Annotated in this window: 47 protein-coding genes and 1 pseudogene (1 of these 48 running past the window's edge); 20 read left to right on the top strand and 28 right to left on the bottom strand. The window is 70.6% G+C overall.

Annotated features, from left to right (window positions below; translation table 11 throughout):
• The 3 genes from VHD82_RS25290 to VHD82_RS25280 form a co-directional block, all read right to left on the bottom strand.
• Positions 1-1,508: the 5' portion of an ATP-binding protein gene (locus VHD82_RS25290; protein WP_325708856.1), read on the bottom strand. It extends 1,471 nt beyond the left edge of the window; 1,508 of the gene's 2,979 nt are visible here — the first part of the coding sequence; the start codon lies at positions 1,506-1,508; its stop codon lies off the left edge, out of view.
• Between the two features lie 8 nt (positions 1,509-1,516).
• On the bottom strand, positions 1,517-2,581 hold the full coding sequence (locus VHD82_RS25285; protein ID WP_325708853.1) for a class I SAM-dependent methyltransferase: 1,065 nt from the start codon (positions 2,579-2,581) through the stop codon (positions 1,517-1,519).
• Between the two features lie 75 nt (positions 2,582-2,656).
• Positions 2,657-3,610, bottom strand: coding sequence for an NADP-dependent oxidoreductase (locus VHD82_RS25280; protein WP_325708849.1), 954 nt, complete (start codon positions 3,608-3,610; stop codon positions 2,657-2,659).
• Positions 3,611-3,692: 82 nt separating this feature from the next.
• On the opposite strand from VHD82_RS25280, the gene VHD82_RS25275 reads away from it, so the two are divergent.
• On the top strand, positions 3,693-4,271 hold the full coding sequence (locus tag VHD82_RS25275; RefSeq protein ID WP_325708904.1) for a helix-turn-helix domain-containing protein: 579 nt from the start codon (positions 3,693-3,695) through the stop codon (positions 4,269-4,271).
• 73 nt (positions 4,272-4,344) lie between these two features.
• Here VHD82_RS25275 and VHD82_RS25270 read toward each other — a convergent pair whose 3' ends face one another.
• Positions 4,345-5,046, bottom strand: a complete 702-nt coding sequence (locus VHD82_RS25270; RefSeq protein ID WP_325708846.1) for a TIGR03085 family metal-binding protein — start codon at positions 5,044-5,046, stop codon at positions 4,345-4,347.
• A 194-nt stretch (positions 5,047-5,240) separates the two neighbouring features.
• Between VHD82_RS25270 and VHD82_RS25265 the strand changes: the two genes are divergently transcribed.
• The 5 genes from VHD82_RS25265 to VHD82_RS25245 all read left to right on the top strand — a co-directional run bounded on the left by VHD82_RS25265 (position 5,241) and on the right by VHD82_RS25245 (position 12,644).
• Positions 5,241-7,319 carry a hypothetical protein gene (locus tag VHD82_RS25265; protein WP_325708842.1) on the top strand — a complete coding sequence of 693 codons (2,079 nt, stop codon included), beginning with the start codon at positions 5,241-5,243 and terminating at the stop codon, positions 7,317-7,319.
• A 101-nt stretch (positions 7,320-7,420) separates the two neighbouring features.
• The gene (locus VHD82_RS25260) at positions 7,421-8,590 is read left to right on the top strand and encodes an ABC transporter substrate-binding protein (protein ID WP_325708901.1); all 1,170 of its coding nucleotides are present in this window, start codon (positions 7,421-7,423) and stop codon (positions 8,588-8,590) included.
• A gap of 16 nt (positions 8,591-8,606) precedes the next feature.
• Positions 8,607-11,324 (top strand): ABC transporter permease subunit, encoded by a 2,718-nt coding sequence (locus tag VHD82_RS25255; protein ID WP_325708839.1) that lies wholly within the window; start codon positions 8,607-8,609, stop codon positions 11,322-11,324.
• The gene (locus VHD82_RS25250) at positions 11,321-12,034 is read left to right on the top strand and encodes an ABC transporter ATP-binding protein (RefSeq protein ID WP_325708837.1); all 714 of its coding nucleotides are present in this window, start codon (positions 11,321-11,323) and stop codon (positions 12,032-12,034) included. The genes VHD82_RS25255 and VHD82_RS25250 overlap by 4 nt, the downstream gene beginning before the upstream one ends.
• Before the next feature lie 73 nt (positions 12,035-12,107).
• Complete coding sequence (locus tag VHD82_RS25245) at positions 12,108-12,644, top strand: TetR/AcrR family transcriptional regulator (protein WP_325708834.1); 537 nt, start codon at positions 12,108-12,110, stop codon at positions 12,642-12,644.
• A gap of 18 nt (positions 12,645-12,662) precedes the next feature.
• Here VHD82_RS25245 and VHD82_RS25240 read toward each other — a convergent pair whose 3' ends face one another.
• The 4 genes from VHD82_RS25240 to VHD82_RS25225 form a co-directional block, all read right to left on the bottom strand.
• The gene (locus tag VHD82_RS25240) at positions 12,663-13,421 is read right to left on the bottom strand and encodes an SDR family NAD(P)-dependent oxidoreductase (RefSeq protein WP_325708831.1); all 759 of its coding nucleotides are present in this window, start codon (positions 13,419-13,421) and stop codon (positions 12,663-12,665) included.
• A 24-nt stretch (positions 13,422-13,445) separates the two neighbouring features.
• Positions 13,446-15,533, bottom strand: coding sequence for a tannase/feruloyl esterase family alpha/beta hydrolase (locus VHD82_RS25235; protein WP_325708828.1), 2,088 nt, complete (start codon positions 15,531-15,533; stop codon positions 13,446-13,448).
• A gap of 166 nt (positions 15,534-15,699) precedes the next feature.
• Complete coding sequence (locus VHD82_RS25230) at positions 15,700-16,518, bottom strand: MBL fold metallo-hydrolase (protein ID WP_325708825.1); 819 nt, start codon at positions 16,516-16,518, stop codon at positions 15,700-15,702.
• 153 nt (positions 16,519-16,671) lie between these two features.
• Complete coding sequence (locus VHD82_RS25225; RefSeq protein ID WP_325708823.1) at positions 16,672-17,571, bottom strand: PDR/VanB family oxidoreductase; 900 nt, start codon at positions 17,569-17,571, stop codon at positions 16,672-16,674.
• A 139-nt stretch (positions 17,572-17,710) separates the two neighbouring features.
• On the opposite strand from VHD82_RS25225, the gene VHD82_RS25220 reads away from it, so the two are divergent.
• From VHD82_RS25220 to VHD82_RS36895, 6 genes are read left to right on the top strand one after another with little or no spacing between them, the layout of a single operon-like run.
• On the top strand, positions 17,711-18,868 hold the full coding sequence (locus VHD82_RS25220; RefSeq protein WP_325708820.1) for an acyl-CoA dehydrogenase family protein: 1,158 nt from the start codon (positions 17,711-17,713) through the stop codon (positions 18,866-18,868).
• A 12-nt stretch (positions 18,869-18,880) separates the two neighbouring features.
• Positions 18,881-19,381 carry a DUF4442 domain-containing protein gene (locus VHD82_RS25215; RefSeq protein WP_325708818.1) on the top strand — a complete coding sequence of 167 codons (501 nt, stop codon included), beginning with the start codon at positions 18,881-18,883 and terminating at the stop codon, positions 19,379-19,381.
• 11 nt (positions 19,382-19,392) lie between these two features.
• Positions 19,393-20,262: an alpha/beta fold hydrolase gene (locus VHD82_RS25210; RefSeq protein ID WP_325708815.1), complete on the top strand. Its 870-nt coding sequence runs from the start codon at positions 19,393-19,395 to the stop codon at positions 20,260-20,262.
• Positions 20,259-21,347, top strand: coding sequence for an amidohydrolase family protein (locus VHD82_RS25205; protein ID WP_325708812.1), 1,089 nt, complete (start codon positions 20,259-20,261; stop codon positions 21,345-21,347). Before VHD82_RS25210 ends, VHD82_RS25205 begins: the two co-directional genes overlap by 4 nt.
• Complete coding sequence (locus tag VHD82_RS25200; protein WP_325708809.1) at positions 21,344-22,390, top strand: MalY/PatB family protein; 1,047 nt, start codon at positions 21,344-21,346, stop codon at positions 22,388-22,390. The genes VHD82_RS25205 and VHD82_RS25200 overlap by 4 nt, the downstream gene beginning before the upstream one ends.
• Positions 22,387-23,229, top strand: coding sequence for an SCO6745 family protein (locus tag VHD82_RS36895; RefSeq protein ID WP_414637577.1), 843 nt, complete (start codon positions 22,387-22,389; stop codon positions 23,227-23,229). The genes VHD82_RS25200 and VHD82_RS36895 overlap by 4 nt, the downstream gene beginning before the upstream one ends.
• Before the next feature lie 101 nt (positions 23,230-23,330).
• Here the strand turns inward: VHD82_RS36895 and VHD82_RS25195 are convergent.
• Positions 23,331-24,512: pseudogene (locus VHD82_RS25195) on the bottom strand (MFS transporter); the annotation flags it as partial.
• Positions 24,513-24,788: 276 nt separating this feature from the next.
• On the opposite strand from VHD82_RS25195, the gene VHD82_RS25190 reads away from it, so the two are divergent.
• From VHD82_RS25190 to VHD82_RS25175, 4 genes are read left to right on the top strand one after another with little or no spacing between them, the layout of a single operon-like run.
• A complete protein-coding gene (locus VHD82_RS25190) occupies positions 24,789-25,901 on the top strand; it encodes an ABC transporter ATP-binding protein (RefSeq protein ID WP_325708801.1) in 1,113 nt (370 codons plus the stop codon).
• The gene (locus VHD82_RS25185; protein ID WP_325708797.1) at positions 25,898-27,268 is read left to right on the top strand and encodes an ABC transporter substrate-binding protein; all 1,371 of its coding nucleotides are present in this window, start codon (positions 25,898-25,900) and stop codon (positions 27,266-27,268) included. The genes VHD82_RS25190 and VHD82_RS25185 overlap by 4 nt, the downstream gene beginning before the upstream one ends.
• Positions 27,265-28,206, top strand: coding sequence for a sugar ABC transporter permease (locus tag VHD82_RS25180; protein ID WP_325708794.1), 942 nt, complete (start codon positions 27,265-27,267; stop codon positions 28,204-28,206). The genes VHD82_RS25185 and VHD82_RS25180 overlap by 4 nt, the downstream gene beginning before the upstream one ends.
• A gap of 14 nt (positions 28,207-28,220) precedes the next feature.
• A complete protein-coding gene (locus VHD82_RS25175; protein WP_325708791.1) occupies positions 28,221-29,030 on the top strand; it encodes a carbohydrate ABC transporter permease in 810 nt (269 codons plus the stop codon).
• Positions 29,031-29,199: 169 nt separating this feature from the next.
• On the opposite strand, the gene VHD82_RS25170 is transcribed toward VHD82_RS25175, so the two are convergent.
• The 17 genes from VHD82_RS25170 to VHD82_RS25090 all read right to left on the bottom strand — a co-directional run bounded on the left by VHD82_RS25170 (position 29,200) and on the right by VHD82_RS25090 (position 52,518).
• A complete protein-coding gene (locus tag VHD82_RS25170; RefSeq protein ID WP_325708787.1) occupies positions 29,200-30,564 on the bottom strand; it encodes an acetyl-CoA carboxylase biotin carboxylase subunit in 1,365 nt (454 codons plus the stop codon).
• Positions 30,561-31,019, bottom strand: coding sequence for an acetyl-CoA carboxylase biotin carboxyl carrier protein subunit (locus VHD82_RS25165; protein WP_325708784.1), 459 nt, complete (start codon positions 31,017-31,019; stop codon positions 30,561-30,563). The genes VHD82_RS25170 and VHD82_RS25165 overlap by 4 nt, the downstream gene beginning before the upstream one ends.
• Positions 31,016-32,677 (bottom strand): acetyl-CoA carboxylase, carboxyltransferase subunit beta, encoded by a 1,662-nt coding sequence (accD, locus tag VHD82_RS25160; RefSeq protein ID WP_325708781.1) that lies wholly within the window; start codon positions 32,675-32,677, stop codon positions 31,016-31,018. The genes VHD82_RS25165 and accD overlap by 4 nt, the downstream gene beginning before the upstream one ends.
• On the bottom strand, positions 32,674-34,191 hold the full coding sequence (locus VHD82_RS25155; RefSeq protein WP_325708778.1) for a PfaD family polyunsaturated fatty acid/polyketide biosynthesis protein: 1,518 nt from the start codon (positions 34,189-34,191) through the stop codon (positions 32,674-32,676). Before VHD82_RS25155 ends, accD begins: the two co-directional genes overlap by 4 nt.
• Entirely contained in the window at positions 34,185-35,936 is a 1,752-nt protein-coding gene (locus tag VHD82_RS25150; protein WP_325708776.1) for a beta-ketoacyl synthase, read from the bottom strand. The genes VHD82_RS25155 and VHD82_RS25150 overlap by 7 nt, the downstream gene beginning before the upstream one ends.
• Positions 35,933-41,761, bottom strand: coding sequence for a polyketide synthase (locus tag VHD82_RS25145; RefSeq protein ID WP_325708773.1), 5,829 nt, complete (start codon positions 41,759-41,761; stop codon positions 35,933-35,935). The genes VHD82_RS25150 and VHD82_RS25145 overlap by 4 nt, the downstream gene beginning before the upstream one ends.
• Before the next feature lie 21 nt (positions 41,762-41,782).
• Positions 41,783-42,379 carry an SGNH/GDSL hydrolase family protein gene (locus tag VHD82_RS25140; RefSeq protein ID WP_325708770.1) on the bottom strand — a complete coding sequence of 199 codons (597 nt, stop codon included), beginning with the start codon at positions 42,377-42,379 and terminating at the stop codon, positions 41,783-41,785.
• Between the two features lie 5 nt (positions 42,380-42,384).
• Positions 42,385-43,620 (bottom strand): NAD(P)/FAD-dependent oxidoreductase, encoded by a 1,236-nt coding sequence (locus tag VHD82_RS25135; RefSeq protein WP_325708767.1) that lies wholly within the window; start codon positions 43,618-43,620, stop codon positions 42,385-42,387.
• Between the two features lie 232 nt (positions 43,621-43,852).
• Positions 43,853-45,346 carry an AMP-dependent synthetase/ligase gene (locus tag VHD82_RS25130; RefSeq protein WP_325708764.1) on the bottom strand — a complete coding sequence of 498 codons (1,494 nt, stop codon included), beginning with the start codon at positions 45,344-45,346 and terminating at the stop codon, positions 43,853-43,855.
• Between the two features lie 70 nt (positions 45,347-45,416).
• The gene (locus tag VHD82_RS25125; protein WP_325708761.1) at positions 45,417-46,358 is read right to left on the bottom strand and encodes a LysR family transcriptional regulator; all 942 of its coding nucleotides are present in this window, start codon (positions 46,356-46,358) and stop codon (positions 45,417-45,419) included.
• A 181-nt stretch (positions 46,359-46,539) separates the two neighbouring features.
• Positions 46,540-47,385 carry an acyl-ACP desaturase gene (locus VHD82_RS25120; protein WP_325708758.1) on the bottom strand — a complete coding sequence of 282 codons (846 nt, stop codon included), beginning with the start codon at positions 47,383-47,385 and terminating at the stop codon, positions 46,540-46,542.
• Entirely contained in the window at positions 47,385-48,185 is an 801-nt protein-coding gene (locus VHD82_RS25115; protein WP_325708755.1) for an SAM-dependent methyltransferase, read from the bottom strand. The genes VHD82_RS25120 and VHD82_RS25115 overlap by 1 nt, the downstream gene beginning before the upstream one ends.
• Positions 48,182-48,442: an acyl carrier protein gene (locus VHD82_RS25110; protein ID WP_325708752.1), complete on the bottom strand. Its 261-nt coding sequence runs from the start codon at positions 48,440-48,442 to the stop codon at positions 48,182-48,184. The genes VHD82_RS25115 and VHD82_RS25110 overlap by 4 nt, the downstream gene beginning before the upstream one ends.
• Positions 48,439-48,855: a PaaI family thioesterase gene (locus VHD82_RS25105; protein ID WP_325708749.1), complete on the bottom strand. Its 417-nt coding sequence runs from the start codon at positions 48,853-48,855 to the stop codon at positions 48,439-48,441. The genes VHD82_RS25110 and VHD82_RS25105 overlap by 4 nt, the downstream gene beginning before the upstream one ends.
• On the bottom strand, positions 48,852-49,667 hold the full coding sequence (locus VHD82_RS25100) for a ferritin-like domain-containing protein (RefSeq protein WP_325708746.1): 816 nt from the start codon (positions 49,665-49,667) through the stop codon (positions 48,852-48,854). Before VHD82_RS25100 ends, VHD82_RS25105 begins: the two co-directional genes overlap by 4 nt.
• Positions 49,664-51,244 (bottom strand): AMP-binding protein, encoded by a 1,581-nt coding sequence (locus VHD82_RS25095; RefSeq protein WP_325708744.1) that lies wholly within the window; start codon positions 51,242-51,244, stop codon positions 49,664-49,666. Before VHD82_RS25095 ends, VHD82_RS25100 begins: the two co-directional genes overlap by 4 nt.
• Before the next feature lie 5 nt (positions 51,245-51,249).
• Complete coding sequence (locus VHD82_RS25090; RefSeq protein WP_325708742.1) at positions 51,250-52,518, bottom strand: FAD-dependent oxidoreductase; 1,269 nt, start codon at positions 52,516-52,518, stop codon at positions 51,250-51,252.
• Positions 52,519-52,689: 171 nt separating this feature from the next.
• Between VHD82_RS25090 and VHD82_RS25085 the strand changes: the two genes are divergently transcribed.
• From VHD82_RS25085 to VHD82_RS25070, 4 genes are read left to right on the top strand one after another with little or no spacing between them, the layout of a single operon-like run.
• A complete protein-coding gene (locus VHD82_RS25085; RefSeq protein ID WP_325708739.1) occupies positions 52,690-53,949 on the top strand; it encodes a cytochrome P450 in 1,260 nt (419 codons plus the stop codon).
• Entirely contained in the window at positions 53,946-55,130 is a 1,185-nt protein-coding gene (locus tag VHD82_RS25080) for a cytochrome P450 (RefSeq protein WP_325708736.1), read from the top strand. Before VHD82_RS25085 ends, VHD82_RS25080 begins: the two co-directional genes overlap by 4 nt.
• On the top strand, positions 55,127-55,564 hold the full coding sequence (locus tag VHD82_RS25075) for a PaaI family thioesterase (protein WP_325708733.1): 438 nt from the start codon (positions 55,127-55,129) through the stop codon (positions 55,562-55,564). The genes VHD82_RS25080 and VHD82_RS25075 overlap by 4 nt, the downstream gene beginning before the upstream one ends.
• A 50-nt stretch (positions 55,565-55,614) precedes the next feature.
• Positions 55,615-56,556: a tat pathway signal sequence gene (locus VHD82_RS25070; protein ID WP_325708730.1), complete on the top strand. Its 942-nt coding sequence runs from the start codon at positions 55,615-55,617 to the stop codon at positions 56,554-56,556.
• 19 nt (positions 56,557-56,575) lie between these two features.
• Here the strand turns inward: VHD82_RS25070 and VHD82_RS25065 are convergent, their stop codons facing one another.
• Positions 56,576-57,352, bottom strand: a complete 777-nt coding sequence (locus VHD82_RS25065; RefSeq protein ID WP_325708727.1) for a hypothetical protein — start codon at positions 57,350-57,352, stop codon at positions 56,576-56,578.
• Positions 57,349-57,671, bottom strand: a 323-nt coding sequence (locus VHD82_RS25060; protein WP_325708724.1) for a hypothetical protein, incomplete at its 5' end; no start/stop codon positions are given. The genes VHD82_RS25065 and VHD82_RS25060, both read right to left, overlap by 4 nt.

Below are 57,671 nucleotides of genomic sequence, written 5' to 3'. Positions count from 1 at the left end.
TCCCGGCCGAGTGCGGTGAGCAGCTGCGACCGCAGCGCCAGTGCATCCGGTGGCAGCCCGTCGGCGGCCTCGGACAGCAGGCCAAGGTGGGTGGCGCCGGCGGTACCGCTGCGGAACCCGAGCCCGTGCAGCCCGAGCGCCGCACCGGCGAGCCCGTACGGGTCGCCGGTGCGGCGGCCCAGCTCGGCGAGGTCCCAGTAAGCGGCCCGGGCGGCGGCCGTGTCCCCGGCGTGGTCGAGCGCCTCGGCGAGCCCGACGAGCAGGTCCCGCCGCTGCGGTCCGGCGGAAGCGCCACCGGCCAGGTCGAGGGCGGCGAGCGCGTCGCGGTAGCAGGCCGCGGCGTCGTCGTGCGCCGTGCGCAGGGCCGCCTCCCGCCCGGCGAGCGCGCAGTACCGGACGGCGTTGGCCGCCAGCTCCGGCCCGGCGGCGAGAAACTGGGCGGCCACCTCGCTGGCCGCCACCGCAGCGCCGGCGTCGCGCAGCTCCCGAAGGGCGTGACCGGCCTGCGCGTGCAGCGCTGCCCGGCGGCGGGCCGGCAACCCGTCCAGCAGCGTCTCCCGGTACAGGTCGTGACTGAACCGCAGACCCTCGGGCGAACGGGTCAGCACCCGCGCTGCCGTCGCTTCCTCGAGCACGTCGGGGTCGGCGCCGGTGAGCCGCCCGAGCAGCTCAGGGCGGACCACCTGGCCACCGCAGACCGCCGCGGCCGCCAGCAATTCCGCGCACGGCTGGGACAGTCGGGCGAGTCTGCTGAGCAGGATGTCGCGCACCGTCTCCGGAACGGCGTCCGCCGCGCCGGGCCCGGCCTGCATCAGCCGTGTCAGCTCGCGCACGAACAGCGGGTTGCCGCCGGAACGCCGCCATACCCGCGCGGCGAGTTCACCGTCCGGCCGGGGTCCGGCGACGGCCGTCATCACGTCCGCCACCTCGTTCGCGCCGAGCCCGGACAGCGGCACGACCTGAGCGGGGATGGCCAGCCCGCCGTCGAGTTCGCGATACGCGCCGAGCAGCAGCACGCGTGCCGGGCCGAGGTGACGCGCGAGGAACGCCAGCATCCGCAGCGACGCCTCGTCCGCCCACTGCAGATCGTCGAGCACCACGACCAGGCCCGCCGCCCGGCTGAGCCGGGTGAGCAGCCCGGCGGTCGCGTCGAACAGCCGGAACCGCGCGTCCGCCGCGTCCGCGCTGCTGACCGCGGGCAGGCCGGGCGCGGGCCCGAGCAGCTCGGCCGCCGTACCGAGTTCGTCGGCCGGGACCGCGCGCAGCGCCTGGATCCACGGCCAGTACGCGGGAGCGCCACCGTCCCAGCACGTCGCGCGGGCCACGGCCGCGCCGCGCTCGGCGGCTTCCCGCGCGAGCGCGGCGAGCACCGCGGTCTTGCCGATGCCCGGCTCGCCGGTGACCAGCACGAGTTGCGCGGTCCCGGCGAGCGCGTCGTCGAGCGCGGTGCGGACGACGGTCAGGACGGCATCGCGGCCGAAGAGGTTTTCCGGCACGGTGCCCAGCATGCGCCCGGCTACGGCCGCAACTCCAGCAGCAGGTTCATCGGTGCGTCGACCGCCAGCGGCCGTACTGTCCGGAATCCGGCCGCCGCGGCGACCTCTCCCAGTGCCGGCGCACCGGCCAGCGTGCCCAGCGGCGCGGTCGACGACTGGGACAGCGCGTTGGGTGTGCACACCAGGAAGGACACCGCATAGAACATCCGGCCCGTCGGGTTGAGGTTGTCGGCGACGCGGTCCCCGCCGGGCGGCTCGACGAGCAGCACGGCCCCGTCCGGTGCCAGCGCCTGCCGGGCGTGCACGAGCGCGCCGACCGGGTCGCCGAGGTCGTGCAGTGAGTCCACAAAGGTCACCAGCCCGTAACCGTGCCCGGGGAAGTCACTCGCCGAAGCGACCTCGAAACGGACCCGGCCGGCGACCTCGCTGTCCGCCGCGGCCGCCCTGGCGGCCGCGATCGAGCGGTCGTGGTAATCGAAGCCGACGACCGTCGCGGCCGGGCATGCCTGCGCGATCATCCTGGTCGGCGCCCCGTACCCGCAGCCGACGTCGGCCACGGTGCCGCCCGCCCGCAGCGCCTCCCGGACGCCCGGCAGGTCGTCGATCGCTGCCGCGAGCAACTCCGTGTCGAGGCTGCAGCGGGTGAGGGCGTCAGTGCCGGCCCAGTGCTCGGGATCGCGCTGATGCCAGCCGAACCCGGAGCCGCCGAGGAACGCCTTCTCCAAGTCGGCGAAGGTCGCGCCCATCGACGCGAGCATGTGCGCGCAGGCATCGACGATCGCCCCGCCCGGCGCCCGCAGCATCGCGACCTCGACCGGCTCGGGCAGGCTGAAGGCATCGGCGCCGGCGTGGTATTCCAGGTAGCCGGCAGCGGCCTGCGACCGCAGCCACTCGCGCACGTACGGTTCGGTCAGCCCGGTCCGCGCGGTGACCTCCGCGGTGTCGAGCGGACCGGCCCCGGCCAGCGCCGCCCACAGCCCGTGGCGGATGCCGAGCGCGGTCAGGAGTATGCCCAGTCCCGCCCCCAGCTCGGTCACGATCCGTTCCATTACCTGGTCCGGCGAGGTTTCGGTGGATGTCGTCATGGTGGCCTTCCCTTCTCGAGGGTTCTCACCTCCTTGGCGCCAGATCCGGTCTGGCAGCCCGCCAGGACGCTTGAGCTAGAGGTCGATGACGACCTTGCCGTGGACGTGCCGGCCGGCCTGGAGCTCGGCCGCGCGGCGGATCTGCTCGACCGGGAAGCTGGCCGCGACAGGGACCCGGAGCCGGCCGGCCGCGACCAGGCGGGCGATCTCTTCCAATGCGCCGGCAGGGGCGTTGGCGCCGTTGGCCGCCGACACTCCCTCGGCCTGCGCGGCGATGGTGCAGATGCGGCCGTCCGGGACGCCGAGTTTCCTTGCGGTGTGCACTGTTTCCGTCCCGTGCAGGTCGATGGCAGCGGTGATCCCGCCCGGAGCGAGGGCTCGGACCCGGTCGGCCAGGCCGTCGCCGTAGGCGACCGGCTCGGCTCCGAGCTCGCGCAGGTAATCAGCCGAGCCCGCCGATCCCGTCCCGATCACGCGCGCTCCCGCGATCCGGGCCAGCTGGACGGCGAACACCCCGACCCCGCCCCCCGCGCCGCCGATCAGGACGGTGTCGTCCGGGCCCGGCCCGACTACGGCGAGGGCGGCGGACGCCGTGCGGCCGGCGATCGTGAGGGTGGCGGCAGTGCGGTCGTCGACGCCGCCGGGAGTGTGATGGGCTTCGTTCGCCGCGGTCGCTCCGGCCGCGTCGACCACGACGAAGTCGGCGACCGCGCGGGACAGGGCGCCCCCGAACACCCGGTCGCCGGGCGCGAATCCGGTCACCCCGGCACCGACCTGGTCGACCACGCCCGCGTAGTCGGTCCCGAACCCGGCCGGGAGGCTCAACCCGAACCGGGCGGCGATCTCCGCGTCGGCGGTCATGATCCAGTCCATCGGGTTGAGACCGGCCGCGGTGACCCGCACCCGGAGCTGTCCCGGGCCTGCCCGCGGAGCGGGAATCCGCCGGATGCCCAGGACTTCGGGACCGCCGAACGAATCGAGCCGGACCGCTCTGCTCCCGGCTGTCGATCGGTCACTCTGTTGCCGCATGTGCCTCTCTCCTTGACCTCGAGCGAAACGGACTATGCTCCGTTTACAAGAGCGACCCTAACACAATCGGAGCGTGATCCGTTTGAGTGCGGCGGAGGTGCGTGGACCACGGGCGGACGCGGTCCGTAACCGCGACCAGTTGCTCGCGGTGGCGACCCGCATGTTCGTATCGGCCGGCACCGAGCCGTCGATGCGGGCGATCGCCCGCGAGGCCGGAGTCGGCATCGCCACGCTCTACCGGCATTTCCCGACGCGCGAGTCGCTGGTCGACGCGGTCTACCGGGACCAGGTCGGGCGGCTGACGGCCGGCGCCCGCGAACTGCTCGGCCGGCTGCCCCCGGCCGCGGCGATGCGGCGCTGGATGGACCTGTTCGGGGACTGGATCGCGACCAAGAACGGCATGCTCGACACGCTGCTCGCGATGGTCGAGTCGGGCGAGATCGCCCACGCACGCACCCGGACCGAGCTACTGGCGGCCATCACCACGATTCTCGACGCCGGCCGCGCGGCGGGCGACCTCCGCTCCGACGTGACCGCCGAAGACATCGCCGCCTCCCTCATCGGCATCTTCACCGTGGCCCCCCGGCCCGGACAGGAAGCCAAGGCCGGCCGCCTGCTGGACCTCCTGCTCGACGGCCTCCGCCCGAGACGCGAGATCTGACACCGCACCCATCGCGATGCCCACGGCGCGCACCGTCCACAATCCACAGTCTACAGTGGACGATCACCGACGTCTAGCGCACCGGCATCCGGGGCAGTGCCGGGCGCTTCGCGGAGTCGATCATGCCGAAACGGGCCACGACGTCCGGCGGGCCGCTCTTGTCCACCCGCGCGACGCTCGTTCGGCCGAAAATCAGCAGAAGGATCTCCAGCGGTTCGCCGGTCAGTGTCACCACCGGCTCGCCATGCCGCAGCGTCGCCCGGTCGCGATCGGGCCACACCGCCTCGATCCCGGCGCCGGACGGTCGCACGATCCGGACGAAGCCGGGCAGCTTGGACCACATGGCCTCCTGCACGGCGCCGATGCCGGTCCGCGGCGGCATTCCGTTGGCCCGGCGGACATCCTCATGGTGAATGGTGTACTCGCGCAGGAACATCCGGTTGCGCACCGCGCCGAGCGCGAGCGGCCCGAACGAAGGCCCGGCGCGGAACCGACGGACCAGATCAGGCCAGTCGCGTTCCCGTTCCCGGTGCACCATGCCGTCGTAATACCGGCGGGCCCGTTCGTTGTGGTCGCCCATCAGGTGCCCGAACCACGCGTCGGGGCGCCGTTCGAAGAGGACGAGATGGATGCAGACGTCACGCGCCGACCAGCCCTCGCAGCACGAGGGTGCGTCCGGTCCGACTTCGAGCAGGGTCTCCGCGAACGCCTCGCGCTCGGCGGCACCGGTGCGATCGTGGCCATACATGTCGGCGAACCGGCCGGCCATCGACATGGAATCCTCCTTGGATCGCAGCGAGGCCACTGCAACCGGCCGCATCTGCGCAAGCCCGTTTCTGACACCATGCTACCCCGCAGGCATCGATTCTGTGAACAGCGTTGACTGGTCCGGTTTTCGCCTCTACCGTCTGTCGCTAGCCACCGGCTAGCCGGCACCACCACCGGTAATCCTCAGAGCGGAGGATGCACGTGGATCCAATTCAGGTCGGCCATTATCCCGTTACCGACGACTTCTTCGGTGCGCCGTACATCGACGTCGACGAACAGCGCGAGGAACCGATCGCGCATCGCTACATCCACGGCGGTTTCGACGGCACGAGCACGCGTTTCGCGTTCTGCTATCCGCCTGCCGAGCTGTATCGCGGACGGCTGCTCCAGCCACTCGAGGGCGCCAATGCCGGACACGAGAACGTCAACACCGGCCCGCTCGGTCTCGTCACCGGCGGCCTCGAGATGACCTTCCGGCTCGGCGGCTACACGGTCGAGTCGAACATGGGCCACATCGGCGACGTCATGGATCCGAAAGCCGGACCCGACCCGACGATCTACGGGTACCGGGCCGCGGCCGAGTCGGCGCGATTCTCCAAGTTCGTGGCCGCCCAGATCTACGGCACTCCGCCCGCGTACGCCTATGTCTATGGCGGCAGCGGCGGCGCACGGCGCTCACCCCTCTGCCTCGCCTACGCACCGGACGTCTGGGACGCCGCCCTTCCCTACATGGGCGACGCGCAGGACGGCGAGTACGGGGACCTGAGCCCGCTGCGGAACGGTACCCCGAACTTCTCCAGCATGTTCAACGTGCAACGCGTGCTCGGCCCGAAGATCCAGGACGTCGTGGACGCCATGTCGCCCGGCGGCAGCGGGAATCCGTTCGCCGGCCTGGACACACACCAGCGCGAGGAGCTGGCCACCGTCTACCGGATCGGCTACCCGCGCGGCGACGAATCCTTCATCGCCCAGCCGATGGGCCAGATGTGGCTGTGGGCCTCGATGGCCAACCGGCTGCAGGCCGACTATCCGGCGTACTGGAAGAACTTCTGGACCAAACCCGGCCACGTCGGCTACGACCAGCCCGCGCTCGTCAGCGATGACCTCATCGATCTGCGGACGACCGTCGCGCGCGTGCTGTACGCGAAGGACCTCGTCGAGGATCCGGCGTTCCAGCGCCCCGAACTCGACCAGACCCGTTCCCTGGCCACGCTTTTCGCCGGAATGAACAACATGTGGGACGTGCCGTTGGCGATACAGCTGGCCGACACGCCCGACGGCTACCTGCTCGGGGCCGGTGTCGAGCTCACCAGCGGCGCCGCGGCCGGGCGTCGGCTGTATGTCCTCAATGGACACGACGACGTGGTGCTCGCCGACAGCGACGGCGAAGCCAGCAACCTGCGCTTCACCGGCGTCGAACCGGGCGACTCGGTGCACGTCGAGAACCGCGCTTTCCTGGCCTACTGCTACTACTACCGGCACCACCTCCTCCCGTGGGAGCCCGAGTACGACTTCCTGCGTCTGGACGGCACGCCCATCTACGAGCAGTACGAGCTGCCGGAGATGTCGCCGTTCATGGGTGTCCGGCACACCGGCCGGATCGAGGGGAAGCTGATGTGGGTGCACCACACCCACGACTCCTCCCTCTGGCCGCCACAGGGACTCGGCTTCAAGGCGAACATCGAGCGCGAGTACGGCGTCGAGCAGGCCCGCAAGAAGTTCCGGTTGCGGTGGACCGAAAACGCCGAGCACGTTCCCCCCGCGATGGCCGCGTCGTCGGGACCGCGGGCGAACAACACGTGGCTCGTGGACTATCAGCCGATCATCGAACAGAGTCTCGTCGATCTCATCGACTGGGTCGAGGAAGGCGTCGAACCGGCCGACACCGCCTTCAGCTATCGCGACGGTGCGATAGTCCTGCCGGGCACGGCCGCGGAGCGCGGCGGTATCCAGCCGGTCGTCTCGGTGACGGCCAACGGTGGCGCGCTCGCCGACGTCCGCGCCGGCGAAGAGGTCACGCTGACCGTCCACGCCGAAACCCCGCCGGGCGCCGGAACGATCGTCGGTGTCCAGTGGGACTTCGACGGATCCGGCGCGTTCCCACAGCGCGAGCAGGTCGACGGAACCCAAGCCTCCGTAACGATTTCGACCAGCCACAGCTATGACGCGCCGGGCACGTACTTCGCGACCGCCCTCGTCGAATCGCACCGCACCGGCGATGTCGGCGCCACCGCGAGGCGCATCCCGAACCTCGCCGCCGCACGCGTCGTCGTCCGCTGACCGACGGCACACCGGGCTCCACGGGCTCAGTTCGCGGACCCCGCGCCACCATTCGCCGGGGCCCGGCCAGTCAAGGAGATCAAATGCAGCGTCGCACAGTGATGTCTTTAACCGCGCTCGTACTCGCCGGGGTGGTCTCGCTGGCCGCGTGCAGCTCGTCCGGTACCGGATCGGGCCCATCGCAGGCGCCGGCTCCGGCGCCGGCCGAGGAGCCGGGCTCCCCCGTCGCGGCCAAGATCCTCGTGGTCGGCGACTTCACCAGCACCATCCCGTTCACGCTGCCGGAGATCGTGCCGATGGTGAAGGGCGTGCTGCACAACTTCCCGAACGTCACCGTCGAAACATGCGACGCGAAGGGCGCCGCCGCCGGATTCCTCAGCTGTGAGCAGCAAGCCGTCACCGACAAGGTGGCGGCCGTCGTGCTCGGGTTTTCCGCGGGCGCTCAGGACATGAGTGTCCTGACCACGGCCGGCATCCCGATCATCGGCAACGGCGACGCCCACAGCGCGAACAGCTACCCGCCGGCGGAGTCGTTCTCCGAGTACGTGGCACTCGGTGCCGGGCTGGCCGAGACCGGGTGCCGGCAGCTCGGCGTCGTCTATCTGGGCGGCTCGGACTTCCTGGTGGACAACATCAAGACGGGATTCGAGGGCAAGGGCGGCAAGGAAGTCGCCAGGGCATCCGTCGCCGCCAACGCCGCGGACCTGACGCCCGCCGTCGCGAAGGTCACCGGCGCGGGCGCGAAGTGCGTCGCCGTGAGCCTCACGCCCGCGGCCGCGGCACAGGCGCTCATCGCACTCAAGCAAAGCGGCTCGTCGCTCACCATCGGCGGTATCTCGGCGATCTTCAGCCAGCAGGTGCTCGACTCGCTCAAATCGCTCGCCGACGGGCTCATCGTCGTCGACGTTCAGCTCAACGCGGCCGACAACGCGCCCGGTCTCACCCAGGCCGCGAACGCCATGCACTCCGTCGACCCGAAGGCCGCCATGACCCAGCAGGCCGTCAGCGCGTACATCGACGCGAAGCTCATCGCCGCCGCGCTGCCCAAGGTCAGCGGGGACGTCACGAGCACCTCGCTGGCCACCGCGCTGGACGGGCTGCGCGACGTCGACATGGGCGGCGTGATCCGTGCCTGGTCGACGATTCCGGTGCAGAGCCGGACATTCTCCCGGATCTTCAACCACTACGGGATCAACTACAAGATCCAGGGCGGGAAGTCGGTCCGCCAGGGCGACTTCTACGACATCGGCCCCCTGCTCGCCGGCAAGTGACGGGCGAGGACCGGGTATGACCGAGATCTGGAGATTCGCGGCACTCGGGATGGGGGCGGGCGCGTTGTACGCGCTCGCCGCCGTCGGCCTGGTGCTGGTGTACCGCGGATCCGGCGTGGTGAACTTCGCGCAGGGCGCCATGGGCATGGTCGGTGCCTACGTCTACTTCGAGGCGAGCGAGCAGCACGGGCTGTCGCAGACCGTCTCGGTGCTGTGCGGTCTGCTGGCCTCCGCGGCGCTCGGCGCGCTGTTCCATCTGCTGATCCTGCGCCGGATGGGGGGCGCATCGGCGCTCGCCAAGATCGTCGCGACGCTCGCGCTGCTGGTGGTGCTCGGATCCGCCGCCATGCTGCGATACGGGCAGCTTCCCCAGCTGGTGCCGTCGATCCTGCCGATCGAGCCGGTCAACGTGCTCGGTGCCGAGATCGGCGCGGACCGGATCTGCATCTTCGCCATCGTGCTCGTGCTGACGGCGGTGCTCTGGCTGGTGTACCGGTTCACGACGTTCGGGCTCGCGACGACGGCGGTCGCGGAGAACCCGCGCGCGGCGGGTGCGCTCGCGGTGTCGCCCAACCTCATCGCGGCGGCGAACTGGGCGATCGGCTCGGCACTGGGCGCGCTCGCCGCGATCCTGCTCGTGCCGATCACCGGGCTGGGCAGCGCGAACCTGACCTACCTCGTGGTACCCGTCCTCGCCGCCGCGGTCGTCGGCCGGTTCTCGTCTTTCCCGCTTACCCTGCTGGCCGGTCTCGTCATCGGCATCGCCCAGTCCGAGGTGACCCGGTACGTCACCGAGCCCGGCTGGGGAACGGCGGTGCCGTTCATCCTCGTCGCCGTCGTGCTGCTCGCCCGGGGCCGCTCGAGGGCGGGCAAGGACGAGCGGTTCGGCCGGATGCCGCGGCTGGGCACCGGGCGCATCCCGGTGGCCGCCGTGCTGACCGCCGCCGCGATCGTGCTGCTGTGCGTCTGGGTGATCTTCCCGGCCGCCTGGGTCAACGCGGTGCAGGCGCAGCTGCTCGGCGCGATCATCCTGATGTCCTTCGTCGTCGTCACCGGGTACGCCGGCCAGCTTTCCTTGATGCAGGTCGGTTTCGCCGGCGTCGGCGCGCTCATCGCCGGGTGGCTCGTGGCGGACCACGGCTGGCCCTTCGAATTCGCGTTACTGGCGGGAATGCTGACGGCCATCCCGGTGGGGCTCGTCGTCGGCTTGGCCGGAGTGCGCACCCGGGGCGTCCACCTCGCCATCCTCACTCTCGGCCTTGCCATCTCGCTCGAGGCCGTCGTCTTCGGGAACTCGACCTTCTCCGGCGGCCCGTCCGGCTACAACGTCGGCGACACAACGGTTTTCGGCATCGACGTCAACGGGCTGTTCCACCCCGAGCGCTACGCCACCTTCGCGCTGATCGTGCTGGTGCTGGTGGCATTGGCGACCGCCAACCTCCGGCGTTCCCGTGCCGGCCGCCGGCTCATCGCGGTCCGGACGAACGAACGCGCGGCGGCCGCGCTGGGCGTTTCGGTGCTGCAGGCCAAGCTCTACGCCTTCATGCTCGGCGGGATGATCGCGGCGCTGGGCGGTGTGCTTCTCGCGTTCCGCAGTCCGGCGCTGCAGTTCACCGGCTTCGCCGGACTCCAGTCCGTCTCGGAGATGCAGTACGCGGTGCTCGGCGGCGCGGGCACGCTGATCGGGCCGCTGGTCGGCAGCTCGTTCCAGCCGGACTCGCTCGGCCCGCAGATCTTCAGTTTTCTGGGCACCGACGTGGCGCTGTACATCGCCTTGGTGAGCGGCGCCGGACTGCTGTTCATGCTGACGATCGCGCCCGACGGGCTGGGGTTCCAGATGCTGCCGTCCGACCGCGTGAAGGCGGCTGTGTCGGCCCGGCTGCGGTGGAAACGAGGCCCTCGCGAGGCCCAGCCGGCTCCGGAATACACCACGGTCCGCGTCCCGGCCCGCACATTGGAACTGCGCGACGTATCGGTCCGTTTCGGCGGGGCCACGGCATTGGACCGGCTGTCGCTGCGAGTACGCCCCGGCGAGATCGTCGGGCTCGTCGGCCCGAACGGCGCGGGCAAGAGCACGACCATCGACGCGATCACGGGGTTCGCCGCACTGACCACCGGCAGTGTCCACCTCGGCGAGCTGAACCTGGCCGGGCTCAGCCGGGAGCGACGTGCCCGCGCCGGAATCGGCCGGTCGTTCCAGTCATTGGAGCTCTTCGACGACCTGACGGTGCGGGAGAATCTGCAGACCGCGTGCGACGAGCAGGATCTCGCCGCCTACATCACCAATCTGGTCGTCCCCGGGCGCCCGCGGCTGACCCCGGCCGCGCTGGCGACCGTCGACGACTTCGGCCTGACCGGGTTCCTCGACACCAAGGTGTCCGGCCTCGACTACGCCCGGCGCCGGATGCTCGCCGTCGCCCGCGCCGTCGCGGGCGGGCATTCCGTGCTGCTGCTCGACGAACCGGCGTCCGGTCTCGGCGAACCGCAGGCCCGGCGGCTCGCCGAGACCCTGCGCCGGCTCGCCGACGAGCGGGGTATCGCGGTGTTCCTGGTGGAGCACAACATCGACATGGTGCTGCGGACGTGCGACCGGATCTACGCGCTCGACTTCGGGGTGCTCATCGGTGAGGGCACCGCCGGCGAGATCCGCGGCAACCCGAAGGTGATCGAGGCCTACCTGGGGACGAGCAGGTTCACCGCCGCCGCGACCGCGAAGCCGGTGAATCCGCGATGACCACCGACGCGGTGCTGGAGGCACGCTCGCTCACGGTGGGCTATGGCGCGATGCCGGTTGTGCACGACCTGGACCTCGTCGTGCGCAAGGGCGAGGTCGTGGCGTTGCTCGGCGTGAACGGTGCGGGAAAGACGACCACGGTCCGGGCGCTTGCGGGTGACCTGAAGCCGTTCGCCGGCGAGGTGTGGCTCAACGGGCGGCGCGTGACCGGGCCCGCGCACCGCCGGGCCAAACAGGGGATGCGGTACATCTCCGAGGAACGTTCGGTGTTCATGGGCTTGTCGGCGTCGGACAACCTGCGGCTCGGACACGGGCAGCGGCAGCGCTGTCTCGAACTTTTTCCCGAGCTCAAGCCTTTGCTCGGGCGCAAGGCGGCGCTGCTGTCCGGCGGTGAGCAGCAAATGCTGACACTGGCCCGCGCGCTGTCGGCACAGCCCGAGGTGCTGCTGGCCGACGAGCTTTCACTCGGCCTCGCTCCGCTCGTCCTCGAACGGCTGCTGCTCGCCGTGCGCGCCGCCGCGGCTGCCGGCGCGGGCGTCCTGCTGGTCGAGCAGCATGTCCGGGACGCGCTGGAGGTCGCGGACCGCGCCTACATCATCAGTCACGGTAAGGTCGTGCTTCAGGGCGACGCCAAGGATCTCAAGGATCGCATCGGCGAGATCGAAGGCACCTATCTCGCCGGAGCGGAGCTCGGACTCACCGAGGCGTGACGTGCGGGCGCGGCCCTGAGGATCGTCATGACCGAGTCCGCCGAGCGCGGCCAACCGTCTAAGGACACGTCGCGTGCCAGCAGCGAAGTCTCGCGCCACTCTCAACGCCGACGATATCGTCGAGGCCGCACTGACCTTGATCCGCGAACGCGGGGTCGACGGATTCTCGATGCGACAGCTCTCCGAACGGCTCGGTGCCTCGCTCGGCGCGACCTACCGCCACCTGCCCACGAAGGACGCGCTGCTCCAACAGTGCGGAAAGGCCGTCTTCGACCGCAGCTGGCGCCCGCTGCAGGACGGCGAGGAGCCATTGGAATGGTTGCAGGCTCAGGTGATGAGCCTCTACCACGTGCTCGGCGAGCACCCCGGCCTCGCGTCCTACGTCATCCGGCGGCCGCAGGCCAGCGCCCGTGACATCGTGGATCCGGTGCACGACGTGCTGATCAGTTCCGGGTTCACCGAGGACGAGGCGATCACCACCGGCTTGGTGCTCACCCTCTATCTGGCCGGTGCGCTGCTCAGCGACTTCGAGCACTCGGTCGCCGTCGAAACAGCCGACGCCGGCGCGCTGGTCGCCGCGGGCGTCAGGTTCATCCTCGGCCGGCGGTGACCCCGGGGCGCGTGCGCGTCAGCCGTGGTTGACCAGCCCGCCGTCGACGAGGAGATCCGTTCCGGTCACGAACTCCGCGGCGTCCGAGGCGAGGAACACCGCGGCGCGCGCGATGTCTTCGGGCAGCCCCAGGCGCGGGACGAGCGACTGCCCCAGCAGCGCGTCGCGCGCACCGGGTTGCGCGAGCTGTTCCGCCGAGCCGGGGGTGTCGATCGCACCGGGGCTGATGCTCACCGCGCGAATCCCGTGCGGCGCGCCCTCGGCAGCCATCACGTGCGTCATCGCGAGCACGGCGGCCTTCGTCGCCGAGTGCGCGATTCCGCCGGGGCCGCCGCCATGACCGGCGACCGACGCGGTGTTGATGATGACGCCACCATCGGCGCACAAGTGCGGCCAGGCGGCCTTCGTGGTGGCGAAGACGAGGCTGAGCTCGTTGCGGATCGAGAAGTCCCAGTCCTCGATGCTCATCGCCTCGATCGTCGCGAACACGCACGCGGAAGCGTTGTTCCACAGGATGTCGATGCGCCCGTGCGTCTCCACGGCGAACTCGACCCAGCGCTTGCACTGCGCGAAGTCGCCGAGGTCGATCGGCGCCAGGCCGTGCATCTTCCCCCCGGCCGCTTGGACGAGGGCGATCGTCTCGGCATTGCCGTCGACGTTCAGATCGCAGCCCACCACGGTGGCGCCTTCCGCCGCGAAACGCAGCGCACCCGCGCGGCCCATCCCGCTACCGGTCCCGCTGATCAACGCGACCTTGCCCTCGAGCGCACCCGCCATGACGAGTCACCTTTCGTGTCAGCCTTACGAGACGACCACGCGTGCCTGGCCGATCGTCTCGATGCGGCAGCGGCGCGCGTGGACATCGCCGTCGCGGTGCGACGTTACCCGGGCCGTGACGAAGTACGTTCCCGGACTGTCGTAGCGGTGCGCGGTCGAGCACCCGAGTTCGGCGGCACGGCCATCGATCCCGGCCTGCCGGAGCGGGAAGGTCCCGGTGCCGTCCACGTCCCACTCGATCGAGACGATGCCGCCGGCTCCGGGCGGGACGGCGGCCTTGACTTCCATGGTCACCGTCTCGCCCACGCGCACGTCCGCCCGCTCCGCGCCGTTCGCGGTGACAGACGCGACGGGCTGGATGCCGCCTCTCTCGGCGGCGCTCGCCGGCAGCGAGACGCGGCCGTTGTCGAAGGTGTACTCCGTGCCGCTCGGGGCGATCCCGTTCTCCACCCAGTCGATCAGGTCGATCATCGACTGCTCGGTGATGCCGCGGGAGTCGATCAGGCGCGTCGCCGACGCGCGGTGTGGTTCCGGCGGCACCATCTCGTACGGGCCGTGCTCGGCGAACTCGGTCCAGCGGATCCGGAAGTTCTCCCGCGCCCCGGCCTCGCCCTGGGCCTGCCGCACCGCACGGTGGTAGAGGGTGCCCCAGGCCGGCCAGACGGACGAATCGTGGGTGTGGTGGATCCAGAGCACCTTGCCCTGGTACCGACCGGAGTAGCAGACCCCCATCAGCGGCGACATCCGCGGAACGGGATGCTGCGGGTAAATCGGACTGCCGTCCACCTGCTGATGGGCGAACGCCGGATCGTCCATCACGTGATGGCGGGCGAAGTAGCAATAGGCGAGGAACTTGCGGTTGTCGACGAGAACGCGGTCCCCCGGCCGGACACCCTTGAACCGCAGCACGTTCGCGTCTCCCTGGCCGTCGCAGGCGAAGACGTCACCGGCCGCACCGGTGGCGTACAGGGAACGGCCGGCCGCTTCGCCGCTGAGGATCTTGACCCCTGTTCCCACGCGGTAACCTCCGTCGAGGCCTTCGATCTCGACCGCGTACGGGAACTCGTAGGCGTCGCCGCCGGCCCCGACGATCGCCGCCAGGATGCGCATGGTCTGGTAGCCGGGCCCGGCGAATTCGGGCAGCTCGTTGAGGTCGCGGGCCGACAGCGTGCGCACGACCGTCCCCTCCTGGTTGATCAGGTCGTCCTCGACGAGTTCCGGCGCGTCGTGCCCGACGTAACCCGGCTTCGTCCAGAAGTTGTCGAAGTACTCCGGATCCTCGCGGTACAGCTCGTCGGCCAGCGAGGTCCACAACCACATCTGCCCCATCGGCTCGCTGATCATGAACTCGCAGCCGCGGGGAAAACCCTGGCGGTACAACGAAACCAGCTCGTCCCGCTCGTGCGTGGCCAGGCCGTCGAAGGGGTCGCCGCTGCCGCCGGGCGCCATCCGGTCGGCCAGCTCGATGATCTTGCCCCGGCCGAGGATCCGCTGCACGTTGAACATCTGGCCGAAGGACATGATGCTGCCCGCCTGCACGCGCCGGGTGTTGCCCGGTTCACCGATCTCGCCGCCGCTGGTCGAGGGCAGGCAGCCGTCCCAGACTCCGGGCGCGTTCTCCAGACACAGCGGCGATCGCCGTCCGCCGCCACTGCCTCCCCACACGTAGCTGTACCGGGGTGCGCTGCCGTAGACCTGCGCGGCGACGAACTTCGACAGCCGCGCGCTCTCGGCACTGGCGCGATGGCCGTAGAGCGTGGCGTCCTCGCCCGCCGCGGGGTCGAGGTCGTCACCCTTGTGTCCCTGGTTCGACTCGACCATGTACCCGCCGAGGTGAGCGCTCAGCGCGATGCGCTGGAACATCTCGCCGAGGACCCCGGCGCCGAAGGTCACCGCGTGCCCGCCGTTGCCGCCCTCGAGGGGCTGGAACATGCGGCCGGTGTAGCTCTCGGCCGGCGGGAAGTAGAACGCGAACTCGGTGTCCGTTCCGGCGAACCCACCCTGGACGAACCGATGCGGCGACGGCCGCTCGCGCTGCTCGTCGATCTCGATGAACGGTGCGCCGAAGAAGTCGTCGGTACCGACGTACCCGGACAGGTCGATTGCGCTCATAGGGCGGCCCCGCCTTCGTCATCACCCGCTCCGCTGCGAGCCGCACCAGCCTCGCAGGACGCCCGGCGCGAAGTCAACAGCGTTCACTCTGGATGTGGACGTCGTTCGCACCGGCGGGCTCCTGCCGCGCCGGGAACCCGCCGGCTCGCGGCCGGCGCGGCTGGGCTCAGCGGGGGCGCGGCGACAACTCCACGACGTCCCCGGCGCGGGCCAGCCGGATCGGGCCACCGAATTCGGCGGCAGCGTCCTCGTACAACGCGTCCAGCCAGTCCCGTTCGGTGCAGGCGAAATGGGTCAGCATCAGCTCCCGCGCGCCCGCGCGTGCCGCCACCCGGCCGGCGTCGCCACCGCAGAGGTGGCCGTGGCCGGTGGTGTCCGGAGCGCTGAGCGTGGCCTCCGCCAGCAGCAGGTCAGCCTCCGCGGCGAGCTTCGCCGTGGCGTCGGTCATCCCCGTGTCGCCGGTGTAGGCGAGCGTCAGGTTCGGAGTCTCCACGCGAATGCCGCAGTTGGGGAGCACGTGGCGCAGTTCGTGCAGGCCGACCGTGGTGTCGCCGATCTCGAACCGGTCCCCCGGCTGGTACTCCCGCACCGCGAACGCGCGCTCGAAGGCCTGGTCCAGCATCGGCATCGACGTCACCGGGAACAGCCCGGCCCAGCGGCCGAACAGCTCGCGCGCCCCGGCGGGCACGAACAGCGGCACCGGCCGCAGCTCCCGGCCGCCGGTCGACGGCCCGCCGGGGAAGTCCAGCACGCCGGAGATCAGCGACTTTCCCAGTGGCAGCAGGTCGTAGCAGTGATCCGCGTGCAGGTGGCTGATGACGACGGCGTCCAGCGCGGCCGGTTCGGTCACCGCGGACAGCGCGGTGGCGATTCCGGGGCCGCAGTCGAGGAGCATCCGCGTCCGCCCGGTTTCCACGAGGTAGCCGGAACTCGGCTGACCGCCGGCGGGCATGCCCGACCGGCATCCGAGAACGGTGAGCTGCATACGGTGCCTTCCGATCTGCCGATGTGTTTTCCCGCGCGTGCACCGGCGGCCGGTGGCCCGCGCTGGCTTCCTGGCAGCATGACCGCTGCCGGGCCGGTGTACCGCCCGGTGCGGCGAAGATCGAATGATCGATTGGCGGCGCCTATCGCGTCTTCAGAGGTCCAGCACGAGCCGCCCGGAGCGGGCGCGCGAGACACACACCATCATGGTCCGGCCGTCCGCCCGTTCCTGTTCGGAAAGTACGGAGTCCCGATGGTCCACCTCGCCCGCCAGCACCGCGGTCTCGCAGCTGCCGCAGGTGCCCTCGCGGCAGGACGAGGGCATCGGGATCCCGGCCGCGTCCAGCGCGTCCAAAAGGGACTCCCCCGGCCCGACGTCGATGGTCCGCCCGGAAACCGACACCACGAACCCGGTGGTGGGCCCGGTCTGGTCCCTGGCGTGGAAACGTTCGACCCGCAGCCGGTCCGGCGGGCACACGCGTTCGGCCGCGGCCAGCAGGGGCTCGGGGCCGCAGCAGTAGACCGGCGCGGTACCGGCGGCGAAGATTTCCCGCAGCGGCAGCAAACCTTGCTCGTCCTCGGGCAGCACGTGCACGCGGTCGCCGTAGCCTGCCAGTTCATCGAGGAAGGCCATCCGGGACCGCCGCCGCCCGCCGTAGTACAGCCGCCACCGCGCGCCCGCGGCGTCGGCCGCGCGCAGCATCGGCAGCAACGGCGTGATCCCGATCCCGCCCGCCACGAACACGTACTCCGGCGACGGCTTCAGCGGGAAATTGTTGCGCGGTTCACCGACGTTCAATGTCATGCCCTCGGTCACGGTGTCGTGCAGGTGCAGCGAGCCGCCGCGGCCGGATTCCTCCCGCAGCACGGCGATCCGCCAGCGGTCGCGTGCACCCGGGTCCCCGCACAACGAGTACTGGCGCACGAGCCCGGGCCGGACCTCCACGTCGACGTGTGCGCCCGGGGCCCACGACGGCAGGCCGGCTCCGGTCAGCTCGATGGCCACCACATCTTCGGCCAGTATGGTTTTCGCCGTAACCCGGACGGTGTGCACGCGTTCCTCCTCGTCCCGAAACGCCTTCCAGCGTCGCGAAAACCGCCACCGATGCGCGGGGCGCGCCGGTATTCGACTCGCCCGATTGGCTTTCCCAATGAACCGGTGGCGGCGCAGGTGCCGGGCCGAAACTGATCGCATGGACACGCGAGAACTCGCCGACCGTACCCGCCGTTTCGTCACCGAACAGGTCATCCCGGTCGAACGGGAGATCGTCGCCGACAGCCGCCCGATGGACGACGCGCTGCGCCTGGAGCTGCAGAAGGCGGCCAAGGACGCCGGGGTGTTCGGGCCGTTGTCGCCAGTGCGGTACGGCGGGCTGGGGCTGGACACCCGCGGGCAGGCACCGGTGCTGGAGGCCGCGGGCACCAGCCTGATCGGCCCGCTCGCGCTGAACTGCTGGGCACCCGACGACGGCAACATCCACCTGCTGGCGCACGCCGCCAACGCCGCGCAGGCGCAGCGTTATCTCGCGCCGCTGGCCTCCGGCGAGGTGCGCTCCGCGATCGCGATGACCGAACCCGCGCCGGGTGCCGGTTCGGATCCGAGCATGTTGCGGACCACCGCCGAGGAGGTGCCCGACGGCTGGATCATCAACGGCGCCAAGCATTTCACCACCGGGGCCGACGGTGCCGCGTTCGTCATCTGCATCGCACGCACCGAGGACGGGCCGACGATGTTCCTGGTGGACAAGGGCAACCCCGGGTTCGAGGTGGGCCGCCGGATGCCGACGCTGGACCACACCAGCGCGCCGGGCGGGCACTGCGAGGTCACCTTCACCGACTGCTTCGTGCCGGACGAGGCGGTGCTCGGCGAAGTCGGCCAGGGCATGGAGTACGCGCAGGTCCGGCTCGCCCCCTCGCGGCTGACTTTCTGCATGAACTGGCTCGGGCTCGCCGTGCGCGCGCAGGAACTGACCGCGCGGCACGTGTCCGGGCGGGAGGCGTTCGGCGCGCGCATCGGTGACCACGGCATGGCGCAGGCGCAGCTGGCCGACAACGAGATCGACATCGAAGCCTCGCGCGGGCTGATCCTGCGTGCCGCCACCGCGATCGACACCGACGGCGCGGCGAGTTCCGCGGCCCGGCATTTCGCGTCGGTGGCGAAGACCTTCGTGTCCGAAGCCGTCTGGCGGGTGCTGGACCGCGCTGTCCAGCTGCACGGGGCGCTCGGGGTCACCGAGGATCACCTGGTGGCCCGTTTTCTGGTCGAGGCCAGGGCGTTCCGCATCTACGAGGGGCCGTCCGAGGTGCTCCGCTGGTCCATCGCGCGGCGTGTGCTGCGCGCCCACCGCTGAGGGGAAGAACCCATGACAGACACCACGCTTTCGTTCTCCGCCGCGTTCGCCGCGGCCGTGACCGGCGCTCCGGACTACGGCAAGCTCCGCGAGATCTCGTCCACGCTGGTGCCCTTCGGCAACCACGCCGGGATCGAGATCACCGAGATCGCCCCGGAGCGCGCCGTCGCGGAGATCCCGGACGAACCGCACCTGCGCAACCACCTGAACACGGTGCACGCCGGGGCGCAGTTCCTCGCCGCCGACATCGCGGGCGCCTGCGCCTTCGTCGGCGCCGTCGCGCCTCGACTGTCCACTGTGGATCTGCTCGTGCTGCGCACCGCCGGCTCGGCCTTCCGCAAGCCCGCGACCGGCCGGATCCGGGCGGTCGCCACCGTCAACGAGCGCGACGCGAGCGCGGTACTGGCCGGCACCGGCGGTCGCTTCGATCTGGACGGTCGCGCACACCTCTACGACGAGGCCGGGGTGCTGGTGGCGAAATTCAGCTTCGAGTACGTCTGCACCACCTCCTGAGAGGCACCCGGATGTCGGAGTTCTCCTCGCTCGAATCACTGGCCGTGCAAACCGGCGACGGCGCTTCCTTCGTGATTCGCCTGCTGCCGCACCAGAATCCGACGGCGCCGATCGTGCTGCTGCTGCCGGCCATGGCGCTCAAGGCGAAGTTCTACCTGCCACTGGCCAAGGCGCTGCGGGCCGCCGGGCTGTCCGCCGCGACCGTTGATCTGCGGGCGCAGGGCGAAAGCGGGCCCGCGCTGCGTGAAGGCCCCGACTTCGGGTACCGCGAGCTGATCGAGGTCGACATGCCGGCGATCGTGGCCGCGCTTCGCGAGCGTTTCCCTGGCGTACCGCTGTACTTGTTCGGCCACAGCCTCGGCGGGCAGGTGGCGCTGTTGTATGCGAGCGCGCACCGGGACCAGATCGCCGCCGTGGCGACGATCGGGACGGGCACGGTGTTCTGGCGTGCTTTCGGCCCGCGCCGGTGGGTCGAGGCGTTGTGGAAGATCCAGTGGATCGGTCTCGTGGCGCGCTTCAAGGGCTGGTGGCCCGGCGGTGTGCTGATCCCCGGCGCGATGGCGGGTGGCGTGATGACCGACTGGGCCCGGCATTCCCGCACCGGCCGGTACTCGCCGCGCGGCACCAAGCGGAACTACAACGTGCTGCTCAAGGCGCTGGATCTGCCGGTGCTGCTGATCTCGCTCGACTCCGACACCCTGGGCCCGAAGTCCAATGTGGACTTCCTGGGCACCAGGATCCCGGCGGCGAAGCCGGCCGGCTGGCATATCGGGGCCGACTCCGGGGTCGCGCACCGGGATCACTTCGAGTGGATCAAGGACAGCGACGTCATCGCGCCCGCGGTCGCCGCCTGGCTGACCGAGGGCAAGCCGCCGGCGTGAAGCGCTACACGGCGGGACGGGTGTTCGTCGGTGACGGCCGCGTCCTGACGCCGGGCGGCGTGCTGGTCGAGGGTGGCGTGATCACCGGTCTCGACGAACGACCGTCGCGAGTGGACTTTCCCGGCGCGACCCTGCATCCCGGGTTCATCGACGCACACGTCCACCTCGGTTTCGACGGTGGCGGCGATCCGGTCGCCACGCTCCGCGCGGCCTCGGACGCGGAGCTGCTGGAGTCGATGCGGCAGGCCGCGAAGGCCCTGCTCTCGGCCGGCGTCACCACGGCGCGGGATCTGGGTTCACGCGGGTTCCTCGACATCGCGCTGCGCGAGTCGCTCGACGCGCCACGGCTGTTGCTGGCCACCCGGCCACTGACCCCGCCCGGCGGGCACTGCTGGTACCTCGGCGGCGAAGGCCGGGGCGCCGGTGAGCTGCGGAAGCTGGTCCGGGAGAACCAGGAAGCCGGCGCGGACTGGATCAAGGTCATGGTGACCGGCGGGCACACCACCGAGGGCTCCCGCGCGTGGCGGACACAGTTCGACCGGGCGGAACTGGCCGCCGCGGTCGACGAAGCGCACGCGCTCGGGCTGCCCGTGGCGGCCCACGCGCACGGCACCGGGGGAATCGCGCTCGCAGTCGACTGCGGCGTCGACACCCTCGAGCATTGCACCTGGCAGACCGAGGACGGGTCCGGCGGCTACTCGCCCAGGATCGCCGACGCGATCGCGGCGGCCGGGATCCCGGTCTGCGCCACCTTCAACCCGCAGCTGGCGGCGATCCCAGCGTTCGCGGGCCCGCGGCGACGGGTGATCGCCGACATGCGGGCCCGGGGTGTCCGGTTCATCGCCGGCACGGACGCCGGGGTCGTCGGCACCCCGCACGCCGGGTTCGGTGACGGGCTCAAGGCGATGGCCGGGTACGGGTTCACACCCGGCGAAGTGCTGCGGTCAGCGACGATCGACTCGGCGAAGGCGCTCGGGATCGACGGCCGGACCGGCAGCCTGCTGCCGGGCAAGGACGCGGACCTGGTGATCTCCTCCGGTGGGCGGCCACTGCTCGTGGTGGCGCGGGGACGCGAGATCAGGTGAGCCTCAAATGGAGCAGGTACCCGCCCGAAGTGCTGCCCGCGTGGGTGGCGGAGATGGACTTCCCGGTGGCACCCGCGATCACCGCCGCCGTCCGGGAAGCCGTCGAACGCGGCTTGTTCGGCTACAGCACCGATGCCGCGAAGGCAGATCTCGCCGAGGCCTGCGCGCAGTGGCTGTGGGACGCCCATGGCTGGCGGGCCTCCCAGGTGCACGTGCTGCCGGACGTGCTGAAGGGCGTCGAGCTCGGCATCGCCCTGCACTCGCCGGAAGGCAGCCCCGTGGTGGTGCCGACGCCGGCCTATCCCCCGCTGTTCGACGTGGTGCGCCAATGCCGGCGGCCGGTCGTCGAAGTGCCGATGGACCTCGGCCGGATCGAGGGCGCGCTGGCGGCCGGAGCACGCACGGTGGTGTTGTGCAACCCGAACAATCCACTGGGGACGGTCGCGGCGGCCGATGACCTGAAAGCGCTTTCCCACCTTGTCGACCGGTACGGCGCCAGGGTGGTCGCGGACGAGGTGCACGCGCCGATCGTGTATCCCGGCCACCGCCATGTCCCCTACGCGGCCGTGTCCGACGAGGCCGCGGCCCATACCGTGACCGTCGTATCGGCCTCGAAAGGCTGGAACCTGGCCGGGCTCAAATGCGCGCAGGCGATCGTTTCCCCGGCCGACGAGCCGGTCTGGGCCGCGCTGCCGACGCTGCGGACCTGGGGCGCGAGCTCGCTGGGCATCATCGCCAACACCGCCGCCTACCGCTCCGGCCGGGATTGGCTGGCCGGTGTCGTCGCGGAGCTGGACGTCAACCGCCGGTACCTGGCCTCGCGGCTGGGTGAGTTCCTGCCGCGCACGCCGGAGGGCACCTACCTGGCGTGGCTCGATTTCCGTGGCCTGCCCGAGGATCCGGCGGGATTCTTCCTGCGCGAAGCCAAAGTCGCGCTCAGTTCCGGGGCGCCGTACCGGGCGCCGGGGTTCGCGCGCCTCAACTTCGCCACTGACGCCGGGGTACTGGCCCGGATCACCGACCGGATGCTGGAGGCGCTGTGAACCTCGTCCGCCTCGCGTGGCAGGTCGCCGAGCCCGTGCACGCCGTGCTGTACTACGCGCCGGAAACCGCCGCGGCCACCGCCGGGTTCGCCCTGCCGAACCCGTGGATGACGTACTTCGGCTGCCGCGTGGCCCCACTGGGGCGCGTCTCGGCGAGCGCGGCCACGGCCGTCTGCTACCACCTCGCGCCGTCGATGGTTTCGGGTTCGGTGCCGGGACTGTGGGAACACGCCGCGCCACAACGGTTCCTGGACGCGCGGCTCGAAGCCGTGGACCTTGCGCTGGCGCGCCTGCTGCCAGAGGTGCCGCGCCGACTCCTCCACCTCGCCCGGTCCGCGGCGTCGGCCGTGCAAAACTGTGGGCGGGCGCTGGCGGCCGCCAACGCCGCACTGCCCGAGCCGTCCGGACCACGGCCGGCGTTGTGGCAGGCGCTGACCACCATGCGCGAATATCGCGGCGACGGGCATATCGCGGCGCTGATCGGCGCCGACGTCGACCCGTGCGCCGCGCATGTCCTGGCCGACGCGGCCGGGCGCGCGCCTGAATCGCAGTCCAAGCGCTACCACAAATGGGACGAGACGGCGTGGAAAACGGCCCGGGAAGCGCTTACCGCGCGCGGCTGGCTCGGCGCCGATGGCTCGCTCACCCGGGCTGGGCGGGCCGCCGCCGAGGAGATCGAGCAGACCACCGACCGGCTGGCCCGGCGCCCCTACTCCGCGCTCGGCGACGCCGCCACCGAGGAGTTCGTTTCGCTGCTGCGCCCGCTGGCCGACGCGGTCATGGCGGCAGGCGCAGTCCCGGTGCCCAACCCTGTCGGCTTCTCCTGGCCGCCTCGCTGAACCAGCACCACCACGACGCCCAGCAGCGCACCTGCTGCGGCGACGAGGAAGGTGACCGCCGGCGAGGGCAGGATTCCGGCCAGTGCCACCCCGAACACCGCGCCGAACTGACGGAACGTGTTCATCGTGCCGGACGCCGTGCCGCCCAGCGCCGGCGGGACCGCGCCCATCATCGCCTGGATCGCGACCACCCCGCCGGACAACGGGATCCCGACGCCCAGCAGCACGAAAGCCCAGCCATAGCCCGGATACGGCACCCCGGTTTCCAGCAGCGTCAACCCGGCCAGTCCGACCGTGATGCACACCAGCCCGGACACCATCGTGCGCCGGGTGCCCAGCCGCGCCACGACCGCGGACGCGAAGATCGCCGTCACGCCAAGGAAGCCGAACAAGGCGAGGAACCGGAGCCCGGTGCCCAGCGCGGACAGGCCGAGCTCGTCCTGCAGGTACACCGTCACCAGGTAGAGCACGGCGTAAAGCCCGAACAGCCCAAGGAAGTTGACCGCGCAGGCGATCGCGACCGCGGGCACCCGCAGCAGGCGGGGCGGCAGCATCGGCTCCGCCGCGCGCAGCTCCCACCCTGCGAAAGCCACCAGCGCCAGCACTCCCCCGGCCAGCAGCGCGAGAATCGGCACCGAACCCCAGCCGTAGGAGCGGCCTTCGATGAGCGCGAACGTGAGCGCCGAACCGCCGAGGATGAACAACGTCTGGCCGGCGAAGTCCGGGCGGCGCCCGCCGGAAGGCGCCTGCCGTGGCATTGTCCACAGTAGACCCAAGACGGCGGCGAGCCCGATCGGCAGGTTGAGCCAGAACATGCTCCGCCAGCCGGCCGCCTGCACCAGCACCCCGCCGAGCAACGGGCCGAGCGCGAGCGCGACCCCGCTGGTGCCGCCCCACACGCCGATGGCCGTCGCGCGCCGGCGGGCGTCCGGGAACAGCGCCGACGTCACGGCGAGCGACAACGGCACTACAGCCGCGGCACACACCCCTTGCGCGGCGCGGGCCCCGATGAGGAAGCCGATGTCCGGCGCGAGCGCGCAGGCCACGGAGGCGAGTGTGAACCCCGTGGTGCCGAGCAGAAGCACCCTCTTGCGGCCGAGCCGGTCGCCGAACGAGCCCGCGCTCAGCAGCAGGCAGGCGAACGCGAGGGTGTACGCGTCGAGCAGCCATTGGGCGGCCGTCGTGGCGGCACCGAGATCGGCGTCGATGGCGGGGATCGCGACCGGGGTGATGCTGGTGTCCAGGTACACCAGGAAAGTCGCGGCACAGACCAGGGTCAGCACGAGCCGGGGGCGCGAGGTCACCGATTCACGCTAACCGTGGCGGACCCGGTCGCCGCTGACCACGAGCGCGATTCTTTTCGACCGATCGGCACTTCCGATGGCCGCCGGTGATTTGCCGCGCCGATCGAAGCCCAAAGTATTTCGATAGTCCCTGTTCGCGGCTCTGATCAGCGGTTTTACCGGTTTCACCCGTGTCCGCCCGTTCACCTGCGATACATCCCGCGATGGTGTGATCCCGGCGTCGGAGTGATCAAGGGAAAACCAGGAGGAAAATCGGTGAGCCGGATTCAGCTCGAAGGGGCGACCAAACGGTTCGGCCACCTCGCGGCGGTGGACGAGGTGAGTCTCGACATCGGCGACGGCGAGTTCCTGGTGCTGCTCGGCCCGAGCGGCTGCGGCAAGTCGACCCTGCTGCGCGCCATCGCGGGGCTGGCCCCGCTCACCGCGGGCCGGATCAGCCTGGACGGCAAGGACATCACGCACCTGCCGCCGCGTGAGCGTGACCTCGCCATGGTTTTCCAGAGCTACGCGCTCTACCCGCATCTTTCGGTCGCCCGCAACATCGGCTTCCCGCTGCGCGCCCGAGGGCGCTCGAAGGCCCAGGTGCGCGGCAAGGTCGACGAGGTCGCGAACGTCCTCGGCCTGACGGATCTCCTGGCCCGCAGGCCGCGGGAACTGTCCGGCGGCCAGCGGCAGCGGGTGGCGCTCGGCCGGGCGCTGGTGCGTGACCCCGGTGCCTTCCTGATGGACGAGCCACTGTCCAATCTGGACGCCAAGCTGCGTACCGCGACCCGCTCCGAGCTCACCGAGCTGCACTCGAGGCTCGGCTCCACCTTCGTCTACGTCACCCACGACCAGGTCGAGGCGATGACCATGGCCACCCGGATCGCGTTGCTGAACAACGGAAAACTCGAACAGGTCGGCACCCCGGCCCAGGTCTACGACGAACCCGCGTCGGAGTTCGTCGCGAGCTTCCTCGGCGCCCCGCCGATGAACCTGCTGCCCGCGACGATCGTCAGCCGCGGTGGCTCGCTCTTCGCGGTTTCGTCCGAAGTGGAGGTTCCGCTCGACCTCACCGGCGACGTCCCGGACACCGAGGTCACCCTCGGCATCCGGCCCGAGCACCTGCGGCTCGGCGGCAAGCGCCGCGACCTGCTCGCAGTGGTGCGGCTGCTGGAAAACCTCGGCAGCGAGGAGGTCGCGCACTGCACCGTCGGCGGCGCCCGCGTGTGCGTTCGCGGGCCCCGCCCGCTCGGCCTCGCCACCGGGCAGACCGTCAGCCTGTCCACCACGCCGGCGCACGTACACCTGTTCCACCGCGCCACCGGCCGCCGGCTGCTGTGGGCGCCCACCCTTTCCCCCGCCCCCGCAAAGGAGTTCCAGGTATGAAAAGGACAGTAGCCGCGCTCGCGGCCGTCACCGCGCTGACGGCTTCGGCCTGCGGCGTCGGCGGTTCGAGCGCCGGGGAGACCGGCACCGTCGCCCGCGCGCCCGAGCTGGCCGCGGACCAGCAGGTGTCGATCGTGTTCGAGAGCTACAACTTCGGCCAGGCCGGCGCCTGGACCGACACCTTCAACGAGCTGATCGGCAAGTTCCAGGCCGCCCACCCCAACATTCACGTGAAGGCCCAGAAACCGCAGGGCAACAGCCCGAACCCGGCCACCGACACGGTGTCCTCGGTCCAGGCGCAGATGGCCGCCGGCAGCCCGCCCGACGTCGCGCAGCTCGGGTTCAGCGACCTCGACTTCACCATCCACGGCCTCGGCGCGAAACCGCTCGACGACCTCGTCGGCAAGGACGCCGTGCAGGCCAACTTCGACGGTGCGAAGTACCCCTACGCCCCGACCGCCCGCACCCTCGGCGACTGGGGCGGTAAGACCTACGGGGTGCCGTTCGTGTTCTCCACCCCGGTGCTCTACTACAACGCCACCCTGTTCCAGCAGGCCGGCCTCGACCCGGCGAAGCCACCCACGACTTGGGCGGAGGTGCAGCAGGACGCGCAGGCGATCAAGAACACCGCGCACAAGGACGGCGTGTACCTGGACTGCCTGACGAAGACGGCGAAGGACTGGTGCTATCAGAGCCTGGTGCGTTCCGACGGCGGCCGCGTGCTTTCCGAGGACCGCAAGACCCTCACCTTCGACGACGCCACCAACGTGGACGTCGTGAAGATGGCGCAGAACATGGTGAACACCGGCAGCACGCCGAAGCTGACCCAGCAGCAGGGCTACGAGGAGTTCGCCCGTGGCGACCTGGGGATGATCCTGGAGACCAGCGCGATCCAGGCCACGTTCACCAAGGGCGCCAAGGACAAATGGGACCTGCGTGCCGCGGAGATGCCCAGCTTCGACGGCAAGCCGACCGTACCCACCAACTCGGGCGCGTCGCTGTTCGTGTTCTCCAACGACCCGGCCAAACAGCGGGCGGGCTGGGAGCTGATCAAGTTCCTCACCAGCGAGGACGCCTACACCACGATCGCCAGCAAGATCGGCTACCTGCCGCTGCGCACCGGGCTGCTCGGCGACCCGGCCGGCCTGCAGGCGTGGGCGGCGAAGAACCCGATGATCAAGCCGAACGTGGACCAGCTGGCCCGGATGGAGCCGTGGACCTCCTTCCCCGGAACCAGCTATCTGCAGATCCGGGACGGGATGATGGACGCCGTCGAGAAGTCCGTCTACCAGGGCGCCGACCCGCAGGCGACGCTCACCGCGGCGAAGAACCAGGCGAACCCGCTGATGCCCGGCGGCGGCAAGTGACGTTCGTCGAGATCCCCGCACCGGTGGCGGTGGTGGTGCCCCGCGTGGCGAAACCATCGCTGCCGGTGCGGCTCTTGCGGGCCGCGCCGCCGTACCTCTACCTCGCGCCCGCGCTGGCGCTGCTGGTGATCTGGACCTACCGGCCGCTGGCGCAGACGGCGCAGCTTTCGTTCTACTCGTGGAACCTGCTGCCGACGCAGCCCGCGACGCCGGTGGGACTGGCGAACTACCAGCGCCTGCTGGAACTGCCCGCACTCGGCCAGTCGGTGTCGCGGACGCTGTTCGTCATCGCCGGGCTGCTGCCCTTCACCATCGTGATCCCGGTGGCGGCGGGCCTGCTGAGCCGACGGATCCGGGGCCGTTCGCGCAGTGTGTACCAGGCGCTGATCTTCGCGCCGATGCTGGTGGCGCCGGTCGCGAGCGCCGCGGTGTGGCAGTGGCTGCTGGACCCTGGGGCGGGCGCGGTGAACCGGGCGCTGGGCACGTCGGTGAACTGGCTGCACGAGATCGGCACCGCGCAGCCGGCCATCGTGCTGATCACCGGCTGGCATCTGGTGGGCTTCGCGGTGCTGGTGGTGTCCGCCGGCCTGGCGAACATCAATGGCGACTACGCGGAAGCGGCGGAGCTGGACGGGGCGTCGCGGTGGCAGATCACCCGGTGGATCACGTTGCCGCTGCTGTCGCCGACGCTGGTGTTCCTGACACTGATGACCGTGCTCCTGTCGGCGCAGTGGACGTTCCCGCTGATCGACACACTCACCCAGGGCGGTCCGGCCGATGCCACCACGAACGTCTACTACCTGTTGTGGGACTTCAGCTTCCACAGTTATGACGCGGGCCTCGGGGCCGCCGCCGGGATGCTGCTCTTCGCCGGTTTCGGCGTGGTGGCGGCGATCCTGGTCTGGCTCTCGGAACGCCTGACCTTCCACGACAACTGAGGAGACGGACCAGCGTGAGCGAACGGTGGCAGACGGTGCGGGGGCACGTGGTGCTCGCCGTGCTGGGCGTGCTGTGCGTGTTCCCGATCTACTGGCTCTACGCCACGTCACTGCGGCGGCCGGGCGAGGTACTCTCGCTCCGGCCGCTGCCGTGGCCGCTTTCCCTCGGCAACTACGCGGACGCGGCGGGCAAGGTCGACGTACTCGGGTTGCTGGGCAACACGATGCTCGTCGCCCTGCTGACCGCGCTCGGCCAGCTGCTCACCGGGCTGCTGGCCGCCTACGCGTTCGCGGCCTGGCGTTTTCCCTTGCAGCGCCTGCTGTTCCTGGCCTTCGTCGGCACGTGGCTGGTGCCGTTCCAGGTCACCATGCTGCCCAACTACGTGCTGTTGTTCCAGCTCGGCCTGCTCAACACGCTGGCCGGGGTGATCATCCCGAACCTGTGCTCGGCACTCGGGGTGCTCATGCTGCGCCAGCACCTCGACGGTTTCCCGAAAGAGCTACTGGAGGCGTCCAAAATGGACGGACGCTCGTCGTGGGCAACGCTGTGGACCGTCGTGGTCCCGAACCTGCGCCCCGCGCTCGCCGCGCTGACGATCCTGCTTTTCGTCAACGCGTGGAACGAGTACTTCTGGCCGGCGATGGTGCTGCAGCGGAACAACGCCGTGCTGCAGCTGGGGTTGCGCAGCTTCATGGGCACCGAGGGGAACGACTGGGGTCCGCTGATGGCGGTCGCGGGGCTGGCCTGCCTGCCGGTGTTCGCGCTGTATCTCGTGCTGCAGCGGCATATCGTGAACGCCTTCGTGCGGTCCGGGTTGAGGTGAGGGTAGTCGCCTTTCCCGCCGAGTCGGTGGTCGTCCCGTCGCCTGCCCGCCCGGCGAGGGCTCTCTTGCTTTGCTGTTCCCTCCCAGCACCTCAGGGATCGGTTCGGTGGCGGCGTGGGGCGGCTCGCTTCGCGTTGCCGGGCGGCCGGATGTGAGCAGAGTGGCAGAGCTAGGCCGCCGGGGGAACGGCTTCCGGAAGCTGCTCGATCAGCGTTGTGTCGTGGGTGGCTTCTCGGAAACGGGGGTGATCGAGGATGTCGCTGAGGAAGTCCCGCGTCGTGGCGAGGCCGGGGCCGGAAAGGCGGATTTCGGCGAGTGCGCGGCGCATGCGGGCGATCGCGGCGGGGCGGTCCGGTGCCCAGACGATCACCTTTGCCAGCAACGAGTCGTAAAGCGGCGGGACACGGTAACCGCGGAAGGCGTGTGTGTCCACGCGGGTGAACGGGCCGGCCGGTAGATCGCATTCGGCCAGCAGGCCTGGGGCGGGGGCAAAGTTCCGCGACGGGTCCTCGGCGTTGATGCGGCATTCGATCGCCACCCCGGACACCCGCACGTCCTCCTGCGCGAAGCCGAGCGGCTCGCCGGAAGCGATCCGGATCTGCTCGCGCACCAGGTCCAGGCCGGTCACCATCTCGGTCACCGGATGCTCGACCTGCAGGCGGCAGTTGACCTCCATGAAATAGAACCCGCCATGCCCGTCGACCAGGAACTCGAACGTCCCCGCTCCGACGTATCCCGCCGCCTTCGCACCGCGGACCGCGGCCTCGCCCATCTCCGCCAGCAACTCCGCGGGCAGTTCGGGCGCGGGTGACTCCTCGACCAGCTTCTGGTGCCGCCGCTGCAGCGAGCAGTCCCGCGCGCCGAGGTGCACGACGTTGCCGTGTTTGTCCGCCAGCACCTGGATTTCCACATGCCGGGCAGACTCCAGATACCGTTCCACGTACAACCGGCCGTCGCCGAAGACTGCCTGTGCGTTCGCCCGGGTCTCGGCCCAGGCGCGCGGGAATTCGGCATCCGAGCGGACCACGCGCATCCCGCGACCACCACCGCCCGCGACGGCCTTCACGATCAGCGGGTAGCCGATCTCTCCCGCCAGCGCGAACGCTTCCTCCGCACTGCCAATCGGATCACGGCTTCCGGGCAACAGCGGCAAACCCGCGTCGGACATGATCGCCCGCGCGCTCGACTTGTCGCCAAGGCGTGCCATCACCGAGGCGGGCGGGCCGATGAAGACAAAGCCCTCGTCCTCGCACACTTCCGCGAAGTCCGCGTTCTCCGAGAGGAAGCCATATCCGGGATGGATCGCCTCGGCGCCGCGGGCCCGGGCCGCCTCGATCACGGCCGGGATGTTGAGATAGCTCTCCTTCGCCGGACCGGGACCCAGCTGGATCGAGTCGTCGGCCAGCCGCACGGCGGCCGATTCGGCGTCCACACTGGAGTGTGCCGCGATCGAGCGGATGCCCAGTTCCCAGCAGGTGCGCACGACCCGCACCGCGATCTCGCCCCGGTTGGCGACCAGCACCGAGTCGATCATGCGGCTGCCAAGAGCAACAGCGGCTGCCCGTGCTCGACCGCGGTACCGTCCTCGACGAGCACCTCCACGACCCGGCCCGCGCGGTCGGCCTCGACCGGGATCATCAGCTTCATCGCCTCGAGGATCGCGACCTGCTGACCGGGGCGGATCGTGTCGCCCTCGGCCACGAAGGGCGCCGCGCCCGGCTCGGGCGCCCGGTAGAACACGCCGACGGTGCCGGCGCACAAGGGAAAAGTTCCGGCAGCCTGGTCGGCAACGGGCTCGGCGGCGGCGATCGAGGGCGCCGCGGGCAGCACCGGGAGCGCATCGCCGGTCCACTCGACCTCGACCACCATGTCCCTGGTGCTGACCCGCACCAGGCTCGGTGCCCTGCTGGCCTCCGCGCACAACGCGAGCACCTGCTCGCGCAGCACGGTCAGCACGTGGTCCACATCCTCGTTGATCGCCGCGCTCATCGCGCGCCCTCCTTGGATTCGTCCATCGTCACAACGGGTTTGCCGAACCGGCGGAACCGCGCCCGGCGGCCGGTCACGAGGTTCATCTGGTCCAGCGGCAAGAGTTCCGCCAGCGTGCTGGTCAGCGCATCGCGCAGGGCACCGGCCGCGGCCAGGTGATCACCGCCGTGGTCGGGGACGACCCCGTCGACCACCCGCAGGCTCAGCAGCGAACGGGAGTCCACCCGCAGCGCGGCGGCGGCCTTGGGGGCGGCGGCCGGGTCCTTCCACAGGATCGCGGCACAGCCTTCGGCGCTGATCACCGAGTAGACCGCGTCGGCGCACATGAGCACCCGGTCGGCGAAGGCGAGCGCGAGCGCTCCCCCGCTGCCGCCCTCACCGGTGACCACCGCGACCACCGGCACCGGCAGCCCGGCCATCAGTTTGAGGTTCTCCGCGATCGCGACCGACTGCCCTTGCCGCTCGGCCTCGATCCCCGGGTACGCGCCGGCCGTGTCGACCAGGGTGATCACCGGCAGGCCGAGTTTCGCGGCCAGTCGCATCACCCGCGCCGCCTTGCGGTAACCGGCGGGGCTGGGCATCCCGTAGTTGCGCGCGGACAGTTCCGCCGCGGTGTGCCCCTTCTGCGTCCCGATCACCACCACCGGCACACCCTCGAGCCGGCCCAGCCCGGCGACCAGCGCGGGGCAGTCGGCGGACACCCGGTCGCCGTGCAGCTCGTTGAAGTCCTCGATCAGCAGCGCGATGTAGTCCAATGTGGAGGGACGATCGAGCTGCCGCGCGGCGCGCACGCACTCCCACGGGTCCCGCTCCGGCAGCTGGGCCGGGTCGGTGAGCAGCGCGCCCGGCACCGGCTGGTGCGGCACGCCCTCCGGCGCGCGGCTGGCGACCGACAGCAGCTTCGCCAGCGCGGTCCGCAGCTCCGCGCGCGGTTTGATCATGTCGACCACGCCGTGCTCCAGCAGGAACTCCGCGGTCTGGAACCCGGGCGGCAGGGTCTGCTTGATGGTCTGTTCGATCACCCGCGGCCCGGCGAACCCCAGCCGCGCCCCGGGTTCGGCGATGATCACGTCGGTGGAGGTCGCATACGATGCGGCCACCCCGCCGAACGTCGGATCGGTGACCAGCGAGACGGTCAGGATGCCGGCCTCGTCGAGCTGGTCCAGCGCCTGGCTCGTCTTGGCCATCTGCATCAGCGAGACGATGCCCTCCTGCATCCGCGCCCCGCCCGACGCGGTGACCAGCAGCAACGGTGTCCGTTCCTGCAGGGCGACCTCGGCGGCGCGGGTGACGGCCTCACCGACGTTCGCGCCGAGGCTGCCGCCGAGGAACCGGAAGTCCATCGCGGCGACGACCACCGGGTTGCCGCCGATCCGGCCGCGGGCGCACAGCACGGCCTCGTCGAGCCCGGTGCGGGCGCGCGAGTCGGCGAGCCGGTCGCGGTAGGGCTTGGTGTCGGTGAACTCCAGCGGGTCGTGCTCGGCGATGTCCAGCTCGATCGGCCGGGCGGATCCGGTGTCGAGCAGGCTTTCCAGCCGTTGCGGGGCGGTCAGCGGCGCATGCCGGCCGCATTCCGGGCAGACTCGGCCGGCGCGCTGGAAGCGCTTTCCGTAGAGCATGACGCGGCATGAACCGCAGATCAGCCAATCGGTGCTCATCGTGCTCCTCCTGAGGGTGGGCCGGGCACGTAGGCCGCCACCGTGGCGGGCAGCCGTACCCCGGCGAGCCGCAGCTGGGCGACCCGTGCGGTGTAAGCGGCACCACGCATCAGCTGCGCGGCGATCTCCGCGACGTACCGGTTCGCGGGCGCGGCGAGGTGGGTGCCGGTGACCCAGGTGTTGAACGCGCCCATCGCGGGACCGCACCAGATCTGGTAGTCCCCGGCGCGCTCGGGCACCCCGCCGATGCTCCACCCCGAGGAAAGCCCGAGGTACCAACGGAAAACCAGCGCCATGCGACGTTTCGGGCTGCCCTCGGCGCGGGCGATCTGCGCCGGGTCGCGTTCGGTGAAGAAGCGCACGCAGTCGGTCCACACGTCCTCCAGCGGGCGCTGGAAGATCCGTTTCTCCAGTTCGGCGCGTTCGGCCGCGGGCACCGAGTCGAGCCCGTCGTACGCGCGATAGGTTTCGTAGAGCCGCTTGGCCCGGCCCGCGAACATGGTGCCGCGTTTGAGCACCTGGACGTGCACGCCCATTTCGAACATGTCGGCCGACGGCGCCATCTCCGTGTCCGCCACCCCGGCCGAGGCGAGCAGCCGCTTCGCGGCGCCGGACTGATCGGCCTCCACCGAGGCCTGGTTCACCGAGCCGGTCACGACGTAGGAAGCTCCGAGGGTGAAGGCGGCCGCGGCCGCCACCGGGGTGCCGATCCCGCCGGCCGCGCCGATCCGGACCGGCTTGGCGTACCCGAGTTCGCGCTGCACGCGGTCGCGGAGTGCGATCACCTCGGGCAGCAGCACGATCAGCGGCCGGTTGTCGGTGTGGCCGCCCGAGTCGGCCTCGGCGGTGATGTCGTCGGCCATCGGGGTCCGGCGGCCGAGCTCGGCCTGTTCCGGGGTGATCTCCCCGGTGTCCAGGAGTGTCCTGATGAGACGGTCGGGCGCCGGGCGCAGGAAGTGCTCGGCGACTTCGCCGCGCGAGACCTTCGCGATCACCTTGTGCCGGGCGCCCGTGGCGGTCAGTCCCTTGAGCCGGTAGCGCACGACCTGTGGGGTCAAATCGAGGAAGGCCGAGGCCTCGACGCAGCGGACATCGTGGCGCAGGCAGGCGTCCACGATCGCCTTTTCCAGCGCGGGCTCGCTCGGACTGTGGATCAGGTTGCAGGCGAACGGTTTCCCTGGCGCCTCACGACGGATCGTGGACAGGGCCTCGTCGATGCGGGCCGGGACGACACCGGCCGCGCCGTAGGAGGCCAGATAACCCGCCTGCGCCAGCGCGACGACCATCCGTGCCGAGGCGATCCCATTGGCCATCGCCCCGGCGTGATAGGCGTAGGAGACTCCGTGTTCCTCCCGGAACTCGCTGTCCCCCAAGGATTCCGGTCGCAACGCGGGCACCGCCGTGAGCACCTGTGCCTGGCGTGCCCGCGCCTCGTCGGTGGTCATCGCGACGCCCTGCGCACCCCGGATCACGTACAGCGACCGGTCCAAACGCGACAGTTCGGTCGTCACCACGGCCGCGCACCCCGCTCCCGGAGTTCGACCGCCACGTCGGTCAGCTCGTAGATCCGCAGCCCGGGCTTCCACAGGCTGGCGTCGCCGATCACCCGCACCCGGCCCGGCCCGCGGCGGACCTCCTTGATGTGCACCTCCAGGACGCATTCGCCGTCGGCGGGCAGGAACTGGCCGCGGTACTTCCAGCTGAACGGGTCACCGGCCGGCACGACGAACCCCGGCTCGGTGAGCCCGTGCCCGGCGTCGAGCAGCCAGGCCTGCATCGCCTGCAGCACCGACTCCACCCCGAGCGAGCCGGGGATCACCGGGTCCAGGTGGAAATGCCGGGCGAAGAACCAGTCGGCCGGGTCGATCCGGCGGACCGAGTGCAGGTAGCCCTGGCCGTAGACGCCACCGCCGTCGACGACGTCCACGTGGTCGAGCAGGGTCAGCTTGCCGCTCGGCGGAATACTCAGCCGCCGTGTCGGACCCGGGTTTCCGGCCAGCCACGTCGGTACCGACCTCCCGGCGTCGAGGCCCGTCTGGTTGGCCAGCGCTTCGTCGCTGAAATAGCCGAACATCGTCTCACCGCGGTAGAACGGTTCGCCGTCGGCGGAAAGCGTGTAGGCGAAGTTCTGCAGTGACGAGCCGGGCAGGATCGTGGTGGACAGCAGTTCCGAACGCTGGCGGATCGTCTTGTCCCGCAGGTCCACCTCGCGCAGCACGGTCGCGGTGCCGCCGAGGTTGCGCAGGCTCATCGTCCGGTCCGGAGTGGACAGTGTCGGGCCGAGGTAGTAGCCGACCAGCAGTGCTGCCTGCAGGGAAGTCTCCATGTAGACGAAGTTGGGCATCGACTCGTTCGCCGTGTCCCGGTAGTACCAGGAGTCCGCGGGCGAGTCGTACTCCGTCTCGTAGGTGGCGTGGTCGAGCTTGCCGCGCCGGCCCTGGATGTCGACGACCCGGTCGACCAGCAGCAGCCCGCCGGCCGGCAGCCTGGTCGCCTTCTGCCCGGTGTAGTGCGCGAACTCGGGCCCCATCGCGATGCCCTGGTCACCCCGGGAGAGGTGCGCCATGTGGAACTCGCTGAGCAGCGCGCCCTTGCGGCCCAGCCATGGCACGTCCCCGCCGCGCTCCGGGCCGATCGGGGTGCCGGGCTTTTCCTTTACGGTGACGGTGATTTCCTGCCCGCCCGCGGCGAGACGCACCCAGGGCCGGGGCACGAGATCGGCCGCGACGAACTCCAGTGCCAGTTCGCCGTCGCCCTCGATCCGGCCTTCGGTGACCAGCGTCGCGTCGACGAAGCACAGGTGCAGGCCGAGGTAGAGCGCGAACAGCCGGGCGGCCTCGGCGGCGGCTTCGGCGTAGCCGCCGTGGTAGCTCGCGGTGATGCCCTGCCGACGCAGCTTGGCCGACGTCAGAACCTGTGCCGCCAGGCGGATGTCCGGGTTGGCGCCCTGCTGGTCGTAGGCCGCGCCGAAGACCCCGGCGATGTCTCCCTCCGCCAGCCGGGCGAGCAGCGCGTGGCCGAGTTCGGTCACGCCGGTGCGGGCCGGCGGTTTGAAAGCGCCTTCTTCGGCCGCCTGCCCGGCGACGGCGACCGACCGCCGGTCCAGCGTCCGCAGCTGAAGCGCCGTCTGCGCCCGCAGCGCACTGATGTGCGCCTCCGCCAAGGCTTCCCGGATCTCACGAACCGGGTTTCCGTTGTGGGTAACTGGTTCGGGCGCGACGAGGTCCAGGGGTTCGCCGACGAATTCCACGATCGTCATTCCGTCTCCTCCAGCCAGCCGCGGACGGCTTCGGCGAACTTCTCCGTCATGTCCGGGGTGGACACCACGGTCACGCCCGCGAACCGTTGCAGCACATGGCCTTCACCATCGCTGGCCGTGGCGGTCACCGTCACCGTGCCGGCGGCCTGCGCCACGTCGTCGAGCACGAGCACGAACGGCGCGTCGTCGGGCAGCTGGGCGAAGTACTCGGCGTGCGCGATGCCGAGTGGCAGGCAGGCGCCGCCGAGGAGTTCCTTGCCAAGCACCGGTGGCCCCTGCAGCAGCAGATCCGCGAGCACCGGGCTGTGCAACCCGCCGCCGAACGCGCCGTCCGCCACCGGCTCGTCGGCGAGACGGCATTCGAGTACGAGTCGCCCTTCGGTGCGTTCGAGAATCCGCCGTATACCCTGCAAGCGCGGACCGTGGAACTGGGTCGCCTGGCGGTAGATCTCCAGGGCGTCCGCACCGGCGCCGAGAGTGAACCGGCCGGTCCGCGGAGCGTCCTTCGGCACGCCGAGGACGAAGGTCGCCGCGTAGTGCGAAGTGCTTTCGCCCGAACGCACCGCGGCTCGCACGGTGACCGTCCCGCCTTCCGCGATACCGGCCTCCGCCACCACCCGCAGGTCCCCTGGCAGCTCGCCGTCGAACAGGATTCCCTTGTGCACCTGGTAATCGCGCACCTCGGTCACCTGCCGTCCGGGATGGGCGCGTTCCAGCACGTTGATCAGCCAGCCGAGCCCGAAGGTAGCGGGCAGCACCGCGTGACCGCCGATCCGGTGCGCCTGGATCACCGGGTCACCGGCCAGATCGCCGAGGCTCCGGTACGCGGTGAAGGCGGGTCGCGGCGTGAGATGGTGCTCCGCCAGCGACACGTCCGCGCCGACGAGCACGCAGGTTTCCTCGCGATGCTCGGCGGTGAACTGTTCGGTGAAGGCGCGGGTACCGTCCGCCGGGTCGAGCAGCGGGACACCGCGGGCGGCGAACAGTTCGCGCAGCTCGGGGGTGACCATGCCGCCGTCCCAGGCGCCCCAGTCGATCGCGGTGACGTGGGCTTCGGGATGCCGGGCCTTCCAGCTGGCGGCGACCCGGCACAAGGCCTCGTTCGCCGTCGCGTAGTCGGCCTGGCCGGAGTTGCCGAGCAGTCCGGCGACGGAGGTGAAGAACAGCAGGTGCCGCAGCGGAACGTCGTCGAGTGCGGACAGGACCGCCTGCGCGCCGGTGAGTTTCGCGGCGAACACCCGTCCGATCTGTTCCGGGGTCTTGTCGGGGAGCAGCGCGTCGGCGAGCACCCCGGCGCCGTGCACGAAGCCGGTCACCCGGTACCCGGCCAGCGCCTCCTCCACCGCCACGACATCGGTGACGTCGACGGAGAGGTACCGGGCGCGACTGCCGAGCGCGGCCAGTGTCTCGCGGATTTCCCGCTGCGCCAGCAAATCCCGGTAGACGCGCTCGACTTCACGGGGCGTCGGGCGGGTCATGCTCGCGATGACCGCTGCCTTGAGGTCGGTCGCGCCGGTGGCCCACTCGGGCTCCGGGGTGAGCGCCGTGCGGCCCAGCAGAAGGAATTCGGCCGAGCTGCGTTCGGCGAGCGCGCGCACACACAGCGCGGTGACGCCGCGCCCGCCGCCGCTGACGACGAGCAGTTCGCCGGGCCCGAGCTCCACCTGCGCCGGCTCGTCCACAATGGACGTTTCCTGCGCGGGTGCGTGCCTGCTGGGCACGACCGTGCACCGGTTGCCCTCGGCGTCCACGCCGACTTCGAGAGTGTCGGTGGCGGCGTCGTACAGCTCGTCGAGGAAGGCGCCGTCCGGGAGGCCCGGGTCGAGGTCGATGGCCCGGCAGAACAGCGAAGATGCTTCCGCCGCCAGGGTTTTCACCAGCCCGCCGACCCCGCCGACGAGCGCCTCGCCCGGTTCGCGGGTACCGCGCCAGCCCAGTTCACCGTCGAGCCTGGTGAGGGTGACGAACGCCTTGCGGGTGCCGGCGCCGCCGGCGAGCGCGGGCAGGGCGCGCTTGGCGATGAGGATGGTGTCGGCGAGACGCTGCGTGCTGACCGCCCAGTCGGCGTCGGCTTCGAGCGCGACGAGGCAGAGGTCGACCGGCTCGGGGATGTCGTCGCGGTGCACGGTCCAGCCACGCCGTTCCAGCGCGGTGGCGAGGGCGTCATCGCCGCCGAACACCGCCGCCACGGGCTCCGGCCGGTAGGGCTGGGCGAGGCGGTCTATGCCCGGGAGCGCGACGAGCTCGACCTTGTGCCGGGGCGCGGCCGCCCCGGCCTCAGGCGCTTTTGGGTCCGCATCACCCGCGCCCTCGAGGTAGGTCAGGATCTGGTCGAGGGTGCGCAACTCACCCAGCTGCTCCGGGCCGATATCCGGCAGATCCGGAAAACGCTCCTGCACCGCACCCAGAACCTGAACCCGCTTGATCGAATCCACACCCAGATCCGCCTCCAGATCCATCGACGGATCCACCATCTCGACCGGATAACCGGTCTTCTCCGCCACCACCTCCAGCAACACCTCACGAAGGCCCGTCGCGACCGGGGTGGGCGGCACCGGGGCCGGGGTGCTGATCAGCGCCTGCAGCTCGGCGTCCACGCCGGAGACCGGGGGCGCCGGCGGAACCGGCGCGGCCGGTGGCACCGGCGCGGGTGCGGACGGCGCGAACGCCGGGGCAGGAGCGGCGAACGAACCCGTCCCGCCCAGTTCGAGTTCCGCCAGTGCGGCCAGGATCTCGTTCGCCCGGGTGTGCGCCTGGCTGATGACCACGCTCTGGTCCTTCACGGCGGTCACGGCCTGCGCGAGCGGGGCGTCGACATCCCCGTGCCGGATCGCGGCGGCCAGTTGCTCGGCGACTCGCAACTGGCCTTCGAGGTACTCCGTGTGCACGGCGAGGTGCTGCTGCAGCGCGCCTTCCGGCCGGCGCGGCACCGCACCGTTCGTCACCGCACCATTCGTCACCGCACCGTTCGCGACCGCGGCGGGCGCCGCGGGCACGAGCGGCGCGGGCGGCGTAACGGGCTGTTCGGGCAGAGCCACGCGATATCCTCCGTTCAAAGCTTCCTGATAAGCCGCCCGCCGCTCCGCGGGCACGTACTCCGGCGCGGACAAGATCACCTCGTGCCCCTTGGGCCGCGGGACTTCTGTCGCCGGCGCGTCGTACCGGTTGATCCCCGTCAGTGGCGCGCCCAGCACCGCGAGCCGCAGCGCGGCCTGCTTCAGTGTCACGTCGCTGTCGCCGAGCGGACCGCCATCGGTGGGGATGGCCACGACGTCGTCACCCAGCGTCCGGCGGACCAGCGAAGTCAGCACCTGCTTCGGCCCGAACTCCACGAATACCGTGCAGCCGGAGTCCCGCATCGCCTCCAGCGCGGCGACGAACTCGACCGGCTCCAGCAACTGACCGATGAGCGTCTGTCCATTCGCGACAGTGTCGGCACCGTAGGAAGCGCCGGGTGAATTCGCGTACACCGGGGCGTCCGGCGCTCCGATGTGGACCGACTCGACGGTCGGCCGGAACGCCTCGACGGCATGTCCCACGTACTTGGTGTGAAACGCGGCGGCGACCGGCAGCTGTCGCGCGGTCAGACCGCGCGCCGTGCACGCTTCGATCACCCGCGCGACCTCGTCCGTGCCACCGCCGACGACCACCTGGTCCGGCGCGTTGTGGTTGCACACCACCACGTCCGGGAAGTCGGCGAGGATCTCCGCCACCTGTTCGCGCCCGGCGCCGATCGCCGCCATCGTGCCGGCGTCCGCGCCCGTCGGCGCCATCGCCTGGCCACGGGCCCGGGACAGCCGGAAGAAGTCCACATCGGACAGTGCGCCCGACGCCCACAGCGCGGTCAGCTCACCGAAGCTGTGCCCCAGGTAGCCCGCGCAGTCCAGGCCCAGCTCCCGCAGGAACCGGAACTGCCCGGCCGACAGCGCGCCGATCGCGGGCTGGGCGTAGTCGGTGCGGCGCAAGGCCGCCTCCTGTTCCTGGCGCTGCTCCGCGTCGAAGACCGGCGGCGGGAACATCGCCTGCGCCAGCCGTCGCCCGGCACCGGCGAACGCGGCGTTCGCCTCGTCGAGGGTGTCCGCCACACGCGGGTTGTTGAGCACGGCCTCCAGGCCCATGTCGAGGTACTGGCTACCCTGCCCCGCGAACAGCGCGCCGACCTTCAGATCCGGCAGCGCGCGGCGGCGGAAGTGGATCCCGCGCGGGTGCGACCACTCGTCCTCGATGGACGAAAGCTGCGCGATCGCCAGCTCCCGCAGCTCGGCTTCGTCATCCGTGGCAACGAAACCCACCCGCGCATGCCCGGCGGGGATGTCGGCGCCGTCGGTCGAAGGTGCGCCGGACTTCAGCAGCTCCAGCAACGCGGCCGCGTCCGGAGCGTGCCACAGGTGCACGCGCGCCGTGCGATGCAGGACCGGGCCGTGGTCGTGTTCCTCCAGCACCAGATGGAAGTTCGTGCCGCCGAAGCCCATCGCCGAGGCCGCGGCCCGCCGCACGGGCCGCTCCGGGTCACGGACCCACGGCCGGGTCTTCACGTTGACGTAGTAGGGCCCTTCGGCGAAATCGACGGCGTGGTTGGGCCGCTCGACGTTGATGGTCGGCGGCAGGACCTTGTGGTAGAGCCCGAGCGCGAGCTTCATCAGGCTCGCCGTCCCCGCCGCGCCCTTGGTGTGCCCGATCTGTGACTTGACGCTGCCCAGCGCCGCACTGTGCCGTTCGGCCCCGGCTTCGCTCAGCACCTCGCCCAGCGCGGTCAGTTCCGTCTTGTCACCGACAGCGGTGCCGGTCGCGTGCGCCTCGAACAGTTCCACCGAAGCCGGGGAACACTCGGCGTCTTCGTAGGCGCGCTCCAGCGCCACCCGCTGTCCTTCGGCGCGCGGGGCGTAGATGCTCTTCGACCGTCCGTCGCTGGACGAACCGAGGCCGCGGATGACAGCGTAGATCCGGTTCCCGTCGCGCTCGGCGTCGGCCAGCCTGCGCAGCGCCAGCATGCCGATGCCCTCACCGAGCAGGGTCCCGTCGGCGTCATCGTCGAAGGGCCGGATCCGGCCGCTCTTGGACAGCGCGCCGACCTTGCTGAAGCACAGGTAGATGAAGATGGTGTTCTCGGTGTCCACGCCACCGGTGATCATCGTGTCCGCGCGGCCGTCCACCAGCTCCGCGATCGCGGTGCGCACAGCCGAAAGCGAGGCCGCGCACGCGGCGTCCACGGTGGAGTTCATCCCGCCGAGGCCGAGCCGGTTGGCCACCCGCCCGGCGACCACGTTGGCGAGCAAACCGGGAAACGAGTTCTCCTCCCACGGCGCGAACGCCTGCACGTACTTGTCCGCGATCGCCTCGGCGTCCTCGCCGGACAGGCCACAGCTGCGCACGACCTCCTTGAGTACCGGGGTGGACAGCCGCGCGGCGAGCGGATGCATCAGTGGCACCGGCCCCGTCGTGCCCAGCACGACACCGGTGCGCTGCGGGTCGTACCACTCCCCCTCCGCGCCCGCGTCGCGCAGCACGTCCCGCGCGACGCCGAGGCTCAGCGTCTGCATCGTGCTGGTGACCTCGAGCTGGTTGGGCGGCAGGCCGAACTCCAGCGGGTCGAAGGCGACGTCGGGCAGGAACGCTCCGCGCCGCGAGTACGTCTTGTCGGGGGCGGCCGGGTCGGCGTCGTAGTAGTCGTCGAGGCTCCAGTGAGACGCCGGCACGTCCTCGGTGCAGTCGGTGCCATCGACGATGTTCTGCCAGTACTCCCGGTGGTTGCGGGCCATCGGGAACAGCCCCGACATCCCCACGATCGCGATCGGATTGCGCGCCAGCCGGCGGTCCTCGGTCACTTTCTTCCCTTCGGTGAAAACTCAGGCGGCCATCGCCAGCGCGGCGACTTGGTCGGCCATGGATTCGGCGAAACGCCGGTGTCCCAACGGGCTCGGGTGCAGGCCGTCGGCCGACCACATCGCCGGATCCGTCCACTCCGGGTCCGTGTCGATCTCCAGCCGGAGCGTCCCGGTCAGCGCGCAGACGTCTGCCAGCGCCTCGTTGGCCTCGGCGAAGCGGGCGCGCAGCAGCCGCCGGAACCCGTCCGGCACCGGGAGATTCCCCGGGATGTCCGGGTATCCCGCCGTGAACACGGTGGTATCCATCCCGCTCAGCGAGCCGAAAACGGTGTGCAGGTTGCGCCGGAAACGCGCCGCGTCGTAGTCCTGCACGAGGTCGTTCACCCCGGCGATCACGCCGATCAGCGGCGGTTTGCCCGCCAGCGCCCTCGGCAGCTGCGCCTTGATCACGTCGGAGGTCGTCGCCTGGTAGGTCCCGAGGTTGCGCACCGCGGTGCCCGCCAGGCCCAGCAGGCCCGCGAACCGCGGCACCCAGCCGTGGTAACCCCCGCCGGGCGCCGGGTCGCCCCGGCCCTCGACGAAACTGTCGCCGAGCACGGTCAGCCTGATCGTCGGCATCGGAATCACCCCTCGGTGAGAATGCGCTGGGCCCGCGGCACGCCCACCTCGTCGTAGAGCTGCTCCAGGTTGTGCGGGGCGAAGAACTCCTCGCCGTGGTAGCCGCCGGCGATGAGCCCGAAGAACTTCCTGGTGTAGGAAGGGCTCTTGCTGGTCGCGCCGAACACGGCCGCGTAGTACGGGCTCAGCTTCAGCCCGGCGAGGCTGCAGGTGAGCTTGAACGTGCCCGCGCTCTCGGCGTCGCGGATCTTCTCGTACTCCGCCAGCGCTTCCTCCATCGCGACTTCACCGGACAGCGCGCTGTGCAGTTTCGCCGCCAGCACCTCGCCGTATTTGAACGCGTCGGTGATGCCCCAGCCGGTGAACGGGTCCTTGTGGTAGCCGGCGTCGCCGACCAGCGCCCAGCCCGGACCGGATGAGCGGCGGTAGTAGTTGTCCGGGTATCGCATGGGGCGGAAGGGTTCCTCGCGCTTGCCCAGGTCCCGCAGCTGCTCGCCCATCTCCGGGTCGATCTCGTCGAAGATGTCCTGGAAGTGCCGTTCCGGATCGGCGCGGAACTCCGAGAACCGCTCGCGCGGCCGGATGATCGCCAGCAGGTTCAGCCCGTCGTTGGTGGGCCAGGTGCCGAACTGCTGCTCGCCGAACCCGGTGCGGTGGTGCATGCCCCAGTCCAGGCCGCTGAAGTAGGAGTAGTAGATGAACCCGGCGGCGGGCTCGTGCCGGTAGGTCTCGGCGGCGACCGTCCTGGCCACCACCGAGTTCGCGCCGTCCGCGCCGACGACGACCTGCGCGCGGAACTCCAGCTCCCGCCCGTCGGCCTCCTTGCCACGCACGCCGACCACGCGGCCTTCGTCGAACACGAGGTCCGACACCGTGAACCGCTCGATCACCTCGGCACCCGCCTCGCGTGCGGCGTCAACGAGTATCGCGTCGAGCACGGTGCGGCGCGGGCAGTAGACGGTCTCGATGCCGTCGATCGGGTCGGCGAAGCCGCGGATGTCGATGCCGGTGTAGGTGAAGTTGAGTTCGCGGATGGGCGTGACGCCCGTGGCGACGACCCGGTCGAGCAGGCCCCAGTCCTGGAGCCGGGAGAGCCCGGCCTGGTGCAGATAGTGCGTGGACACGGTGTCGCTGGGGAAGTTCGCGCGGTCGAGCACGAGCACCCGGTGCCCGCGCCGGGCCAGCAGCATGGCCAGTGGCGATCCGGCGCAGCGCGCACCGACGACGATTACGTCATACATGGAATTCAGGCTCCCGTCACACGCGGTAGTCTCCAAGCCGACCTCGAGTAGGCCGACCCCGCCAACCGGCAGCCGACCTGCGTTCGGCCGATTTGCCGTGGCTGCCGGCCGGCTCGGAAACCATCGGCACTGTACGAAACAATTCTCCGGCTACGACGTAATTACGGTCAACGCGTGCCGGTGCATACCGATGGCCCGATTGCCCATCGCAATTCCCGGCGGCAGGCCGGGGTCAGTAGAGTGCGGCGATGTCCTCGGCCCAGGTGTGTTCGATGGCGGCGCGGCGGAGCTTCATCGAGGGGGTCAGATGCCCGCCCGCGATGGTGAAATCCCCTTGTACCACGCGAAACTTCCGGATCGACTCGGCACGCGAGACCAGTTCGTTGGCGGCGTCGACCGCGGACTGGATCTCCTTGAGCAGCACAGGATCCTCGGCCGGCAGAGTACTGTCCACTGTGATCAATGCGGTGACGTAAGACCGGCCGTCACCGAGTACCATGCAGTTGCTGACCAGCGGGTGCAACCGGATGCGGTCCTCCAGCGGCGCGGGCGCCACGTTCTTTCCCCCGCTGGTCACGAGAATTTCCTTACGGCGACCGGTGATGGTCAGATACCCGTGCTCGTCGAGGTGGCCGAGATCGCCGGTGTGCAGCCAGCCCGGCGGTTGGGCTCCGGGCCCCGGCCAGTACCCCGGCGAGACGTTCGGACCGGACACCAGCACTTCGCCGTCGTCCGCGATTCCCACCGTGGTACCGGGAATCGGCCTGCCGACCGTGCCGGGGCGGTTGGTGGACGGCGCGTTCACAGTCACCGCCGTCGCGGCTTCGGTGAGCCCGTAGCAGTTCAGGATGGAGACACCGGAATCGCCGTAGTAGGCGACGGTCGTGTCGTCCAGCGAGGCGCCGCCACAGATGACGTGGGTGAGCGGGCCGAAGGAGTTCAGCCCGAGTTTGCGGATTTTTTCCAGCGCGTACGGCACGAGCGCGAGGAACGTCGGCCGCAGTGTCCCGATTTCGCCCAGCAACTCGGGAATCCCGGGCAGCAGGCGGGTGCGGGTGCCGCCGATCACGCAGGCCAGCAGGATCGTCCGGCCGAACACGTGCGACAGCGGCAGTGCCAGCGCGGTGGTGCCCTCGAACAGGGATTCCGTACGCCACACGGTGTTCGCCGACGACGCGTACATGTTCGCGTGCGTGAGCATGCAGCCCTTGGGCGGCCCGGTGGTGCCGCTGGTGTACACGATCGTCGCGAGATCGCCGGCACGCACGCTGTCGCGCCGCTCCGCGAACTCCGCGCCCGGCGGCTCGCGCCAGCCGTCCAGTTCGCCGAACAAGGACACCCCAGCGACGCCGAGCCTTTCGGCGTCCTCGGCGGTTTCGGCGAAGAACCAGTCCGCGCCGGAGTCGTTCAGCACGTGCTGGATCTGGTGCGCCGACGACGTCGGGTACACCGGGACGGTGACGGCGCCGATCGCCAGCGTGGCGAAGTCGAGCACCGCCCAGTCGTAGCCGGTGCGGCCCAAGATCGCGACCCGGTCGCCGTGGCGCACCCCGCGCCGTAGCAGTTCACCTGCCGCCGATTCCACGTGCGCGGTGAATTCTCCTCGAGTGACGTCACGGTCGCCGAGAACGAACAGCGGGCCTTCCGGATCTCCTTCGGCCAGCACCGAATGCAGGCCCCGGTCTTCGGTGAGCTCCCGGCCTTTTCCGGGAAATGAAGTCTTCACGGAAAACAATTCTTCGCGCTACCGGCCCGCGACGGCAATGCGTATTTGGTGAATGCGCGGTTGGTATCGCCTATCGCGTGGGATTCGGTTCGGCCTTGGCGGGCTGCGGGCTCTGGAACGGGCCGACCGCCTCGAGGCAGTCGAGGAACGCCTCCTGCAGCCGGTCGGATTCCTCGTCCCGCCACACCGCGTACAGGTCGATGGTCGGTACCGGGTCGTACAGCTGGACCGGCACCGGCCGCACGCCACCGGCGGCCGCGCCGGCGAACATGCCCCGGGACGCGGAAGCGAAGCCCACCAACGGTTTCACCGACACCAGGATCGCGGTGGCGCCGGGATCGTCGATCACGTGCGCGACGCTGAGCCGGATGCCGGTGCGCTCGGCCGCGGACAGGATCGAGTCGTACATCGCCGGGCACTGCTCACGGTCGAACAGGATGCACGGCTGGCGGCTCAGCTCCGCGAAGGGCACGCCGGGGCGGCCTGCCCACTTGTGGTTCGGCCCGACCACGGCGACCATCGGCAGCCGCAGCAGCCGCCGGTAGCGGAAGTCCGCGGTGACCGGACGGCCGTAGACCAGCGCGATGTCCAGCGCCCGGTCGGCCAGCGAGCTCAGCTGCGGGCCGGTGCGCTTTTCCTCCAGTTTGACCGTCACGTCCGGGAACTCGGCGTGCATCCTGGCCAGGGTGGCGGGCAGGATGTGTTGCCCGGCCGGGAAGTTGTAGCCGACGCGGACCGTGCCGGTGCGCCCGGCCGCGGCTTCCCGCGCCGAGTACGCGGCCTTCTCCATCTGCGCGACGATCGCCCGCGCCTCCACCTCGAAGGCACGGCCCGCCGAGGTGAGCCGGACCTCGTGCGAGGTGCGGGCGACCAGTTCGACCCCCAGTGTCCGTTCCAGCCGTTGCAGCTGCTGGCTGAGCGAGGGCTGTGTCAGGTGCAGCCGCGCTGCCGCACGTCCGAAGTGCAGTTCTTCGGCAATGGCGAGGAACGAAACCAGGTGTCTGAACTCCATGAACGACCTCCGCAGGGCTTCCCGGCCCAGCCTCGTCCATGCCGGAGAACACCCGGTGAACCTCCGTTGCAGGCTCCGAGAACACCTTCGCGGCCTCCGCCCGGCGTGTTGGCCGTCCCCGGGCCACCTCCGGCACCACAGCACCGGCGCCACCGCCAAAAACGCCGGTCCAGCGCGAAGGTCAGATGCTCCGGCACGACTCGACGAACGTGATCAGCTCGCCGAGTCGTTCACCGGGCGCGTCGACGGCCCGGTTGAGCACCTTGACCAGGTGTTCGTAGGCGTCGGTGTGGTCGTACCGGGCCGCGTCGGCGATCTTGAGCGCCCACCGCCAGTAGCCCCGCAGCGTGTCGGCCAGCGGCATCCGGAATTCGGCGATCACCGCGCGGATCGGGTCGAGCACGTCGTCGCCGTGGGTCCGCAGGTACGCGGTGACCACGTCGGCCATGAACGTGAAATGGCGGGCCTCGTCGCGGGAAAGCCTGGTCAGCAGCTCGCCGAGGACGGGATCACCTGCGACCGCGCGCAGCTGCTGGTAGTAGATCTGGGTGGCCTTCTCCTGCACCAGCGCGTACGCGAAGAACTGGACCGGATGGTCGAACGGCAGCTCGAACCGCGCCTGCCCCGGTTCGATCAGCGCGGTGCGCACCGCCGCCTCGTCCCGCAGGCCCGAGGCCGCCTGGTAGCGGGCCAGCGCCCTGGCGTGCGTGTCCTCCTCCGCCGCCCAGCGGACGGTGAAGTGATACAGCGCCCGGTTGTGCTCGTACAGCTCGGGGTCCACCGAGCCGTCGACGGGGAAGTTCTCGGTGTAGAGCGCGAAATAGCCCGGCAGGTGGTCCTCGATCACGGTGATGAACTCCACCGCCGAACGCTGGCCTTCGGTGAGCCTGTTCGCGTCCGCCCGCGCCCAGTCCGTCGCCGTCTCCACGTGCCACGGCCTGGCGTGCGCCGCACCGGCGAAGTACCTGGTCACGGCACCGGCCATGTCTCCCGTGCTGAGCAGCCCGGCGGCCGCGCGGGGCGGCATCAGCGGGCCTTCGCGCACACGAGGGCGTAGTGCTTGGTGGTGTAGCCCCAGCCGGCGTTGGCGATCTCCAGGTACCGCACCAGATCCCCGGCGCCGGGCACGCCGTCGAGGTTCGCCAGCCAGCATTCGATGGTGCGCCGGTAGTCGTCGGTGAGGTCGTGCACGGCCCGGATCGACAGGCCCGCCGACTCGGCCCCGGCCACCAGCTCCGACAGCGGCCGCAGGTCGCCGGAGCCGAACACGCTGTGCCGCACGAACTCGGTGCCCGGGCGATCGTCGCAGGCGGCGCGGATCTGGTGACTGCGGAAGCAGCTTTCCGACAGATACAGCATCCCGCCGCGGCGCAGCGCCCGGCGGATCTTGGCGAACACCTCGTCCAGGCGGGGCAGGTGCACGACGGAACCGAGCAGCGTCACCGCGTCGTACGCGCCCGCCTCCGGCTCGTACGTCTCGAACTCGGCGACCTCGGTCGTGACCAGCCGCTGCAGGCCCAGCTCCGCGACCCGGCCCGCGATGAACTCGTGCTGCCTGCCCGCGGGGCTGACCCCGTGCGTGCGGCAGCCGTACTCCTGCGCCATGAACAGCAGCAGGGAGCCCCAGCCGCAGCCGACGTCCAGGATCCGTTCGCCACCCAGCAGCCGCAGCTGCCCGGCCACGAAGGACAGTTTGCGCCGCTGCGCCTGTTCGAGGCTGGTGGTGTCGGAGTCGAACAGCCCCGCGGAGTATTTGCGCAACGGGTCGAGGAACCGGGCGAAGACGTCCGGGTCCCGGTCGTAGTGCTGGTTGGTGGCGGCGGTCATCCCTGTTCCCTGGCCAGCGCCCGGCCGACGACCGCGAGCACGTCGTCGATCGTGGTGAGCCCGAAGATCTCGTCGTCCTCCAGCTCGATGTCGTAGGCCTGCTCGATCTTGGCGACCATCCGCAGCACCTTGATCGAGTCGGCGCCCTCGACGCCGCGCAGGTCGGTGTCGGGGCGCAGCGAGCCGGGGGTGCGGCCCAGCTCGGCGGCGACGATCCCGGTCACGGTTTCGGCCAGTGTGCTCACGTCAGCGGTCATGCCGCGCTCCTCTGGGGTTTGTAGGTGGCTGTCGCGGTGCCCACGATCTCCCCGCGGGCATCAAGGATTTCGGCGCTCGCCCGCACGAGCTCGCCGCCGGCGGTGGCGCGGGCGACGCAGCGGTAGCCGCGGCCGACCCGGACCACGCCGACGTAGCGCATCCGCATCGACGTGGTCAGTGCCGGGACGCCGAGTCGCAGCACGATCAGGTTGCCCATCGTCTCGTCGCAGATCACGGCGAGGATGCCGCCGTGCACGACGCCGGGATAGGACTCGAAATGGTGGTCCAGCCGGAATTCCGCGGCCAGTGCGTCGCCAGTGTCGGTGAACTCCAGCCGCAGGCCACTCGGGTTGCGCGGGGAGCAGCCGAAGCAGTGGTGCCCGGTGCCCGCCCACGGCAGCGTCGCGGTCATCCGAGCGCCGTCGCCAGCGCACGGCGGACCGCGCGGTTGGAGGACAGGTCGTGCCCGGTGAGCGAGCCGAAGGTGCGCCGGATCTTGTGCTGCAGCTCGTCCAGCTCGCCGGTGCCGGCGACGGTGTCGAGGAACAGGTCGAACCCGGTGTCGATGGTCTCGGTCTCGGCGAGCTCGTCGAGACCGGTCTTGAACACCCCGACGGGATGCTTGATCCGCTCGTCGGAGGTGTAGAAGTACAGGGTTTCCAGCACGGACGGGATCTCCTCCGGGTGCGCTTCGAGCCGCTTCGCCGCGAAGTGCCGGAACTCGCGCGCGTGCCCGGCTTCGTCGCGGCTCGCCCGCGACAGCAGGTCCTTGAGCACCGGCTCGTCGACCCAGGCCGACACCGCGCGGTAAACGTGGTTGACCGTCAGCTCGGAGATGATGTTCGTGGCCAGCGTGGCCGAGGGCGTGCTGCCCGGGTCGTACGGCGCGCGCATCGCGGCGACGGCGCGGTTGTCCACCTTCTCGCCCACGGCCTGCAGCCAGGACGTGAAGGCGTAGTGGTGCTGGACCTCCTGGTAACCCCAGATCACCGCGAAGGCCGAAAAGTCGTAGTCGTCGGCGAACTCGTTGAGGAAGCCGTGCACCGCGGCGATCACGTTGGACTCACCCATCACCGCGCTCTTGACCAGGGTCACGTACTCCGGCCTTACGAGCGTCGTGTCCACCTCGCCGAGCGGGAGGGTGGCGAGCCGCCAGTGGTTCTTGTCGTAGTGCCGGAAGACATCGAGGCTGTGCATCTGCTCCATGTCCGGTGCCCGCGTCATGCCGTCTCCGTTCGGTAGCGCTCCCGCATACCCAGCCGCTGGAGCTTGCCACTGGTGGTCCTGGGGATCGTGCGCGCCGGGACCAGCCGCACGGCCAGCCCGTGCAGGCCCAGTTCGGTGCGGCAGCTCGCGGCCAGCGCCGCGGTCAGCCGCCGCCGGTCCTCGTCGTCCTTGAGCCGGGTTTCCGCGCACAGCACGATCTTCTCGTCGTCGACGAAGGCGACACACCGTCCTTTGTAGACGCCTTCGACGTCCCGTGCGACGGCCTCCACGTCCAGCGGGTACACGTTCTCGCCGCGGACGGTGATCATTTCCTTGCTGCGGCCGGTGAAGTACAGCTCCCCGTCGCGCAGGTAGCCGAGATCGCCGGTACGCAGCCAGCCGTCTTCGGTGAACGGCCCCCCGGACCGGCCGAGGTAGCCGCTGGTCACCGCGGCACCGGTCACCTCGATCTCCCCCACCTCCCCGTCCGGCGCACCACCGGCGATCCGCACGTGCATCCCGGGAACCGCGCGGCCGAGACCGACGATTCCCTTGGCACCAGGACCTTCGGCGGGAAGCGCTTTCCCGGTGGCGGCGAGCGCCGCGCGATCCACCCAGTCGTAGACCGGCGGGCGGCCCAGCGGCGGCAGCGTGGCCACCAGGGTCGCCTCGGCCATGCCGTACGCGGGTGTCATCGCTTCGGGCCGGAAACCAGCGCGGGCGAAGCGATCGAGGAACGCGCGGACCGAATCGACGGAGATCGACTCGGCGCCGTTGAACGCGATCCGCCAGTGCGTCATGTCCAGCTCGCGCTCCGCCGGGACGGTGCTGAGCAGGTAGTCGTAGCCGAAGTTCGGCATCGCGCAGATCGTGGCGCCGGTGGCGAGGAACTCGGAGAGCCAGCCGGCGGGGCTTTTCACGAAGGTGGCCGGGGACCACACGGTGACCGGGATCCCGTTGAGCAGCCCGGTGACCGTGCCGAACAGGCCCATGTCGTGGAACAACGGCAGCCAGCTGCCCCAGGAGTCGGCGCCGGTGATCCGGATCGCGGCGGTGATGGATTCCGCGCAGGACAAGACGTTTTGATGCGTGAGCACGACGCCCTTCGGGGCGGCCGTGCTGCCGGACGTGAACTGCAGGACTGCGGTGTGGCCCGGGGTGGCGGCGAGCAGCGGGGTGGTTTCGTGGCGCGTCAGTGTTTCCGCGTCGAGCACCCGCGGACCGGTGAGGTTGTCGGTGACCGGCGTCAGCTTCGGCACCGTCACCAGTTCGGTCATGCCCACAGTGTCCACAATGGCCTGTGTGCGGCGAAGGTAGCCTTCGAGGTCTCGCATTCCCATCGGCAGCGGCAACGGGCAGGCCGCCGCGCCGAGTCGCCCGGCGGCGAGAACTCCTTGCAGGAAGGCGGTTCCGTTCGGGGCGAGTACCCCGACCACACTGCCCTCCCGCGCTCCGGCGGCGGCGAGGCCGGCGGCCATCCGGCGTGACGTGTCGGCCAGTTCGGCGTAGGTGAGCTGTTCGTCCTCGCTGGGAAAGGAGATGCGCTGCGCCGGGTTGCGGGCGGCGGCTTCGTCGAATCGGGCGGGCAGGGTCACGGCTGTCACCTCCGCCCCGCGCGCAGCACCCGGACCGCGATACCCGGGGCGAGCAGGGAAGTCGGGGGGATGGTCAGGTTCGCGGTGCGCATGAACGTGCGGGCCACCGCGGCGTCGTGGTGCGCGGCGACCTGCGCCCTGGCCGAGTAGGCGCCCACGATCCGGCTCCGCAGCGAGCGCGGGCCTTCCACGCCGGGGTACCGCAGGTCGGAGCCGGTGGACAGCTGCCAGGCGATGTCGATGGCGCCGGCGGCCTCCCGGTAGAAGCGCGCGGGGTCGGGATCGGGCAGGCACGAGCGCAGTGCCAGCGCCTGCTGCCCGGCCACCGTCATGCCCTGTGCGTAGAGCGGGTTGAAGCTGCACACGGCGTCGCCGAGGACGAGGAAACCCTGTGGTGGCGTGGAAATCCGGTCGTAACGGCGGCGCAGTGAACCAGTGAAGCGATGTGGCACCGGGTCGTCCAGCGGCTCGGCCGCGCGCACGATCTCGTGCACGTCGGGCACCGGCAGGGTGGCGGCGAACCGCTCGAACTCCGCGGGGTCCGTCGGCGGGTGATCGCCCAGCATCCCGGCGAGGGTGACATGCCAGCGGTCGCCCTCGAGCGTGATCGCTCCCCCGCCGCGGAAGCCCGGCATGGTGGAGACGACCACGGCCAGGTCGCCGTCGAGATGCTCGGGCTTGCGGCGGTACATCCGCGACGAGTAGCCGAGATCCACGTCGACGCGCTCCTCGGCGGGACGCTCGTGGCCGAGTCCGGCCAGCCAGTCGGCGGCGCGCGAGCCGCGTCCGGTGGCGTCCACCACCAGGTCGGCCGCCACTTCCCCGCCGTCGGCCAGGCGCACCCCGGTGATCCGGCTGCCACCGCTCAGCCCGACGGCCGTGCGGTGCCACAGCTCCACCCCGGGCAGCGCGAGCGTCCTGGTGAGGATGCCGTTCTCCAGCATCGGGCGGCCGGCGAGCAGGGTGGTCAGCCCCGTATCGGTCGGGCGGACGCGTAAACCCGAGAGGTACCAACGGGATTCGCGCAGCACCTCGGTGGTCGGCGCACCCGCCTCGGCGAGCTCGGCGGTGAACCCGGGGAAGAGTTCCTCGATGATCTGCCTGCCACGTTCCATGAGCCCGTGCAGATGCCGGGCCTGCGGCACGCCCCGGCGGGGCGTGAGCCCGCCGGGCTCGTCACGTTCGATGATCAGCACGCGGTCGAAGGCGTCCGCGAGCACCCGGGCCGAGAGCAGCCCGGCGATGCTCGCGCCGAGCACGACGGCCTGACGCATGGGTCCTCACCTTTCTGCGGCGGGGCGGACGTGTCCCACTCTTGGGCAGTGTTCCGTTGCGGGGCAAGGGAATCCGGCGAGTACCTATCGGCCCATTGGCATCGGGGCGGGGTCGGGCAAACGTCAGCGGCGATTCAGCGGCCGTTCACCGGACGCGAGCAGAGTGCTCCGGTGTCGAGCGAGGGAGATGACTCCACTGTGGACACTGTGCCGACCGAAACGGCGATGGCGGACCTGTTCCTGAACCGCCCCGATCCCTATACCCCGGCGCGCACGCTGCGGGAAGCCGGTCCGGTGCACCGCACGCCGCTCGGGCTGCACCTGCTGACCCGGTACGCGGACTGTGCGGCCGTGCTGCAGAGCAACGCGTGGAGCCACGCCGACGAGGCAGGCCAGCTGCACCCCAGCATCTCGGCCGAGGAAGCCGCCGAGGAGCTGCCCACCTCGTTCCTCTGGATGGACCCGCCTGACCACACCCGGCTGCGCACCCTGGTGTCCAAGGCGTTCACCCCGCGCACCGTCGCGCAGCTGCGGCCCAGGGTCGAGCAGCTGTGCAAGGAGCTCGTCGGCGCCGCACTGGAGGCACGCGAGTTCGACCTGATCGACCTGATGGCCTACCCGCTGCCGCTGACCATCGTGTGCGAGCTGATCGGGGTGCCGGCCGACGACCACCGCATGGTGCAGAAGTGGTCGCAGGACCTGGCGCGCGGGTTCGACCCCGACGTGCTGATGACCCCCGAGGCGCACGCCGAACGCAGTGCCGCGTCGCGCGAGTTCATGCGGTACTTCCGGGAGCTGATCGACCTGCGCCGCGCGCGCCCGGAGCACGACCTGCTCAGCGCGCTGGCCGCGGTCGAGGACCGCGGGGACGTGCTCACCGAGACCGAACTGCTCACCACGTGCGTGACGACGCTGGTCGCCGGGCACGAGACCACGGTGAACCTCGTGGGCAGCGGCCTGCTCGCGCTGATGCGGCAGCCGGGTGAGTTCGAACGGCTGCGCGCGCACCCGGAGTACGTGCCCAGCGCGGTGGACGAGCTGCTGCGGTACGAGCCACCGGTCCAGATGACCACCCGGTCCGCGAAGGAGCCGATCACCTTGGCGGGGCACGAGTTCTCGCCCGGCGACGGGGTGGTCGTGCTGATCAACGCCGCGAACCGGGATCCGCTGGCGTTCACCGATCCCGAGCGCCTCGACGTCGCCCGCTACCACGACCGCACCACGCCCCCGCCCCGGCATCTCGCGTTCAGCCTCGGCATCCATTACTGCCTCGGCGCGCCGCTGGCCGCGCTGGAGATGGAAGTGCTGCTGCACGAGCTGCTCGGCCGGGCCGGCGCGATGACCCCGCTGACCGAGGAGCCGCCGTACAAGGCGAACCTGATCGTGCGCGGGCTCGCGGAGCTGCCCGTGCGATTCGAGGCACTGCGATGATCGACGTCTTCGATCCTTCCTTGCGTGCCAACCCGTTCGTCGCCTACCGCGAGCTGCGCGAGACGGCGCCCCTGCACGAGACGGGCTTCGGCATCCACCTCGTGCCGCGCTACGCCGACTGCGCCGCGATCCTCGCCGACCCCGCCTGGGGTCACGGCTACACCGCGGGCATCAACCCGTTCCGCCCCGGCGTGGACCCGTCCCGGTTGCCGGGCTCGTTCCTGCTGCTGGACCCGCCGGAACACGGCAGGCTGCGGTCACTGGTGGCCAAGGCGTTCACGATGCGCGCGGTCGCGGCGTTGCGGCCCCGGGTGACCGAGATCGTGGACGGCCTGCTCGACGACGCGCTGGAAGCCGGCGAGGTGGACCTGGTGCGGGCGCTGGCTTTCCCGGTGCCACTGACCACGATCTGCGAACTGCTCGGCGTTCCGGTCGCCGACCGGGAGACCTTCGGCGAATGGACCCGCGACATCAGCCGCGGCCTCGACCCGGACGCCGTCCTCAGCGACGCGGAGAAGGCAGCGCGGGAGATCGCCGTCGACGACTTCGCGGGCTATTTCACCGAGCTGATCGCCTACCGCCGCGACAACCCCGCGGACGATCTGCTGAGCGGGCTGGTCGCGGTCTCCGAAAGCGGCGACCGGCTGACCGTGCAGGAGATCATCGACATCGGGGTGCTGCTGCTGATCGCCGGGCACGAGACCACGATGAACCTGATCTCCGGCGGAGTCCTTGCCCTGCACCGGAATCCGGACCAGCGGGCGATACTGGCCGACAACCCGGAGCTGGCCGTCGAGGAGCTGCTGCGGTTCGACACGCCCGTCCCGTTCCCCACCCGGACGGCGATGGATGACCTCGAGTTCGCCGGGAAGAAGCTGCCCCGCGGCACCGGCGTCGTGCTGCTGCTCGGTTCCGCCAACCGTGACCCGGAAGCGTTCGACGACCCCGACAGGCTCGACCTGACCCGCTTCGCCGACGCGAAGCACCGGCAACTCGCCTTCAGCCACGGCCCGCACTTCTGCCTCGGCGCCCCGATGGCCCGGCTGGAGAGCGCGCTCACCTTCGAACGTCTTTGCACCCGCACGGAATTCACCGTGCTCACCGAGGAACCCGTTTACCGGCCCAGTGTTTCGATGCGGGGCCTGGCCACCCTGCCCGTCTCCCTGCGGAGGAAACCGTGACCGTCAGCAAACGGATCGAGGAACTGCAGGCCCTGCTCACCAAGGGGCTCACCGAAGGCATCGGCGTCGGGCACTCACTCGGCGTGATGTGCGCGGAGCTGGGCGACGGGCGCACGGTGTACACCCTGAAACCGAGCCTGGCGCAGGCGAACGCGATGCTCACCGTGCACGGCGGCGTGCTGTCCACGTTGATGGACACCGCGATGGGGAGCGCGATCTTCACGCAGCTGCCGGACCAGACCCTGTACACGACACTGGAGCTGAAGGCCAACTTCGTCCGGCCGGTCGCACTGGACGACGCGGAACTGCGCTGCGAGGCGACCACCATCCACGTCGGCAGGCGGACGGCGACCGCGCAGGCGCACATCCACAACGCGGCGGGCAAACTCGTCGCGCACGGCACCTGCACCTGCCTGATCCAGGCGCTGGGCTGAGCCGCGGTCGGATATCGAAGCCCGGGCGGCCATCGGTTAGCCTGCCACGGATGATTCGACCGAGGAGACCGAGACGGCACGCCGCCGGGGCGATCCTGGTCGCCCTGCTGTGCGTGGTCACCGGATGTGGGACGGCGACCACCGCGGGCGCGCCGGCCACCTCCTCGCCGGTGACGACAGGGCCGACGACCGAGCCGACCACGTCGGCGAGCGAAACCCCTCGGTCCCAACCGGCCTGCGCGACCCCCGCAGCCGGTTTCGACTGCGACTTCCAGCAGCGGTTCGCGGCCGTGGCGGCCTACCTCAAGGGCCGGCCCGGCGTCGCCGGCGTGGTGGTGCGTGATCGGCGGACCGGCGCGGTGTGGCGGACCGGCGCGACGGACACCGCGATGTGGACCGAGTCGACGATCAAGCTGGCGATGACCGTGGACCTCTTCCTCCGGGACCGGGCCGGCAAGATCAGTCTCACCTCGGCCGATCGCGGCCTGATCCAGAAGATGCTGCACAGCTCGGACGACGCCGCCGCCGACGCGCTGTGGTCGAAGTACTCGGGCGCGGACCACAAGGCGTTCAACCGGGACTTCGGCGAATACGGGATGACCTCGCTGGTGCCGCAGCGCGGTTACACCAGCACGTTCCCGTACTGGGGCTTCCAGAAGTGCACCCCGGACGACCTCGACCGCCTGGTCAACTACGTGCTCGACAAGCTTCCGGCCGACACCCGGCAGTACATCGTCGACCAGCTTTCCGACGTCGACGCGGACCAGCAGTGGGGTGTGTGGGCGGCCGGTCCCGCGGCGAACCCCGGCAACAAGGACGGCTGGGGGCCGGAGGACGACGGCTGGGTGATGAACACCGTCGGCTGGGCAGGCCCCGGCCAGCGCTACACCCTCACGGTCATGAACGAGCTCCGCGGCCACGGTGGTGAGGAGGACGGGCGCGCCACCGACAGCCACGTCGCCGAGCTCCTGTTCGCCGGCCGCTTCCCCTGACGCCGCTGAGGTGGTTCCGTCATCGGCGGACCCGGATCGGGTCGAACGCGTGGCCCGCCTCGATGGCGCGGATTTCGGCCACGGTGGCTTCGCGGTGGCGGCCCAGGTCGCCCGGTACGACGCTCAGGACGTGCAGCGCTTCCGGGAGGAGGACCGTGCGGAACTCCCCGTGCAAGTGCCGGGCGTGGCCGACCGCTTCGCCGGCCGAGTTCAGTGCCGGCGCCCGGCCTTCCCGATGGTCCTCGACGGCAGTGGCGAGCATCGTCCGCACCAGCAGGCGGCGCCAGCCGCGCGGGCCGGCCCACAGGCGCAGCATCTTCTGTTTCACTTCGCGCAGTTCGGGCGCCCGACGGCCAAGGCGTTGCCGGATCAACGCGGACGCGAGCAGGACCACGGCTTCCAGCGCCGGTTCGGGTTCGTCGATCTCGGTCAGGGCGTCCGCGGCGGCCAGGCCGCGAGCCGGGTCCATGGTGGACAACGTGGTGAGTCCGATGGCGACCTGACAGAGCACTCGGTCGCCGGAGTCCTCGAAACGCAGGTCCTCCAGCGACTCGCGAAGTCCGGTGTGGACAGCGAAGCGGACACCCGCGTCGACCGTCCCGTCCGCGAGCAACGCGACCAGGTCCCACAACGCGGTCCGCAACTCGACCGGCCACAGTGGACGGATCGGCGCCGCCTGAAACGCCTCGGCGAAGGCCTGGAAGGCGGCATCCGGCCGCCCGGCGTCCACGAGGTCCGTGCCGAGCGCCGCCAGACTGCGCACCGGGACCGGACCGGCCCGAACTTCGGAACTCATCGCGATCCTCCCGCGCGTCGACACTGAAACGCAAGCGGGCTAAAGTTCGCCAGGTGTTCAGGCGGGGCGAGGATGTCATCGAGCAACTGTTGCTGGGGATTGGCAAATGCGCGCGAAGCGGGAATTCTTCCTCGCGCGACATCGCTCCAATAGGCTTTGGTGTGATAGGTGCTGCCGTTGGCACGGTTTACAGTAGCGTTGGGATTGTTCGCGAAGCTGTTCGCCCAGTTGCTCGAGACGGCGGCGTTGTAGGCAGCGTCGCCGGCCTTCCAGGCGGGGTGCCCGTCGATCTGGATGATCAGGCCACTGGGGTCACTGA

Origin of the sequence: Amycolatopsis sp., assembly GCF_035546795.1 — a bacterium.
GTDB lineage: Bacteria > Actinomycetota > Actinomycetes > Mycobacteriales > Pseudonocardiaceae > Amycolatopsis_E.
This window is presented reverse-complemented; position numbering and strand designations above follow the sequence as displayed.

Excerpts from the sequence above, each read along its gene's own strand:
- VHD82_RS25120 (WP_325708758.1), bottom strand. The coding sequence starts at position 47,385 with ATGCCGCCCCGCGCGGCCGCCGGGCTGCTCAGCACGGGAGACATGGCC.
- VHD82_RS25140 (WP_325708770.1), bottom strand. The coding sequence starts at position 42,379 with ATGCCGACGATCAGGCTGACCGTGCTCGGCGACAGTTTCGTCGAGGGC.
- VHD82_RS25240 (WP_325708831.1), bottom strand. The coding sequence starts at position 13,421 with ATGGCGGGTGCGCTCGAGGGCAAGGTCGCGTTGATCAGCGGGACCGGT.
- VHD82_RS25100 (WP_325708746.1), bottom strand. The coding sequence starts at position 49,667 with ATGACGCGGGCACCGGACATGGAGCAGATGCACAGCCTCGATGTCTTC.
- VHD82_RS25110 (WP_325708752.1), bottom strand. The coding sequence starts at position 48,442 with ATGACCGCTGACGTGAGCACACTGGCCGAAACCGTGACCGGGATCGTC.
- VHD82_RS25280 (WP_325708849.1), bottom strand. The coding sequence starts at position 3,610 with ATGCGGCAACAGAGTGACCGATCGACAGCCGGGAGCAGAGCGGTCCGG.
- VHD82_RS25080 (WP_325708736.1), top strand. The coding sequence starts at position 53,946 with ATGATCGACGTCTTCGATCCTTCCTTGCGTGCCAACCCGTTCGTCGCC.
- VHD82_RS25185 (WP_325708797.1), top strand. The coding sequence starts at position 25,898 with ATGAAAAGGACAGTAGCCGCGCTCGCGGCCGTCACCGCGCTGACGGCT.
- VHD82_RS25105 (WP_325708749.1), bottom strand. The coding sequence starts at position 48,855 with ATGACCGCGACGCTGCCGTGGGCGGGCACCGGGCACCACTGCTTCGGC.
- VHD82_RS25270 (WP_325708846.1), bottom strand. The coding sequence starts at position 5,046 with ATGTCGATGGCCGGCCGGTTCGCCGACATGTATGGCCACGATCGCACC.
- VHD82_RS25065 (WP_325708727.1), bottom strand. The coding sequence starts at position 57,352 with ATGAGTTCCGAAGTTCGGGCCGGTCCGGTCCCGGTGCGCAGTCTGGCG.
- VHD82_RS25115 (WP_325708755.1), bottom strand. The coding sequence starts at position 48,185 with ATGACCGCCGCCACCAACCAGCACTACGACCGGGACCCGGACGTCTTC.
- VHD82_RS25135 (WP_325708767.1), bottom strand. The coding sequence starts at position 43,620 with ATGTATGACGTAATCGTCGTCGGTGCGCGCTGCGCCGGATCGCCACTG.
- VHD82_RS25250 (WP_325708837.1), top strand. The coding sequence starts at position 11,321 with ATGACCACCGACGCGGTGCTGGAGGCACGCTCGCTCACGGTGGGCTAT.
- VHD82_RS25070 (WP_325708730.1), top strand. The coding sequence starts at position 55,615 with ATGATTCGACCGAGGAGACCGAGACGGCACGCCGCCGGGGCGATCCTG.
- VHD82_RS25255 (WP_325708839.1), top strand. The coding sequence starts at position 8,607 with ATGACCGAGATCTGGAGATTCGCGGCACTCGGGATGGGGGCGGGCGCG.
- VHD82_RS25165 (WP_325708784.1), bottom strand. The coding sequence starts at position 31,019 with ATGAGCGCGGCGATCAACGAGGATGTGGACCACGTGCTGACCGTGCTG.
- VHD82_RS25125 (WP_325708761.1), bottom strand. The coding sequence starts at position 46,358 with ATGGAGTTCAGACACCTGGTTTCGTTCCTCGCCATTGCCGAAGAACTG.
- VHD82_RS25150 (WP_325708776.1), bottom strand. The coding sequence starts at position 35,936 with ATGACGATCGTGGAATTCGTCGGCGAACCCCTGGACCTCGTCGCGCCC.
- VHD82_RS25090 (WP_325708742.1), bottom strand. The coding sequence starts at position 52,518 with ATGCGTCAGGCCGTCGTGCTCGGCGCGAGCATCGCCGGGCTGCTCTCG.
- accD (WP_325708781.1), bottom strand. The coding sequence starts at position 32,677 with ATGAGCACCGATTGGCTGATCTGCGGTTCATGCCGCGTCATGCTCTAC.
- VHD82_RS25170 (WP_325708787.1), bottom strand. The coding sequence starts at position 30,564 with ATGATCGACTCGGTGCTGGTCGCCAACCGGGGCGAGATCGCGGTGCGG.
- VHD82_RS25285 (WP_325708853.1), bottom strand. The coding sequence starts at position 2,581 with ATGACGACATCCACCGAAACCTCGCCGGACCAGGTAATGGAACGGATC.
- VHD82_RS25215 (WP_325708818.1), top strand. The coding sequence starts at position 18,881 with ATGACAGACACCACGCTTTCGTTCTCCGCCGCGTTCGCCGCGGCCGTG.
- VHD82_RS25260 (WP_325708901.1), top strand. The coding sequence starts at position 7,421 with ATGTCTTTAACCGCGCTCGTACTCGCCGGGGTGGTCTCGCTGGCCGCG.
- VHD82_RS25220 (WP_325708820.1), top strand. The coding sequence starts at position 17,711 with ATGGACACGCGAGAACTCGCCGACCGTACCCGCCGTTTCGTCACCGAA.
- VHD82_RS25230 (WP_325708825.1), bottom strand. The coding sequence starts at position 16,518 with ATGCAGCTCACCGTTCTCGGATGCCGGTCGGGCATGCCCGCCGGCGGT.
- VHD82_RS25235 (WP_325708828.1), bottom strand. The coding sequence starts at position 15,533 with ATGAGCGCAATCGACCTGTCCGGGTACGTCGGTACCGACGACTTCTTC.
- VHD82_RS25210 (WP_325708815.1), top strand. The coding sequence starts at position 19,393 with ATGTCGGAGTTCTCCTCGCTCGAATCACTGGCCGTGCAAACCGGCGAC.